The sequence below is a fragment of the Mycolicibacter heraklionensis genome (assembly GCF_019645815.1).
Taxonomy (GTDB): domain Bacteria; phylum Actinomycetota; class Actinomycetes; order Mycobacteriales; family Mycobacteriaceae; genus Mycobacterium; species Mycobacterium heraklionense.
The window spans coordinates 690,130-745,971 of the sequence record NZ_CP080997.1 but is presented as its reverse complement, the minus strand read 5'-3'; the positions used below and the strand labels follow the sequence as shown (position 1 = coordinate 745,971).

Below are 55,842 nucleotides of genomic sequence, written 5' to 3'. Positions count from 1 at the left end.
AGCAGCCCCACGCCCAGTCGCTGCGCGCCCTGGTACCCAGCGGCGGCGCAGCCCTGCTGCCCTATCTACCGGTACACGAGGACAATCCGGTGCTGCGGCTGCGGCTGGTGCATGCCCGGATGGCGCAAAAGAAGGCCGGCGGCGAGGTCGATAGTTTGGTCGCCGCGGCCGCGCGGGCGCTGCCGTTCCCGGTCACGGCATGGGCACTGGGGCTGCTGTCCCGGCTGCCGCAGCGCAGCGTGGCCACCATGACGGTGAACGTCTCGGGTCCGCGCACGGCCCTGCAGGTGTTGGGCTGCAACGTCATTGATGTGCTACCCATTCCGCCGATCGCGATCCAGTTGCGGACTGCCGCAGCCGTGCTGAACTACGCCGACAAGCTGTTCTTCGGGTTCCTCACCGACTTCGAAGCCGTCCCGGACGCCGACGAACTGGCCCGCGGGGTGGAATCCGCGGTGACCCGGCTGTTGGAGTGCAGCAAGCGCCGGCGGGGACGAGACCGTCGCGGATTGGCGCTGGTGGTCACCGCGTGAGGGTGGGTCCGGCGCTATCAGCGTGGCGGCTCATATGCGCTCAATCGCACCCGGGTCAAAGCGCATGACCCGAGTCGCAGTGGAACGCGCCCAAGCGCTACGCCGAAGAGTTCCGCCGCAAGGTGCCCGGTCTGGTCACGCGAATGCGCCGGTCAGGAAGGTTCAGCCACCTCGATCCGGATAACCGCTTCCGCCTACAGCTCGGTAACACGCCCGCCCTCGACCCGCCAAGTGCGGTCCAACCGGACGTTCTGCAACATCCGGCGGTCGTGGGTCACCAACAACAGCGCACCGTTGTAGGTTTCCAGCGCCTGTTCGAGCTGTTCGATGGCGGGCAGATCGAGATGGTTGGTCGGTTCGTCGAGGACCAGCACGTTCGTTCCGCAGGCTTGCAGCAACGCCAGGCCAGCGCGGGTGCGCTCCCCGGGCGAAAGGTCATCGACCGCGCGCTCCACATGGTCGGCGGTCAGCCCGAACTTCGCCAGCAGGGTTCGCACGTCGGCGGTCGACCAGTCCGGCACCCGCTGCTCGAAGCGATCGACCAGACGGGCGGGGCCGGTGAAATCGGCGCGCGCCTGGTCGATTTCACCGATAGCGACGCTGGCGCCCAAACTTGCGCGGCCCGCGTCGGGCTGCTGACGGCCGAGCAACAGCCGCAGCAACGTCGACTTTCCCGCCCCGTTGGGGCCCACAATGCCGATCCGCTCGCCGGCATCCACCTGTAGAGACACCGGTCCGAGGACGAAATCGCCTTGCCGCACTACGGCATTGTCGAGTGTCGCCACCACCGAACTCGACCGTGGCGCAGCGCCGATGCTGAACTGCAGGGTCCATTCCTTGCGGGGTTCGACGACCTCCTCGAGGCGGGCGATGCGGCTCTCCATCTGACGCACCTTCTGCGCCTGTTTCTCACTGGAGTCCGTCGCGGCACGGCGCCGATTCTTGTCGTTGTCCGGCGCCTTGCGCATCGCATTGCGGACGCCCTGACTGGACCACTCCCGCTGCGTGCGGGCGCGAGCGACCAAGTCGGCCTTCTTTTCGGCGAACTCCTCGTACTGCTCACGCCGGTGTCGGCGGTTGATCTCCCGTTCCTCGAGATAGCTGTCGTATCCGCCGCCGAAGACGGTCGTGGTGTTCTGAGCCAGATCCAATTCCAGGACACGAGTGACGCTGCGGGCCAGGAACTCCCGGTCGTGGCTGACCAGCACCACCCCGCCCCGAAGTTCACGGACGAACTGCTCCAGCCGGGCCAGCCCGTCCAGGTCGAGGTCGTTGGTCGGCTCGTCGAGCAGGACGATGTCGAACCGCGACAGCATCAGTGCGGCCAGGCCTACCCGGGCGGCCTGTCCGCCCGACAGTCCGGTCATGAACGTCGACCCGGGCTGCACCGCCTCGGAGTCCAGTCCCAGGTCGGCCAGCACCGCGGGCATCCGGTCGTCGAGGTCGGCCGCACCGGTGGCCAGCCAGTGATCGAGCGCCGCCGAGTAGGTCTCGGGCGGATCGGTACCCGCGGGAGCCTGATCCGGGTCGGCCAGGGCGGCGGCCGCGGCGTCCATGGCCTGCGCGGCCTGAGCGCAGCCGGTCCGGCGAGCGATATAGGCCCCGACGGTCTCGCCTTCCGCCCGCTCGTGCTCCTGCGGCAGCCAGCCGACGAACGCATCGGCCGGGGCGATGTTGACCGCGCCGTCGAGCGGCTCCAGATCGCCGGCCAGGATCCGCAACAGGGTGCTCTTGCCGGCACCGTTGACACCCACGACGCCGATGACGTCGCCCGGTGCCACGGTTAGGTCAACGCCCTCGAACAGGGTGCGGTGCGCGAAGCCGCCGGCGATGTTCTTGGCGACGAGTGTTGCGGTCATCGGTACATGGTCGCAGGGGAGGAGGGGTATGGGGAGCGCGGGAAGGCGCTGCTCATCTTGCGGCACAGCGTCGACCTTGTGGGCCGTGGCCAGCCCGGGAGTCTGCCCCGTTGTCACACTGAGCCGTCCCGGTAAGTCCGGAGACTCCCGATCTTGGGAGGATTCGAGTTATGGGACGTGCAAGCAGGTATCCCGCTGAGCTTCGAGAGCGCGCGGTGCGGATGGTGGCCGAGGTCCGCCCGCAGTACCCCTCGGAGTGGGCGGCAATCACCGCGGTGGCCGGCATGTTGGGAATCGGTACTGCGGAGACGCTGCGGACCTGGGTTCGTGGCTCGCAGGTCGATTCCGGTCAGCGACCCGGTGTGACCTCGGCGATGGCCCAGGAGAACAAGGCGTTGCGCCGCGAGATCGCTGAACTGCGCCGCGCCAATGAGATCTTGAAAGCAGCGGCGATTTTCTTCGGGGCCGAGCTCGACCGGCCCGGGAAACGGTGATTCGGTTTATCGCCGAGCACAAGGACTACCAGGTGCCCGGCTCTGATGGTGGGGCCGGGCTTCGCTGGGGTGTCGAGCCCATGTGTGCGGTGCTGTCGGCCAACGGGGTGTCGATCAGCCCGTCGACCTACTACGAGTGGATCAACAAGACCCCGACGCGCCGCCAGGTGCGCGAGGCCGAGCTAGTCGAGATCATCAGCACTCAGCGCAACGACGCCAAGACCGGCAAGTTCGTGCAGACCCTGGGCTCACGCAAGATGTGGATCCGGCTGCGCGGCCAGGGCCACGATGTGGCCCGTTGCACGGTGGAGCGGATCATGCGCGCCCAGGGCTGGGAGGGGGCCCGCTATGGGTCCAAACACAAGACCACGATCAGTGACGACAGCCATGCCCGTTACCCGGATCTGGTCGATCGCCATTTCTGCGCTCCGACGCCAAATCGATTGTGGGTAGCCGACTTTACGTATGTGGCGACCTGGAGCGGTTTTGTCTACGTGGCCTTCGTGATCGATGCGTTCAGCCGTCGCATTCTCGGCTGGAGGGCAGCGAGGTCGATGACCACGCCGCTGGTTCTTGACGCCCTCGAGCACGCATTCTTCACTCGGGCTCAAGAGGGGCACTACGATCTGCGTGGCCTGATTGCGCACAACGACGCCGGCGCCCAGTACACGTCGGTGGCGTTCACGCAGCGGCTCATCGACGAAGGAGTGGACCCCTCGGTCGGGTCGGTCGGCGACGCACTGGACAACGCGCTCGCCGAGACGACCGTCGGTTCGTTCAAGAACGAGCTCATCCATCGGCAAGGCCCGTGGCGCGACGTCAGCCAGGTCGAACTCGCCACCGCCGAATGGGTCGACTGGTTCAACACCGAACGTCCCCACGACTACCTCGACGACTTCACCCCCGCAGCCGTCGAAGCGCTTCACTACGATCACAGGCACACCCCACCGAAGGCGGGGTGATTCAAGGAAATCAGTCCCCGGACTTACCGGGACGGCTCAATCTTTGAGATTGTCACCCCAGCCGGGATGCCGCTCCGATACCCGTGGATCAGCTACCGCAATGACTCTGCGACGAAGGTCGAGGACTTCGACGTACGTGCGGTCCGGTTCTTGTCGAAGCTGATGAATCTGACGAGATCTCACGGGCACCAGGGCGACAGGGCCGTGTTCGCCAAAAAATTTCAAGGTAGGCAGGGCCTGAGACCCGAGAAATTCACTGCAGCAGTGGACGTTCTCAAAAAATACGGAGTCGTGTACGTGGACTCTGACATGATCTACTTTTCCAAGGACTGGGAACAATATCGCTTCGATGGCAAGAGCAGCCCTGGGCAACGTCATCTTGACGATTGCATCGACGCGTGGCGACCGGTGCTAACAGCGATAGGGAACGTCCTGTAGCGCGCCCACCTGTCCCAGTCCCACAGCTACACACAAATCGGGGCCTCCAACGGGTCCGTCGAAGCCATCAATGGCCGCCTAGAACATCTGCGCGGCATCGCCCTGGGTTTTCGTAACCTCAACCACTATATCCTGCGATCCCTGATAGCGTCCCGTGGAGTGGTGGACTTCGGATCGGACGTGGTTCATGCGTCGTGATCGACGAGTCATGGTGAACGCTAAGCGATTTGGTGTTGTTTGGCAAGCGCTTCGGCGGTGTGTTTCTTGGCGATGACGGTGCGTAGTTCGTCCATGGAGACATCGGAGAGATAGCGGCGGGTGACCTGCCATTCGTCGTGGGCTTCGATGACTACCGCCGTCGCCAGGCGCAGGAACGCCGCGGGGTTGGGGAAGATCTCCACGACATCGGCCCGGCGCTTGATCTCCTTGTTCAACCGTTCTATGGGGTTGTTCGACCAGATCTTCTGCCAGTGGGCCTTCGGGAACGCGGTGAACGCCAGCACATCGGTCTTGGCCTCGCCCATCATGGCCGCGACCTTCGGAAACGATTCGGCGAGGGTGTCGGCGACGCGGTCCCACTGGTCGCCGACTCCCTCGGGGTCGGTGTGGGCGAAGATCGTCTTGACCGCCGCGGTCACCGCGGGGGCATGCTTCGCGGCCACGGCGGTGTGCAGGTTACGCATGAAATGCACCCGGCACCGCTGCCACGACGACCCACTGAACTGTTGGGCCACCGCAGCTTTCAAGCCCGCATGGGCATCGGAAATCACCAGGTGCACCCCGGACAGACCACGCGATTTGAGCGAGGCGAGGAACTCCCGCCAGAACTCGAAGGACTCGCTATCGCCGACAGCGGTGCCCAGCACCTCGCGGGTGCCGTCGATCGAGACCCCGGTGGCCACCACCAGGGCCTGGGAGACCACATGCGCCCCGACCCGCACCTTGCAGAACGTGGCGTCGCAGAACACGTACGGAAACTGCGTGTGAGCCAGGCTGCGGGTGCGAAACGCCTCGATCTCGGTATCGAGGCCGGCGCAGATCCGGGAGACCTCCGACTTGGACACCCCGGATTCGACGCCCATCGCGGCTACCAGGTCATCGACGCTGCGCGTGGACACCCCGTGCACGTAGGCCTCCATGATCACCGCGTGCAGGGCCTTGTCGATGCGGCGGCGGCGTTCCAGCAGCGACGGGAAAAACGAGCCGGCCCGCAGCTTGGGGATGCCCACCTCGATATCGCCGGCGGTTGTGGCCACCGTCTTGGGGCGGTGCCCGTTGCGCTGCGTGCTACGCCCGCCGGTGCGCTCGTAGCGGCCGGCCCCGATCGCCTCGGTGGCCTCGGCCTCGATCAGCGCCTGCAGCCCGGCGCGGATCAGCTCAGCGAACACCGCACCGGAGTCGGCGGACTTGAGTGCATCGAGCTGGGCCAGCAGGGCAGAATGGTTCTGGGTCATCGCGTCGTGTGTCTTCCTGTTGAGTCACTTGGTAGGTAACTCACCGATCACTACGCGATGGCCCACCCCAACACCGGCACCGACACACCCGGGACCTTCAACCCTGGCCGGACCGCCTCCCGAAACCCCACCACCCCAGGGGACTTACCCCGATCCCTGACCTGACTTGGGTCACATTCGGTGATTCCTGAAATACGTGGCGCGTTGACCTGGGGTGCCCGGGGCCAAAGGACTCTAAAACACGCCGGACTCATTCACCGGGGGCACGCCAGCTACACTGCCACCTGCACCCACCAATGAACGAATCTCGTTCGCCGTGGACCAGTTCACGAGGTCAACCCAACTCGGTTCAGACGAGTTGCGATCATCGGTGGGGAAGGCCAAATGAATAGCAGGTCGGCTCAGCTAATTAAGAGACCAACCGGGTATAATTCTGCATCGATAATTGCGTTCCGTATATCCCCCAGCCCCGGCCTAAGTTGCGATTCAGGAACATTTACTCTGATCGATTGCCAGTCAACCATGCCCGGCACCGAATCAACGGGCGCCGAATTCAGGAGCCAGGCGGTATCTACAGTGCAGATCTTCTCAAGCGCCCCGTCGCCACCGAGCCTGACGAAGACCAACCGCCAAAGCGGATCGCGAACCATCGTTTCGAACTCATGCCTGCTGAGGTAGATGACATTCTGGTTCAACTTCACCGTTGTCTTAACTTCGAGGTGGAGATCTATAGTGCCTGTAAGGGATATGTCGAACCCGTACCCGTCAGACCAGGCTGCGACATGTTCAACATGACAAGTTGTACAAGTCCGAAGTAACTCGGCGAGTAGACGCTCTCCCGCATCCCCAACGCTTTTGCGGCGGGCTGTATCAATCAAGCCGTGGTGGTGACGTATCAGTGCGTATGCGTAATCCTCGGCTATGCCACAGACTTCGGCCGCCTCGATTGCATCCAGCGGCAATTCTTCGGGAGCCGAAATTACTTGACTCGCATCGGAGAACCAGACTGCGTCCATGATCGCCGCCGTGAAAACCGTCGGACCAGCAGGCAATTGGCCCACGGTAGCAGCAGCTAACTCTATCTCGTGCTGCAGTAGCCATTGACGCGCTTCGTAGTACTGCGACGGGGTCAGATCGGCATATTTCGCGGTGTTGGTAAGGATCGCCTGGCATCGCTCAGGCGAGTTGTGCGGACGCAGCTCAAGCCATCGAAGTGCAGCGCGTAGTAGTGAACTACGTGGAATTGGCATCGAGGTAGCCCAGGATTGCCTGGAAGTCACCGTTGTCTAGACCTGCACCGATTGCCGGCTCTTCGTCCAGATCGGCCAATCGCTGAACTGCCGGGTCATCGAGAATGGTCCCCATGAAGTTCAATTTCGTCTGTAGACGCTGAGAAACGACCTCATCGATTGTCCGCTCGCTGACGAGCACCGTGATGCGGGTCTCGGCGTCGGATGGCAGACCCAGCCTGTGTATCCGGTCCAGACTCTGAAGATACTTGCCAGCTGCAAAGTCGCGGTCGACGTATACGGCGTCGTGGCATTCATGGTGAAGGCTGATGCCCTCGCCGAGGGTCGCCGGATTCGATAGCAGTACAAAGCATCCCGAATCTGCTCGGCGGAATCTCGCGATCTCGTCAGCCCGGTTTGGTGTACCGCCGTGGACGACCGCAGGCGCGTACTCGCGTAGCAACTCAGCCAGGGTGTTGAGGCTGCGAATAAACGTCGACCAAACCAACGTCTTACGTCCTTGAGAAGCGTTCTGTGCAACGATTGCGACGGCCTCTTTGTATTTCGGTGATATCTCGTAGCTCGGCAAGTCGCGCATCAGTAGGGCCAAGTCCGACCCAGCCGGGGGCTCAAGCGGTGGAACCTGGTACGCAAGCGGCTCGTACCTGGTAGTCCCTACCGACAGGAGGGCAGGCGTCGTTGCCGCCATGAGAAGGTAGACAATAATGCGGCCAAGTTGCTGGAAGTCAGTTGACGCCATGGCCGCCCGCGCTGAGTACTGACCGACCAAGGCGTCATATATCTCACGGTGCACCGACGGTAGCTCCAGCACACGCTGCGTGGTGATCGGATCTGGAATCGCTAGTTCGTGTTTCGTAGTGCGCGTAAACAGTGGCTTCAAAACCTGGCTGGCCCGGGCGAGATCGCCTCCAGCAACGGCACGACTGACAACTTGACGCCCGTGTCCAGGCCATACAAAGGCGAAGAGGCTCTCGAGATCTCTGGCGCCGTTTGGCGCCGGGGTTCCCGTAAGAACCAACCGACGACTGGCGAAGGGCGCGATAGTGAGACACGCACTGCCATAGACACCTTCGGCCCCACGCTTCATCCGGTGAGCTTCGTCCAAAATCACCAAGGTGCGGTGCTGCCTGAGCCAAGGAATTATCTGCGGCAACGAACTCTGCAGGCGTTCGTAGTTGAGGATGAGCACGTCTGATGCCGGGTTAATGGCTCCGGTTAGTACCTGCATTTCGAGCGGCGGAGAGAAGCACTCTATGTTTTCGGACTGCCAAGCCTCGTAACTCGATTTCGGTCCTACGATCAACAACTTCTCCGCCTGGCCTGCGAGCTTCATCGCACTGAAGACGGCTAAGCCTACCCGCGTCTTCCCTGCTCCTGGCACCGAAAAATTCGCGCCATGTCGGAGAGACAGAATTCGGGCGATGTCGCGGCATTGGAAATCGGTCAACGCCCCCCGCCAAGCAGTTCCGAGCAGCCCTGACACCAAATTCGGACTCACCTCGGACGCCGAGGCAACAACGTCTTGGGACAGTCGGCCAGCGGCCGTCTGGGAGTCATTGACGACATCCTCGACGAGCTTGGCCAGCGCGGGTTCCCACTCAACCCCTAACGGGTCGGGCCAAGAAGCGAGGGCTGCCAGGTTAATTAGAAGATCGTCCAGTTCGAGCTCAAGAGTTCCAAGCGTTGGCTGGCGGGCACTCGGATAGCGCGTGCTCAATTTCCTGAGATCACCCGTATAGGGTTCTGCCGCTATCAGACGCACCCGCCCGGGCGAGTCAGCGAGAATCAACTCCAGGCTAGCCATCAGCAGGATCGGCTTTGGCAGAGATGACACCAAGTAGCCAGGCAACCCCGTCGCCTGGCTCCGGGAACGTCCTGGCTGCCTCCTTGCCCAGCGCCTGTAGTGCCTTGTGTAATTCAACTACCGCATCATCGAAAGCATCTTCGTCGATGGCCGAAGTTGCCCGCGCCTCGGCCAAATCCTTGACGCAAAGCTGAATGTCGTCGACGGCGTCGGATAGCCTCTCTGGCGCAGCCAGCTTGCGTTTCTGGAGCCGTGCGGCGCGGCCGGCAGGCTCGAGGGCCCGATCAACAGCCTTTTTCGCAGACTCGATCTTGGCGGCGGCTGATGTTATAGATTCCGTGTCAGCGTCGGTACTACGCGCGATCGCACTGGCCTGCAGCAGTTCATTGGCAAAGGCTCGCGCCTTCGCTTCTGCCTGGCCGGCCGTGCTTGTCAGGGTCACACCTTTGAGGCCAGGTATCGAAGTTGGCGCGGAAGGGTCACCAACAGTCTTCGGCTGCAACTCAGGTGGAAGTTTGGCAGCGAGGTAGTCGTCAAAGAAGGTGTCCTCCGCCAAACGCAAATCGGTCTTCGAGAAGCCGAGCACAAGAAGCGCAAGCCGTGTTTCCTTCAACGCCTCGGCGGCGCTCGGGTCCGTCAGGGCAAGCTTCTGGTAAACGCGGTGCAGTTCGTGAAGCTTCTCTTTATGATCCTCGAAATCAATCAACCGCAGGGAAGATCCCCCCACCGCTTTGCTCCGCTCAATGGCTTCCACAATTGTCGCATACACCCATCGATCCTTCTCAAGGGTTTTTGTCTTAATATGGAATTGTCGAGCTATATCCTCGGGCGCCCTGCCACGCTCCAGCTGTTCGTTGATCGCAAGGAGTTGGTTAATGTAAGAGTAGTCCCGCCGATACTCTTTTCGCAGCTGGAGAGAAAGTTCGACCTCGTTGATATCGTCCCAAGTTGCGGACTCTGGCAGTACAGCAACTCGGATATGCTGTTCATTTAGTTCACGGAGCGCCGCGCAGCGTGTATTGCCATTTACAAGCACTCCTTCGACAGTTATAAGGCCAGGGTCCTTCTGCCCAAATGTTTCCAAATTGTCGCGAAGAGCAATGAAATCTGGATCGACCTTATCAGGCGCGGATGGCAGGCATTTAAGCAAGTAATCCAAGTAGCCTTGAGCCTTCTCGCTCCACGGATTCGCGTAGAGCTCGTGATCCAACTCTGGGTTCATGCTGCGCTGCGCACGAATGCGGTGGGTGTCGGGATTGTAAAGCAGTGACTGTGTCGGCATCGAAATCACGTGCAGATGCTTGGTGCCCCCGCGCCATTCGACTGTCAGCCGCTCACCGTCGCTGTCGATTGCATCACACAGACGAGCGTTGACCATCTCCTTGATGCTGTCTCGCTCCGGTGGCAGAACGTAGTTCATCCGCAGTCTCCTTGATTCCCCTCGACGTGTCTCGAGGACATACTTACCAGAGCAATCGGACAAATATGGAACATTGCCCGCCGACGGTCGGCTCGCTCGCTGGCGAGCGTGTCAAGATCTCCTGATGGAGACTCCACGACTCGACGACTCCCGCTTCCAGAAGGCCGGCACGATGGTTAAGGGTGCGCTCTGGCTGGCGAACCAGGTTGGTATCGGCAACACCTTTACAAAAGAGCAGCTCCGGCAGGCGTTCCCCGGCATCTCCCAGATTGACCGCCGCATTCGGGATCTTCGGGACTATGGATGGGTCATTCGCAGCCACACCGAGGATGCGTCCCTGCGGCCGGAAGAGCAGCGTTTTGTGAAACAAGGCCTGCGAGTGTGGGATCCTGCTGAGCGGCGCAAGGGCGGAGCCTCGATACTTCCAGCCAAGGAACGACGAGACGTACTCGAAAGGGACGGCTATCAATGCACCATCTGTGGCATCGCTGGGGGCGAAACCTATCCTGACCGTGACTACGAGACCGCGGTTCTCGCGGTTACTAGATTGTCTGCGTCAGAATCGAGCGGGAGTTTAGATCATTTCGTAACGCAATGCCGCAGATGTAAATCGGGCCAGGCTGGGGCGGGCCCCAATGACATTCAGATTCTGCTTTCGAATATCCGCGCGCTATCCGAAGAAGACCATCAGCGCCTCGTCCTTTGGGTGAGGCGAGATCGACGCGGCCCGACCCCACTCGACCGGGTGTGGACCTCGTATCGGCAGTTGCCCGCTGACTTGCGGAACCGAGTTAAAGACGAAATCACCGAGTAATCAGCGTCCCACAGCCGCCGCTGTGATGCTGTTAGTCAGTATCATGCCAGAACTAAATTATCGCGGATGGCTTACTCGCGATACGACACCCTCGACCAACCTCAGGCGCCGACACGACAGGGTCACCGGGGCGTGCCACCACCCAGAGTTCGCCACCAATTTCAGCGGCGGGATTGGTGCGGCCCGGAGAGGCCGGAATTACCCGCGCAGCAACGAATTCGCCTTTCCGCGGCACTGGTAGCCCCAGTGCGCCGGCGACCAGTGGATCGTTCTCCTGATGTCCCAGAACCAATATACCCTCGGACCGCAGGGCCGTTCTAGCACCCCCATTGCCCCGTGCTCGTTTCATGAAATCGTCTTGCTGCGCGACAGTCGCCAGCTCGGAGCGACGGACGATTTGCCCGTGCACTCTGCGAAATAGTTCGTTGACTCGCGCCTGGCCGTGCCTGCCACTCCTCGACCGTGCATTGAATATCGAGTCCCGCGTCGCTGAGTCAAGCTGATAAAACAAGTTCGGCGCCAAGCCCGGATGATCCGGCCAGAGCCATCGAATTGCCTGACGCCCGAACACTGACAGCGACGTCTTCCCATCACGGTTCTGCGCAGGACGTGTTGCATCGGGGACCACTCGCACGACGCCAGCTCGCCAAGTCGATGCCTCGTCATTCGCAGTTAAGAGCAGGGCGACCTGATCGATGACCTCCGGGGGCAACATCCATCCGAACGCCTTCATCGAGTACTTGCAGTCAACCTGGAAACCCACAATCCGATAGTCGGTCGTGTCACCATCGTCGAAGTCGAACTCACGGTGCAGGTTGATCTCCACAAGTGTTCCCATGTGAGTCTTTTCAGTCTTGTGGAGGTCGTTGAAGTTCCAGCGGCCGGTGCGCTGACCGTCATACAGCTGATCGAAAGTATCGCGGAGCACGACGGCCACCCGATCACCGGTGGGGTCCAGCCTGTAAAGCTCATCGATGACAGCGTCGAGTTCCGGATCAGGCCGGGACGGCCACGCGACATCAATCACCCAATCCGCCTTTGCAGTCTCTGATCGCAAAGGGTAGTCCCAAGATCCAGCCAACCACATGGGAGACACGACCGTCGCTCCGCGGAGCCACGCTGCGGACGTCGTCCTATGCGCTAGCCACGGCGCGAAGGTTGGTCAGCCGCTGTTTTCGCCTTGCGGCGCGCCCGGTAATCGCGGACCGGATTGCCAACCCAACTGCCTCCGCGACCGGCGGCGGGAATGCATTACCGATCTGGCGGTACGCCGCAGTCTTGCGACCGAAGAAGCGCCATTCTCGCGGGAATCCCTGTATCGCTGCAGCCATTTCGAGGGTCAGCCGCGGTACATGGCCAATCGGCGTGAGTTCATCAGGTCCGTGATCCGCGAGCCCCTTGCCATCAACACCAAGTTCGAGCCAGGCTGCACGCGCGCGTGTCGGCCCGAGGTCAGGTCCGCCATGTTTACGCGATCCGCCAACGATGGTTGGACCAATGCCATCAGCACGTTCCGCCCACAAATCTGCACCCGGCCATCCGTCACGAGCCATCAGGTTGTGAAGCGTTTCGCCAACCGTGGGTGGCGCGCCCCGGGCACCGGGCCAGGCGAATCGGCCGAAGAACTCGGGCCGCACAGCTACCAAGATGAATCGGGGTCGAAGCTGTGGAACGCCGAATTCGCTGGCATTGAGCACTTGCCAGTCACACTCGTAACCCAGTTCGTGGAGTCGCGTCTTGATCGAGTTCCGGTACGCGTGAAACTTGGCGGTCGATAGTCCCCGAACGTTCTCCAGCATGACCGCCCGGGGCTGAGCTTCTGCAACGAGGCGAAGCGCCTCAGGAAACAGATCACGCTCGTCGTCCTGGCCTAGTTGTTTTCCGGCGATCGAGAATGGCGGGCACGGAACTCCGCCTGCCAGAAGATCGATACCGCGGTACGCAGTCCCGTCGATCTGGCGGACATCGCCTTCGTGGATCTTCCAGGACGGACGATTGAGCCGCAGTGTCTGGCAAGCGTCAGGTTCGATTTCGACGGCGAGTTCATGGCCGAAGCCGGCCCACTCCAAGCCGAGCGACTGTCCGCCGGCGCCAGCGCAAATTTCCAGACAACTTAATTGGCTGGCCACCTCATCCCCCTTCCATCACTCGAACAAACGTTCGATATAAACATTATCGCGGGAGCGCTCGGCTCGTCAAACCCCTGCCGACGTACCGTATCGGCATGAGCGAGGCGGACCACGTTGGCGCGCCGGAGAACGCCCAAGCCCAGGGCTACGTCACGCCGCCGGGTCGCTCCCGCAATATGGCCGCCATCCGGCGGCGCGACACCAAGCCCGAATCCATGGTCCGCTCGAGACTGCATCGGAGGGGTTACCGCTTTCTCAAGGACCATCCGGTCAGAGTGGAAGGCAGGCTCATCCGCCCAGACATTGTCTTTACCAAGCGCCGCGTCGCCGTTTTCGTCGACGGGTGCTTCTGGCACAGCTGCCCGCAGCACAGCCGCAGACCCCGCGTCAACGACGACTACTGGTTGCCGAAACTCGAAGGCAACGCAGCCCGCGATCGCGCACAGACCGGGGTACTGCGAGCCGCCGGCTGGACAGTCCTCCGGTTCTGGGAGCACGAAGACCTCGACGCGATCATTGCCGACATAGAATCCGCACTCGGCCCTCCCTAATCACAAACCCCTGACCCATAGCCCCTCACGCCTCGGCCCCGTCCCCTGTACGACCTCGCTACCCACACGCCCGCCACCCCTGTCCCACACTCGACCGCCGCCTTCCCGGCACGCCAGATCGTCTGGACCCCATCCGGTCCCTCGAGCCGTTCACCCTCCGCGTAACCACCCCACCTGCACACCCGCCCCACCCTCGGTACCGTTGCCGGAGTGGCTGCCTTCCGACGACTCCCACTCAAAACCCTGCTCACCCGCCTGGGCTTCGCGGCCCTCGCGATGACAGTCCTGGCGGGCATCGTGTGGGCCACCCGCGCCCAGCCGGTGCGACAGCTCATCCCGCTGCCGCCGGCCGAGGCGATCGGTCCCGGGGTCGGCATCAATATCTCCGCCCCCGGCAGCGCCGAGGCCACCAGCTGCACGGCGGGCTTCCTGGTGCGCACCAAAGACGGCCGGCCGGGACTGTTGTCGGCGGGGCACTGCAACAAGCCCGGCGGCTCCGGCACGGTGGCCATCCACCACGGCGCCCTCTACCCCACCGTCGGCGCCTTCACCGCGAGCGTCTACGACGGCAAAGATGGCAACAACATCGGCCTGATCACCCTGGACGACCCCGACAAATTCCCGCTGACGCCCGAGATCGACGGACACCCGGTAATCGGCGTCGCTGACCGCGTCGAAATCGGCGACACGCTCTGCCACTTGGGAGTCCGCACCGGCGAGCCGGTGTGCGGGCCGGTGGCCGCCAGTGAGAAGAACAAGGTGACGTTCGCCGCGGCCGGCACCTGTGGCGATTCCGGCGGCCCGGCCTACCGGATGCGCCCCGACGGCACCGCAGAAGCGGTCGGCATCCTCACCGCGGAGCCCGACGGTGGGGACCCCGACACGGCGTGTGCGGAACCACACGAGTCCTCCGTCGCGCAGCTGATCAAGCCGTGGCTGCAGGCCTGGCAACTCACACTGGTCACCACCACGTAAAGATCCCCTACCGCAGCCGTCCCGCACGCGCGACACTGAACCGGACCGGACGCTGCGCCGTGTCACTTCCGGGAGGCTGGTGCATGGGTAGAGGAAGACCAGCGGCAGATCGGTACTCGACCGCGGCCACGCCGCGGCCGGACACTTCTGCGCGTACGGGCCGGGCCTGACCGGCCATGACCACCGACGACCAGGCCCGGCCCCGCCTGAGCAGTGCTTGGAACACCACGCATCGCGCCTTCGCACCGGACCGAGCCATGGTCGCCGCCGCGCTGGCGCAGCTCTCCTCCGAACACCGGGCCCTGCTACGTCGTGCCTACTACTACGGCTGGAGCACCGAGCAGATCGCGGTCGATCTGGACATCGCGGAAGGCAGCGTGAAGACGCAACTGCACTACGCGCTACGGACACTGCAACAGACACTGCGAGATATGGGAACGGTGCAATGACGTTCGACCACGAGTACGGCATGTGGGACGCCGCCTACGTGCTGGGGTCACTCTCGGATTCCGACCATGACGAGTTCGAGACACACCTGGACGAGTGCCCGTTCTGCCAGGACGCGGTCAGCGAGCTGTCCGAGATGCCGGCAGTGCTGTCGCTGCTGGATGAGGACGACTTCACCGAATCCAACTACGTGACAGCCGACGGCGAGCTCAGCGCGGGTCTCACAGCCGCGCGGGCCGGTACCGCCCGTCAGGTGAACGGCGCTGCGGAACATCAACAGTCCGGTGCATCGGTGGCGGTCATCCAGCCGCCGGAGACGGTCTTCCCGATCTTCCGGCCCGGCAACTACGCCCCGGTCCCCGACGAGCTCACCGCTTTCGACCTGCCGGTCGAGGGCAGTATCCCGCCCGAACTGAACGGCTGGTATCTGCGCAACGGCCCCAACCCGCGCGACGCGGGCGGGCACTGGTGCACCGGCGATGGCATGGTCCACGGCGTCCGGCTGGAGAACGGCCGGGCCGCCTGGTACCGCAACCGCTGGGTGCGCACCGAGAGCTTCGAACAGCCCCTGCCGCTACTCAACCCCGACGGCAGTCGCAACCTGCACGCCAGCGTCGCCAACACCCACGTGATCCGCCACGCCGGCAAAACGCTTGCGCTGATGGACGCCTCGCTGCCCTACGAGATCACCAACGACCTTCAGACGCTGGGCGTCTACGACTTCGCCGGCAAGCTGGCCGATCCGATGGCGCCTCACCCCAAGATCTGCCCCGCCACCGGCGAGATGCATTTCTTCGGCCACGGCGGCCTCGCCGAGCCGCACGTCAACTACTACCGCACCAGCGCCGACGGCACCTTGACCATCCGCCGCCCGATCGACGTTCCCGGGCTGACCCTGATGCACGACTTCGCGCTCACCGCGCAGCATGTGGTGTTCCTGGACCTACCGTTGGTGTTCAACCTGCAGGTTGCGCTCACCCGGCCCATCGAACGCGACCTGCCGTACCGGTGGGACGACGACTACGGCGCGCGCCTGGGGGTGCTGCGCCGCGATGACCCCTTCGGTCCGGTTCGCTGGTTCGACATCGACCCGTGTTACGTCTTCCACGTCGCCAACGCCTTCGACGTGTCGGCGGCCCAGGGTGACGCGATCGTGATGCAGGTGGTTCGCTACCCGGAAATCTGGCGCGACAGCAGCGATTTCGAGACCGACGCCGCGCTGTGGCGCTGGACGATCGACTTGGACGCCGGCGTCGTACACGAGGTGCAACTCGACGACCGCGACATCGAGTTCCCCCGCGTCGACGACCGGCGGGTCGGCACCCAGGCCCGTTACGCCGTCGCTGTCAGCACAGACGGTCTGGTCCGCTACGACCTGACGCGCGACAGCGCCGAGGTCTACCGGTTCGGCGTCAACGGCATGGCCGGCGCACCCGACGAGGCGGTGTTCGCCCCGGCACCGGGACAGACCGACGAGTCGGCCGGCTGGTATCTGACCTACGTCTACAGCCCGGTCCGCGAGTGCAGCGAGCTGGTGATCGTCAGCGCATCGGAGTTCGACGCCGAACCGGTCGCCCGGGTACGGCTGCCGCGGCGCGTTCCGCACGGTTTTCACGGCAGCTGGATCCCAGACTGAGGCGCCACATCATGAACCCGCCAAGCACCCACGTCGTGTCACTAGGCAGGAGGTGATCAGCTTGCCTCGCATTGGCATACCACCGGACCACGAAGCCGCGCTGATGAAAGCGCTCTACGACGAGCACGCCGCGGTGTTGTGGCGCTATGCGCTGCGCCTGACCGGCGACGCCAGCCGCGCCGAAGACGTGGTGCAGGAGACCCTGCTGCGTGCCTGGCAGCACCCGGAGGTCATCGGCGACACCGAGCGGTCACCACGGGCCTGGCTGTGCACCGTGGCGCGCAACATGATCATCGACGAACGGCGCAGTGCCCAGTTCCGCCACGTCGTCGCCTCGCTCGACGAGTCGACCACGCCGGAGCAACCCACCCGCGAAGAGGTGGACACCGCCCTGGACCGGATGTTGATCGCCGATGCCATGACCAGGCTGTCAGCGGAGCACCGGGCGGTGATCGAACGGTCGTATTACCGTGGATGGAGTACGGGGCAGACTGCCGAAGACCTGGGGATCGCCGAAGGAACGGTGAAATCACGCCTGCACTACGCGGTGCGGGCTCTGCGACTCGCCCTGCAGGAGATGGGGGTGACACGATGACATCGCCACGAGACATCGGCCCGGCCTGCGGTCCGGCCGAGGACCAGCACCCGTACGCCATGTGGGATGCCGCCTATGTGCTCGGTTCGCTGTCAGCGGCCGACCGCCGGGAATTCGAGGGACACCTGGCCAACTGCCCGCAGTGCCGGGACGCCGTCACCGAGATCAGCGGCGTGCCCGCCCTGCTGTCGCAGCTCGACGGCAACTGTGTGGCGGCGATCAACGACTCCGACGCCGCCGAGCCGCGCCCGCCGGCCAACCTGCTGCCGGCACTGTTGACCGAGGTGCACCGGCGGCGCCGACGCGCCCGGCTGATGACGTGGACGGCGTCGGCTGCGGCGGCCGCCGTGCTCGGGATCGGTGTCCTGATCGGCATCGGCTCATCGACGACGCCGTCCCCGCGCCACGATGCGGTGCCGATGGCGCAGGTGGGAACGACGGCGCTGGCCTCGACGGTGGCGGTCAAGAGCGAGTCCTGGGGCAGCTTGATCGACTTGAGCTGCGTCTGCCTGGCACCGGTGAACGCCCCCCACGACACCCTGGCGCTGGTGGTGGTCGGCCGCGACGGCAGCCAGACCCGACTGGCGACCTGGGTTGCCGAGCCCGGGCACACCGCGACGCCGGTCGGCAGCATCTCGACACCCTCAGATCAAATCGCCTCGGTCCAAGTGGTTTCAGCGGACAACGGGCAGGTCCTCCTGGAGCGCACGCTGTAAACACCCCGGGCCAGGCTGCTTCGAACCAATGCCCGCCGGAAACCGTGTCAATGACATCGTCACGAGTTAGGCGGGCAGATGTCCAGGATCGCTTCCGTGGTCGATTTCATGGTCGCCCAGCTGGCGGCCATGGGAGTCGGTCACATCTTCGGCGTCGACGGCGCGAATATCGAAGATCTTTACGACGCGGCGTATTTCCGTCCCGACATCACGGCGGTGCTGGCCAAACATGAGTTCTCGGCCGCCACCATGGCCGACGGCTACAGCCGCAGCGGCGCGGGGCTGGGGGTGGTCGCCGCGACGTCGGGCGGGGGCGCCCTGAACCTGGTGGCCGGGCTCGGCGAATCCTTGGCCAGTCGGGTTCCGGTGCTCGCGCTGGTGGGCCAGGCCCCGAGCACCTTGGACGGCCGGGGCAGTTTCCAAGACACCAGCGGCCGCAACGGCGCACTCGACGCGCAGGCCTTGTTCTCGGCGGTGTCGGTGTTCTGCGAGCGGGTGATCGACCCCGAAGACATCGTGACCGCCTTGCCCCGTGCGATCGCCGCGGCACGCACCGGTGGGCCCGCGGTGCTGTTGCTGCCCAAGGACGTTCAGCGGGCCACCGTCACGGCCAGCCCATACCGCGACAGCGGCAACACCGGCGGCGATCCTGCGGTGATCAGCGACCCGCATCCGGTCATCCACACGCTGCGCAACGCCCATGGGCCGGTGACGATCATCGCCGGCGAACAGGTGGCCCGCGACGATGCCCGCATCGAACTCGAGGACCTGCGGGCACTACTGCGCGCACGGGTGGTGTGCGTCCCCGACGCGAAGGATGTCTCGGGAACCTCGGGGCTGGGCTCGTCGTCGGCACTGGGTGTGGCCGGCATCATGGGCCACCCCTCGGTCATCGATGCCCTGACCGGCAGTGCGGTGTGCCTGGTGGTGGGCACCCGACTGTCGCTGACCGCCCGCGGCGGCCTCGAGGCGGCGCTGAGCTCCGTGCGCACCCTCTCGATCGGTTCGGCGCCGCCGTACGTTCCGTGCACCCACGTGCAGACGGCTGACCTGCGGGCGTCCCTGCGGTCGATCTGCCGGGAGCTCTCGGGCGCCGGGCGCCCCAGGTGGCTGCGGGTGCCCGAGACGGTGCCCCACACCGAGCTGAATCCGCCGCCGTACACCGGCCCGGGCGTGCGCTATCGCGACGCGATGGCCGTGCTGGACCAAGCGTTGCCCGCCGGGACCGACATCGTCGTCGACGCGGGCAATACCGGCGCTGCGGCCATCCACTACCTGCCGCCGCGGCGCGACGGCCGTTTCCTGGTCGCACTGGGGATGGGCGGGATGGGCTACAGCTTCGGAGCCGGGATCGGGATGGCGTTCGGCCGCGGTCGGCGCACCGTGGTGATCGCCGGCGACGGCGCGTTCTTCATGCACGGCATGGAGATCCACACCGCCGTGCAGTACCGGCTTCCGGTGCTGTTCGTGCTGCTGAACAACAACGCGCACGCCATGTGCGTCACCCGCGAGCAGCTGTTCTACGACGGCTTCTACAGCTACAACCGCTTCACGCCCAGCCAGCTCGGTGACGGCCTGGCGTCGATGTTCCCGGGGCTCAGCGCGATCGACGTCGACGACCCGGGCACATTCGGCGCGGTCGTGGAGTCGGCGTTGGACCGTGAGGGGCCCTCGGTGATCAGCGTCGAATGCGCAGCCGACGAGATACCGCCGTTCGCGCCGTTCCTCTCCGCCGAAGCGTCACCGAAAACCACTGCCCCAGTGCGGCATAACGGCACAGTTCCAACCCACAAGGAGGATCAATTCGATGTCGCTACCAGCCCTCGCTGATATCAGCGTCCACACCGGGACGCCCGGGCCTATCGACGGCTTGGTGCGGGTCGAGACCAGTCCCCGGGAGGTCGCCACCCCGATCATCATGGAGATGATGCATTCGGTCTACCCCCACGACGTGGTGTTCGGCGACTACTGCACCGTCAACGACTACATCGACTGTCCCCCAGATGAATTGTTCGACTACCTCTCCGATACGCGATGCCTGGAAGAGTGGACCTACAGCCTGCGCGGCTTCACCCCCACCGACGAACCAGGCCTCTGGCTCGCCTACGACCGACTGGGTTCGGAGACCAAGATCTACACCCGCACCGTCTCCAACCGGGAAGCCCTCACGGTGGACTACCACTGCGCCTGGGACCAGCCCGACCACCTGTGGATGGTCTACCTGATCCGGATCGTCGACGCCCAGGTGGTGCTGAACAAGCCCGGATCGGTTGTGCTGTGGACTAATTGCCACCACCCGTTCTACGACCACAACCCCTATCCGGACACCGCGCCACCCCAGCGCCCGGTGTGGGTTGGCGACTTCTGGGACATGTTCAGTGCCGGTCACCTCCTGGAACTGAAGAATCTGAAGGCGATTGCCGAATACCGGCACCACAACGGTCTGCCGGTCACCCCATTCTGGATGCGATGAGGCGAAACATGTCCCAGCCCAGCGAATCCGAAGTCAGCCTGATCGACGTCTCCAGTTATCTTCCCGGCGAACCCATCACCGCCGACTACTACACGCAGTACGCCGAATCGGATGCGTTGCGCGACAACCTGATGTTCCGCGCGCCCCGACTTCGCCATCACGTGGGCGCCGACGAGTCCGCCGTCGACATGGTCGAGCAGGCGGCGCAGGGAATCATCGAGCGCCACGGCCGCGACGTCATCGAGAACGTCGACGTCTTGATCACCCACACCCAGTTGCCGGACATCCCGTTCTGCGGCGCGGGCGGCGGCATCGCCCACCGGTTGGGGATGCGTCCCTCCACCGTGCTGGACCTGAACAATGGCGGATGCGCCGCTTTCATTCTCGGGCTCAACATGGCCCGGCAGTTATTGTCGGCCGGCGTGGGGCGCAGCGCATTGATCGCGATCGCGCAGAACGCCGCCGGCCAAGTCTTCGATCATCCCGAAGTACGGGGTAAGTCGCAGGCGTCGGTTCCCGGTGACGGCGCCGCGGTAGGGCTGCTCACCCGATCCGACGCGTCGCCGATCCTCGATGTCGAGTGCCGAACCTACGGCCAGTACGCCGGCGACATGACCTACACGATCGATCCGCCCCGTAAGTGGTGGCAGCCCGGACCCGGCGCCCCCTACATCGGTTTCACCGAAGACAAGATCACCAAGGTGCTCGCGCGCGGTAACCGGCAGGTTCCCGAAGTCGCTCTCGCGGTCTGTCATCGCAACGGCCTGTCCCCCTCGGATATCGGACTCCTGGTCACCAACCAGCCCAACCGGGTCTTTCTGCGCAATTGGCGGGAAGCACTCGAAGTCCCCGAGTCGCGGCACGTCGACACCTTTGATGAGTGCGGCAACCTGTTCGGCGCCGGCATCCCGATCAATCTGGATCGGGCGATCACCGGCAACCGGCTGCAGCCGGGCGAGGTGGTGGTGATGGCCGGCTTCGCGCACGCCGGCGACTTCGCCGGTGCGGCGGCCATCCGATGGGGCGGACGGCCGCGATGACCTCGGCGGCGCACGCGGATTCGGTCACCACGCATCTTCGCAGCGCACTTCCGCCGGCGGTCGACCCGTGTGCGTTGTCGCTCAACGAGAACCCGCTACCGCCGCTTCCGGCGGTGCGCGCCGCGCTGGTTGACTTCATCGGGGCGGCCAACCGCTATCCGGACTTCCTGCCCACCCGGCTACGCCGACTGGTGGCAGACCACGCCGGCGTGGCCGAGGAGAACGTGGCGCTCGGGCCGGGGGCATCCGGGCTGGCCATGCGAGTGCTGCAGGCGGTAGCAGCTCCTGGTGAGCGAATCGTACTGAGCAAGCCGACTTTTGAGGGCTATCCCGTTTTTGCGCAGATGGCCGGGCTGACCGCGGTCGACGTCCCCCTGGACAGCTACGGCCATCACGAACTGGCCGCGATGGCCCAGGCGGCCAAGGACGCCCGGGTGCTGGTGTTATGCCGCCCGCATAACCCGACCGGAACCCTGGAGTCCGTCGCCGATGTCGAACGGCTGGTCGCCGACGTTCCCGCCGATACCATCGTGCTGCTCGACGAGGCCTACATCGAATTCGTCGCACCGAGCCAGCGCATCGACGTCCCGAGACTCATTGCACGTTTCCCGAATGTGATTGTGCTGCGCACCTTCTCCAAAGCCTACGGCCTGGCCGGCCTACGAATCGGCTACGCGCTGGCGGCACCGAAGCTGGCCGGTCTGCTGTGGTCCATGCAGCTGCCGTTCGGCATCAGCGCCGGCTGCACGGTGGCGGTGGCCGCTTCCTACGCGGCCGAAGAACAGCTGGAGCAGCGCATCGCGCATATCGTCGCCGAACGCAGCTATCTGCGGGCCCGGCTGCGGGCATCGGGTGCGTACACCACCGATTCCCACGCGAACTTTGTGTATCTGCCGGCGACGGGTCGGCCCTGGAGCGAGGTCTTCGCCGACAGCGGCCTGCGGGTCCGGAGCTATCCCGATGGGGCGGTGCGGATCACGGTCGGTTCCCGCGGCTCCACCCGGATGGTGTTGTCCGCCGTCGAGCGGACACTCAATGCGCCAGCAGATGCACCGCGCGGCCAAACGCCGCTGGCAGTGCACAACACGCGGGGACCACAGCCCGTCGGGCCGGCTGCCACGCGCTGGCCAGCACCAGGCCGCGGGTGAGCAGTCGATAGCGGCGAGTGATCGAGTGCCAGGTGCGCTCGTAGGACGACGGGTTGTCGTCGACGATCGCCGCGACGGCGGCAGCGGCCTGTTTGACGGCCAGGCTGACGCCTTCACCGGTCAGCGCATCCTCGTAGCCGGCGGCGTCACCGACCAGCAGCACCCGGCCGACGACGCGGCGCGAAACCACTTGCCGCATAGGGCCGCAGCCGCGCGCGGGACCACGTTGGGCGTCGGCGAGGCGGGCCGCCAGGGCAGGAAACCAGTCGAGCTGCGGGCGGTGCGGCGACAAGATGGCGACGCCCACCAGGCCAGGTTCTACCGGCGTCACGTAGGCCTCCCCCCACCGCGACCAGTGCACCTCGACGAACTCCGACCACACCGGCACCTGGTAGTGCCATCGCAGCCCGAAGCGCCGCGGAGCGCCTGCGACACAGGAGATCCCGACGGCGCGGCGGACGACGGAGTGCAGCCCGTCGGCGGCGACCAACCATCTGGCCCGAATGCCGCCCGCCGTGACTCCCCCGGCGTCTTGAACGACGTTGTCCACCCGCGTGGCGATCCAGTCGACGTCGGTCTGCTTGGCCCGATCGGTCAGGGCGGCATGCAGGGTGGTGCGTCGCACGCCGCGCCCCGGGCCGTTGCGAAAGGACGCCTCGGCCCGGCGCTGCTCGTCGAGGTAGTTGATGCCGCGCAGCGGCATACCGACCGGGTCCACCCCGAGCGACTTCAGCACGGCCAGCCCACCGGGCATCAGGCCCTCCCCGCAGGCCTTGTCGATCGGGCTGGCCCGGGGATCGGCGACGATCACCGAAAGTCCCTGCTGCCGAGCGCACAACGCCGTGGCCAGTCCCCCCGGCCCGCCACCGACGATCAGCAGGTCGGCGTCGAAGCCGGTCACCGGCGCCCCAGCAAGACGTTCGCCGCCCGAATCCTCATGTCGAGGTCACGGTACCGCCGGGGCCGTGGTTCAACGGCGCGGCGTAGCTGGCGAATTTTGAACGGTGGGGCTGTCCACTACGTATCTTGTCGGGAGGGATGCCCGTCGGCATCTTCGGTTGACCATTTCGGCGGAAGGTCACTACGTGCTGCACCGGATCGCCCTGCTGGCCCTCGCCGCTCCGCGCCGCGTCCTAGCCCTGGCCGGGCTGGTGATGGTCGCAGCCGCAGTGTTCGGGATCCCGGTGGCCGACAAGCTGTCCGCGGGCGGCTTTCAGGACCCCGGGTCGGAGTCCGCGCAGGCCACTGCGCTGTTGACCGACAAGTTCGGCCAGAGTGACCAGCAGCTGCTGATTCTGGTGAGTTCACCCGACGGCGCCGACAGCGAACGGGCCCGCACGGTCGGCACCGAGATCGCCGGACAGCTGCAGCAGTCGCCGTTGGTCTTCAACGTCGCCTCGCCGTGGACGGATCCGCCGTCGGCGGCCGCCCGACTCATCAGCACCGACGGCTTCGCCGGCCTGATCGTAGCCAACCTCAGAGGCGGCGAGAACGACGCGCAGAAGTACGCCCGCACCCTGGCCGACCAGGTGGCGCACGACCGGGACGGGGTCAGCGTTCGCGCCGGCGGCGGTGCGATGGTCTACGCGCAGATCAATCACCAGAATCAACATGACCTGCTGCTGATGGAGTCGATCGCGATCCCGCTGAGCTTCGCGGTGCTGGTGTGGGTGTTCGGCGGTCTGTTGGCCGCGGCATTGCCCGTGGCGCTCGGCGGTCTGGCCATCGTGGGCTCGATGGCGGTGCTGCGGCTGATCACGCTGGGCACCGATGTGTCGATCTTCGCGATGAACCTCACCACCGCGATGGGCTTGGCACTGGCGATCGACTACACGCTGCTGATCATCAACCGCTACCGCGACGAGCTGGCCGAGGGCGCCGCCCCCGATCGCGCGCTGATCCGAACCATGGCCACCGCCGGTCGCACCGTGCTGTTCTCGGCGATCACGGTCGCGCTGTCGATGGCGGCCATGGTCTTGTTCCCGATGTACTTCCTCAAGTCGTTCGCCTACGCCGGGGTGGCGACGGTGACGTTCGTGGCGCTCGCCGCGACCACGGTGACGCCGGCGGCGATCGCGCTGCTGGGACCCCGGCTCGACGCCCTGGATCTGCATCGCCCCATTCGCCGTTTGTTGCGGCGGCCCGCGCCCGTCGCCCGCCCGATTGAGCAGGGATTCTGGTACCGGTCAACGAAGTTCGTGGCCCGCCACGCGGTGCCGATCGGTCTGGTGGTGGTCACGCTGCTGGTGTCGGTCGGAGTGCCGTTCCTCGGGGTGAGGTGGGGCTACCCCGATGACCGGGTGCTGCCGAGTACCGCGTCGGCGCACCAGGTCGGCGACGCACTGCGCGAGCGGTTCGCCGACGACTCCGACCGGGCGGTACCGATCGTGGTCCGTGACGCGCACAGCGTTACGCCCGAGGAACTGGACCGCTATGCCGCCGAGCTGTCCCGGGTACCGGAGGTGTCGTCGGTGTCGGCGCCGACCGGCACCTTCGTCAACGGCGAGCGGGTCGGCGATCCCGCAGCGGCTACCGGGATCAAAGACGACACCGTGTTGCTGACGGTCGCCAGCACCGCCCCGCTGTTTTCACAGCGTTCCGAAACCCAGCTCGATCTGCTGCACCAGGTGCCGGGCCCGGGCCAGCGTCCGGTACAGATGGCTGGGCTGGCGCAGATCAACCGCGACAGCGTCAATGCGATCACCGACCGGCTGCCTCTGGTCATGGGGCTGATCGCCGCCATCACCTTCGCGCTGCTGTTCCTGTTGACCGGCAGCGTGGTGATGCCGCTCAAGGCGCTGATCCTCAACATCTTGTCGCTGGCCGCCGCGTTCGGGGCGCTGGTCTGGATATTCCAGGACGGGCATCTCGGGGCGTTGGGCACGACGCCCACCGGCATGTTGGTCGCCAACGTGCCGGTGTTGTTGTTCTGCATCTCGTTCGGGCTGTCGATGGACTACGAGGTGTTCCTGGTGTCCCGGATCCGGGAGTACTGGCTGGCCTCGGGTCGCACCCGCGCCGACAACGACGAGAGTGTGTCGCTCGGGGTGGCGCACACCGCTCGGGTGATCACCGCTGCAGCGCTGATCATGTCGATCTCGTTCGCAGCGTTGATCGCCGCGCAGGTGTCGTTCATGCGGATGCTCGGGCTCGGTCTGACGCTGGCGGTGCTGGTGGATGCCACCCTGATCCGGATGGTGTTGGTGCCGGCGTTCATGCACCTGATGGGCAGTTGGAACTGGTGGGCGCCCGGCCCGCTGGCCTGGCTGGCGCGGCGCTTCGAGATCAGTGAGAACGGCGGTTCAACGGGTCGCCATGCCGCGCCGCCGGGGCTTCGGACCCCGCACGTGCCGGCGCATCACGGTGCGCATCGGGCTCACCGGGGCACGCACGAGGCCGCGTTGTCCACCCCGGATTAGGCCCGGACGCGGCCGCCTACTCGTCGCAGGCCGAACGTATTCCGGTGTACCCGAAGTCGTCGCCCTTCCACAGCAGCGGTTCGCGAAGGTCCGTCGCCAGTGCATACGAAAGACAGTCACCGAAGTTCAACCCCGCAGGATGGCTGCTGCCCTTGCCGAAATCCGCGTAGGCCTGCCTGGCGAGCCTGGCTTGTCGTTCGGTGACCGGCTCGATGACAAAACCGGCGTCGTCGAGGAGTTCATCCAAGGCTCTGCTGATGATCGGATCGCGCTGCGAATCCAAGACGATCCCACATTCGAGGTACGCCGCCGCGGACAGCCGACGCGATTGCGCCCCGGCGATGGCCCGGGCGTAGCGGGGCGCGTCATCTTCATCCCGAAGGATCGCGATGATCGCCGACGTGTCGACGATCATGGCATTCCGTGCTGGTCATAGAGCAGAGTGCCGTGGTCCAGCCGCTTGGTTTCCGGGCTCATCCGGGCGGCGGTCCGCCTTCCGATGGCCAGTAGCCGCGCGGCGGCGGCGTCCGCCTGCACGTGGACAAGCCGGTCGCGCACCGCGGTGGCCACCGCCTGCGCCTGGGATTCGCCGGTGATCCGGGCGATCTCTTTGACCGCTTCATGAACCGCTGGATCTTTGATGTTCAACGCCATGATTGGTACCCTCCTACCATTGAAATGGTACCTTGGTAGTTAGGGTCGCCGCAGGGTCTGACAGCTCAAGTCCCGCAGAACGTGCGGTAGGCACCGAACTCCGGCGGTGCCGGCGCGGCGTATGCCTCCAGGCCGTCGCGCTCGCGGTAGGGATCAGTGATCACGCCGAGCAGCTTTTCCACCGGCGCCAGGTCGCCGCGCATCGCGGACGTCAACGCCTGCTCCACCAGGTGATTGCGCGCAATGTAGACCGGGTTGACCCGGTCCATTGCGTCGACGTCGGGCCGCATGGCCCGCCAGCGCTGCAGCCAGTCACCGAACACCGCGGGCAGTGCATCGACGTCACCGCGCCCGGCCGCCGCCAGCTGCCGGAAGAACGAGGTGTAGTCCACCTGATTGTCGGTCATGAGCGCCAACGCCTGGTCGATCAGCGCGGCGGCCTCCACGCTGGCGGACAGCCCGAACTTCGCCAGCATCCCCGCCGACCAGAGACCGTGGTAGCGCGGCATGAACCCTTCGAGGGTTTCGACCGCCACCGACAGCGCCAGCTCCTCGGTGGCGGCGAGCAGCGGCAGGATGGTCTCGGCGAACCGGGCCAGGTTCCATTGCGCGACCAGCGGCTGGTTGCCGTAGGCGTAGCGCCCGGCGTAGTCGATGGAGCTGAACACCGTCGCCGGGTCGTAAGCCTCCATGAATGCGCACGGCCCGTAATCGATGGTCTCCCCGGAGATGGACATGTTGTCGGTGTTCATCACCCCGTGCACGAATCCGACGTGCATCCACTTCGCGATCAGCGACGCCTGGGCCTCAAGCACCCCCTGAAGCATTGCCAGGTAAGGGTTTTCGGCGTGTACGGCATCGGGGTAGTGCCGGGCGATCGCGTAGTCGGCCAACCGCCGCAGCAGCCCCAGGTCACCGGTGGCACGAGCCTGCTGGGCGACGAGTTGGAAGCTGCCGACCCGCAGGTGGCTGGCGGCGATGCGGGTCAGTACCGCCCCGGGCAGCGGGGTCTCCCGTTGCACCTGAGCTCCGGTGGCGACCACGGCCAGGGAACGGGTGGTGGGGATCCCCAGAGCGTGCATGGCTTCGCTGATCACGTATTCGCGCAGCATCGGGCCCACCACGGCCAGGCCGTCGCCGCCGCGGGCGAACGGGGTGGGCCCGGAGCCCTTGAGGTGGATGTCGTGTCGGTGCTCGCCGTCGAGTTCACCGAGCAGCAGGGCGCGGCCGTCACCGAGCAGTGGCACGTAGTTGCCGAACTGGTGTCCGGCATAGGCCTGGGCCACTGGAATGGCACCGTCGGGAACGTCGTTACCGGTCAGCAGTTTTAGGCCGTCGGGACTTTTCAGCCAGGCCGGGTCCAAACCCAGTTCGGCGGCCAGGCTCTCGTTGAGTACCAGCAGCTCGGGTTGCGGTGGCGTGGCGGCCTGCCAGGGCTGGGCGAGTTCGGGGAACTGGCGGGCAAAGTCGGCGGTCAGAATCGGGGACGCCATCTGGCCAGCCTACGGGCAGATCAGGCGGTGCCGAGTAGAGCGGCGACGCCGGCCGCGTCGGGCACAACGTGGGTGACGTCGGGGATGTCGCTGAACGCAGCGTCGGCCGAGACCAGGGTTGACGCGGCGGGTTTGGCGGCGGCAGCCAGGACCGCATCGAAGGCGCCAACACTCGGGGTCGTCTCGAACATCGTCAGTCCACGCTCAAGGTCCTCAGCGGTGACGCCGACCAGCGGCCACAGCAGTTCGACGTAGCTTCGGCCCAGCGCGACAGCATCCCGGCGTTCGCGCCCGCGGGCGCGAACATGAACGAGCTCCTGGATCGCTTCGACACCGCTCAAGTCACTTCCACCACTTCCGCACCGCCGGAGCCGGTGTGTGTGATGTTCGAATCGGATAGCGGTGGCGATATCACCCGCGGATGCACAGGCCGGATCACCGCTATCGCCCACGGTGTTCCGGTGATCACCCGGGACCGCTCCTACCCGCCAGCGGAACTAACCTTGCCACGGTGACGGAACAGCGCCGCTGGGACACCGCGAAGACAGCGGCATGGCGGATCGGGACCGCCGTCGTCGTCGCCGCGATCTTCATCGGCCTGTACCAGGTCAACCGCGCCCATCCGATACGCCCACAGATCCCGATCCCGTCGGCGCAGGCGATCGGACCGGGCATCGGCATCAACGTCTCCCCCGTCGGCGATTCAGCCGGCATCAGTTGCACCACCGGCTTCCTGGTGCGCACCCGCGACGGCCGACCCGGCTTGCTGGTAGCCGGGCACTGCAACCCCGGCGGCGGGCCGGGGCAGGTGGTGATCCGTCACGGCGGTGCCTTCGCCTATCGCACGATCGGCACGTTCACCGAGACCGTCAACGACGGCAGCAACTGGGATGACTACGACATCGGACTGATCACCCTGGACGATCCGGGCAAGATCCCCTTGACGTCGGTCGTCGACGGGCATCCGGTGACCGGGTCAGCCGACTACGTAGCGGTCGGTGATGTGCTGTGTCACTACGGAATCCGCAGTCGCGGCGCGGTATGTGGTCCGGTGGTGGCCAGCGAGACGAACAAGGTCCGGTTTGAAGCCGCCGGTACCTGCGGCGACTCCGGCGGGCCGGTGTACCGACTACGTGACGACGGCACCGCCGAGGCGGCCGGCATCTACATCGCGGTTTCCGACGGCACCTACTCCGAGCCCAAGTGCGAAGACCCGCACCCCTTCTCGATCGCCCAGACCATCACTCCGTGGCTGTCGGCCTGGGAGCTGACCCTGGACACCACCACGGGCCGCTGACGCGCCGTCGCGGTGCTGGCGGCGGTCACCCAATGCTCGTAACCTGGTGAAACGAGGTCCAGGAGGGCAGTGCGATGGGTGTGTCAGTGCAATCTCAGGCCAGGACGCGGCTGTTCGCTCGGGTGATCGGCCCGTTCCTGATCATCCTCACCGTGACGGCACTATTTCGCGCGCCGCAGGTGTGGGAACGCGCCTCGGAATACCGGGCCGACCCGCTATGGCTGTGGTCGACCGGAGCGTTCACCCTGCTGGCCGGCTTGATTGTCTTGGCGCTGCACCCGTATTGGCGCGGCGCGGCCGCCGTCTGCGTCTCGCTGACGGGCTGGATCACCACGCTCAAAGGGCTTGCGTTGGTGGTGTTTCCCGACGGCGGTATGTCGGCGGCGAACGTCGCGATGCGCGCTGAAGGCTGGACGCGCGCGGCCTACGTGCTGTTCGCGCTGATCGGGCTGTATCTGACCTACGTCGGCTGGACGCCGTCGCGGGATCGCGAGCCCAGTAGCCAATACGTCGGACCCTAGCCGGTTGCCGCGGCGCGAATTCGCCGCAACAAATAGTTGGTCGCAACAACGTGCATCCGCGTTCCGATTACCAGGGCGCGATAGACGCGGCCATGAAGTCCGGGAAATGCCGCGTAGCTGTGGGCGTGCACTCGCGTCGCACCACCCTGTTCGTCGGTGAGCTCGAACACCAGTCGATAGCGCGAAAATCGATGCTGCCCAGCCAGATCAATCCGTTCCGTCTCAACGCTTTCGGCCACTTCGAAGCCGGCACGGGGCCGCAGGCCGAGCGGCGCGAGAAGCGGATTGCGTTCGTTGTCGTGCAACATGGCCTCGACATACCGCTGCAGGGCGCTCCACACCCGGTCGCGCGGCGCGTCGATCCGTAGCGTGTGCTCGTCGATGTAGGGCAGGTCGATGGTCATGGCAGTCACCTTGTCTGGGTCGGGATGGCTTGGCGAAAATCGTCGGATGCCAAACAGCGGGCCTGTTCGGTGACCGCTGCTCGTAGGCTGGCGACGTCGTCGAGGCGGCGGCCCGCATCGATGGCACGCCGCGCCCCACGGACCGCTATCTGCGGTTGACGCGCGAGACGTTGTGCGAATTCACTTGCTGCAGAATCGAGTTCGTCGTCGCCGACCACGCGGTTGGCCAGTCCGATCCGCAGCGCCTCCGCGGCGTCGATGACCTCGCCGAGCAGGATCAATTCTCGCGCTCGCCCCTCCCCGACAAGCCGCGGGAGCCGAAACGTGGCGCCCATGTCGGGCAGCAGGCCGTAGCGGGTTTCGGTCAGGCCGACCCGGGCGTCGCGGGTGAAGATGCGGATGTCGCAGGCCAGTGCCAGCTGCAGCCCCGCCCCGTAGGCGTGGCCCCGGACCGCCGCGACGCTGGGACAGCCGAGCTGGGGAATCCACTCGAACGTCGCGGCCACGCGAAGGCCGAGCTCCACAGTCTCGTCATCGACAGGTCGCTCGGCGAGCGCGACCAACGTCCCGGCCATGTCTTCAACCAGGTCAATGCCGGCCGAGAAGGCCGGCCCGTCGCCGGCCACGATCAGACAGCGAAGGGCCTCGTCGGCCAGCAGCTGTCTGCCGAGATGGTCCAGCTCCGCGCGCATTGCCGGGTTGAGCGCGTTGCGCTTGCCCGGCCGCGCCAACGTCAGCGTGCCGACGTGCGCGCGCTCCTCATAGCGGATGGTCTCGTACTTGCTCATGTCCTATAGACGATCCCGCACCGGCGAATGTGACACCAGCGGACTGTCACACTCGGGCGCCGTCAGCCGTCCTAGGAGATGAACACCCGAAACAGGAAGGACCGAAACCATGAACATCGCACTGTGGACCGCCCAATTCGCCCTGGCCGCGGTATTCGCCGCCTCCGGTGGCGCCAAACTCACCATGACGCGCGAGCGTCTGCTGGACACCGGCCAAACCGGGGTAGCGATGTTTCCCATGCCGGTGGTGCGTTTCACCGCGGCGATGGAACTTCTGGCGGCCCTCGGACTCATAGCGCCCGGGCTCGTGGGGATCGGGCGGATGCTGACCCCGCTGGCCGCCGCGGGATTGTGCGTCGTCATGGTCGGTGCAGCCTGGGCACACTCCCGGCTGCACGAGCCGAAGAGTGTCGCCGTGAATGCCGCGCTGTTCGCTGTGGCGGCCTTTGTTGTGCTCGGCCGGCTGCTCTGATGCAGGCCCGCTCTCAGAACGTGTCGACGAACCTCCGCGGCGGTACGTCCTTCCCGAACCCGACCGACGCCGCCAGCGTCGCGGCGATCAGACCGCGAGTCTCGGCGGGGTCAATGACGTCGTCGATTTCGAAAAGCGTTGCAGCGTTGAGGGCTTTGGCGTTCTCCTGCGCGACGGCGGTGGCTTGCCGGACGCGTTCCTCCCGCTCATCGGGATCGGCGATTGCGTCCAGTTCCTTGCGCAGCCCCAGCCGGACCGCACCCTCGAGTCCCATCGGGCCCAGATGCGCGCTTGGCCAGGCCACCGTCAGCACGGGCTCGTGGAGGCTGCCGCCCATCATGGCCTGGGCACCCAAGCCGTAGCCGCGCCGCAGGATGACCGCGATCAGCGGAACTCGCAGCGCCGCGCCGGCCACCAGCAGCCGAGATGCCCTCCGTACCAAAGCTTCTGCTTCGGCGGCGGGGCCCACCATATAGCCGGGGCAGTCGACCAGCGACACGATGGGCAGCCCGAAGGCGTCGCACAACTGCAGGAAACGTGCGGCTTTGTCCGAGGCGGCGGCGGTGATGGCCCCGGCCATCACCATGGTGTTGTTGCCGATGATCCCGACGGGGCGGCCTTCGATACGCGCCAGCGCGGTGACCATCTCGGGTGCGAACCGCTCCCGCAGGAACGTCACCGAGTCAACGTCGGCGAGGGTCTCGATGACCGGCTTGAGCGGGTAGGCGCGCCGTGCCCGCTCGGGAATCATGGCGCGCAATGCGTTCTGGTCTGCCGCAGAGCCGGGGGCGGTGGCACCTTGGAAGTAGCCGAGGACTCGTTTGGTCACCGCGACGGCCTCGGCTTCGTCGGCCACCACCACGTCGACGACGCCGTTGGGGGCCTGCATCGAGATCGGTCCCACGTCATCGGGGGCGACGTGGCCCAGTCCGCCGCCGGCGATCATCGCCGGGCCCGCCATGCCAATCGACGTGTCCGCGGTCGCGATGATCAGATCCGAGGCACCCGCGATCACCGCATTGCCGGCAAAACAGCGGCCCTTGACCACCGCGATACGCGGCACCAGCCCGGACAGCTTGGCCCACAACGCGAATGCCGGTACATCGAGCGACGACACCGTCGGATAGTCGGTGTCGCCGGGCCGGCCACCGCCGCCTTCGGCAAAGAAGACCGTCGGCAGACGCAGCCGTGCGATGAGCTCGAACAGGCGATCCTTCTTGAAGTGGCCGATCGCGCCCTGGGTGCCTGCCAGCACGGTGTAGTCGTAGGCCAACACGGCGCAGGCGCCGCGTTCGGGTCCGAACAGCGCGCCGTTGATCGTGGCGGTTCCCCCCAGCAGGCCGTCGCCGGGGGTGTTGGCAATGAGGTCGTCGATGTCGCGGCGGGCACGTTGGGCCGCGATAGCGAACCGCCCGTACTCGACGAAGGTCCCGGGGTCGACCAGGTCGGCGATGTTCTCGCGGGCCGTACGGCCTCCGGCGTCGTGCCGGCGTTGTACCGCGTGCGGCCGAGCCGCGTCCTCGGTCAGCGCGCGACGGCGCAGCAACTCCAGGTGATCGTCACGCAGCGGAGCGTCGGGCATGTGGGATTCCTTCGCTGGGGTCTTGACTCAGAACAACATCATGGGCCGCCCGGCATCCACAAGCCTCGGGATGCGCGGCGGGACCATGTGGGCTGATGCCCGGCTTTGCGCGACAACTCTGACCACGGGGCTGACATAACATCCGTTGTCGCGCAAAGCCGGGCGAACATCCTGTCGTGCCACTCCGGCGTCGCCCCCTACCCTGATGGCCATGGCGAACGAGGAACAGCAGCAGGCGTGGGCCACCCAGGGCATCGACTGGGTCGACAACGCGGCCATCTTCGAGGCGGTGCTGGCGCCCTTCGCCGACGCGGTGACCCAGGCCGCCGACATCGCCCCCGGCACGCGGGTGCTCGACATCGGCTGTGGCTCGGGCACATTGCTGCAGCGCGCGGCGGCCCTCGGCGCCATCGCGTTCGGCGTGGACATCTCCGAACCGATGGTGCAGGCGGCACGCCGACGAGTCCCAGAGGCCACCGTCGCGCTCGGAGACGCCCAGATCGTGGACCTGCGCGAGGCCGCAGACGGCGCATCGTTCGACCGGGTCATTTCCCGGTTCGGGGTGATGTTCTTCGACGATCCGGTGGCCGCGTTCACCAACATCCGCCACGCAGCGGCCCCCGGTTCCCGGCTGGCGTTCGTGTGCTGGCGCGAAGGCGACAATCCGATGTTCACCGCGGGCATCGACGTCCTGGCCGCCAAACTGGAATCACCTCCCGCCGCGCTGGATCCCGCGAGCCCTGGCCCGCTGGCTTTCGGCGATCCCGAGCGGGTGCGAGCCATCCTGACCGACGCCGGCTGGACCGACATCGCTGTGGAACCGTTCGACGGGATCTGCAACTTCAGCATCGGCGGCAGCGACGGCGTCGAGGAACGGCTGACGTTGATCCTGGCCAACCGCACCGGGCAGCAGGCCCGCGCCGAACTGCAGGAACGGCTGGGTGCCGACGGCTGGGCCGGTGTCGTCGAGGAGCTGCGCGAAGAGCTGCGCCGGCAGCGGGTCGACGGCGTGGTGCAGTTCCCGGGCCGCACCTGGGTGGTCACCGCGATAGCGTGACCGGGACCGCTCCGCTCCCCGGTAAGGACTCCCGTGACCCCACACCCCTTCGACCGTGCCATGCAACTCGAGACTGTCGACATCGGGACGTTTCGCGGCGCCACCCGCCCGGAATGGGCCAACATGGTCGGGCCATTCGGCGGGATCACCGCGGCGGTTTTACTGCGCGCAGTCGAATCCCACCCCGAGCGCATCGGCGACCCGCTGGCGCTGACCGTCAACTTCGCCGCACCGATCGCCGACGGCGAATTCGAGATCGTCGTGCGCGCCGCCCGAACCAACCGCAGCAACCAGCACTGGGTGCTTGAGCTCCGTCAAGGCGACGAGGTCAAGACCACCGCCACCGCGCTGTTCGGCCTGCACCGCGACACCTGGGCCGACGACGAAAGCCACCCGCCGAGCGCCCCCGCTCCCGAGGACGTCGCCCCCGGCGGATTCGTCGACGCCATCGTCTGGGCCAAGCGCTACGACATGCGCTTCACCGAGGGCCCGGTGCCCACCAAGGCCGTAGAGCCCAGCCCCTCGTCGACCACCACGTTGTGGGTGCGCGACGCCGAGGACCGACCGCTCGACTTCGCGGCGTTGGCATGCCTGTCGGACGTGTTCTTCCCTCGGGTGTTTTTGCGCAGCGGCCGATTCCTTCCCGCCGGCACCATCTCCCTGACCACCTACTTTCACGCCGACCGGGGCGAAATCGATGCACTGGGAAGTGATTTCCTGCTGGCCAGCGCGCACGCCAACCGGTTCTCCCGCGGCTACTTCGACCAGAGCGCGCACCTGTGGTCGCGGGCGGGCCGGCTGGTGGCCAGCACGCATCAGCTGGTGTATTTCAAGGACTGACGCCGCGGCTCGGCCTCGGGTGAATACCGGGATCGCCGTCGCTGAACTAGCGTCGCCGGTATGCCCGAGGAACTCGGCGCCCACGCCGACGCCGCGCGAGCACGCGAGGATGTCCTGGCGCGGCAACTGCGGAGGTCCGTGCAGGCCGACCGGGCTTTCCTGGCCACGGTCCGCGGTGCCGCGCAGGCGGCAGTGCTGGGACGCAAACGGCTTGACGGCATCGAGGCCGAGATCCGCGAGGCGCTGGCCCACCATCGCGCACTGTCGTTGGAGACCCCGGCCGGCGCCCGCCAGTTCCAGCGGTTCCTGACCGCCAAGACCCGCGATATCCACCAGGTGATCGCCGACACCGTCGCCGACAGTCAGACCCGCGCGCAGACGGTGCGCTCCTTGAGGGGCGGCTACTCGGCCGAGGACCGGCAACGGCCCACCATCCAAGCGGTAGACCACACTTTCAAGCGGACCCCGGCTACCGATGACGCACGCCGGCTCAACCAGATTGACGCCTTCCGGAAAGTCTTCGGCCGCGATCCGGTCTCCAGATCCGACTGGACCACCGCGTCCGCGCTAGATGCGCATACCTACGACCCCAAGTTCCAGGGCGTGAACTCCGAGGTTCGGGTGGCCAGGATCGATCCGGTGCCCGGGCAGGGCGTGGTGCGGGCATCGCAGTGGATTCCGCAGCGGGACGTGAGCAGCGTCCCGCCATGGAAACGCGACTTCGGCAATGAACGCGGACCCAATGCGCACTTCGATCCCGAGGACACCAAGGTCACCACCTACATCGACTACGACAACGGCGTCGTGGTGATGCGGCAGAACCCTTCCGTCGAACTCAATTCCAGCGGTGGCCCCGGGAGGGTAAATGTCGGTGTCCCCCAGGGCAGCGTTGCGCAAGCCTCGGACGGTTCGGTGCGGATCAAGTACGACGCGGGCAACCCGTTCGCTCCGGGTGCGTTGACCGACGTCCACGGACCGTTCGGTGACCACCGCTGGAGCGTCAACGGCGACTTGGTGTTCACCCCCGACCCGGGTGGTGTGCACGTGGACGGCACACGCACCGACTATCCGTCGCTGGAGGTCTACCAAGATCTGCCGAACGGAACTACCCGAACGGTTTTGATCGATCCCGCACAGTCCGGCAGCAGCGTGGGCCCGGCCCTGAACCTTCCGTTCCATCACGAAGTAGGCCTCGGCGGCAAGGCGTTTATGCCCTTCGATACCACCGATTTCGTCCCGATCGCTTCCCTGCCGTCGGTACCGTCAGCTTCGGGCAGACCGGGCAGCGCCCCCGCGTGACCAGTGAAAGGACCTAGATCCATGCCGATTGCAACGCTGGCCCGCATCCGCGACAGCGGCCCCGACGTGTGGAAGACCGCGACATGGGCAGCACCGCTCGTCGTCCAAGTCGTGTTCGCAGCAGCATTGGGCGTCGGCTGGCTACTGGGTCATTTTCCGACCAACAGCGATGCCGGGTATTCCCTCTTGATCGTGGCCACGGTCATCATCACCACTGTCGCATCGCTGCTGATCGGCGCGAGGCTGCTGCGCGCTGAGTCACCGCGTCGGCGCAGCCTGGGATTGGCCCTTGGGGGAGCCGGCCTGGCCGCCGCCGCCGTCGGCTTGTCATACGCCCTGATTTTTCTACCAATGCTCACCGCATGAGCGCCCCGCCCGCCGAAGATCGCTACGGTCCGTACGGTTTCGTCGCCGCGCTGGGGACAATAGCGATCGTCGAGACCGCGACGTGGGTGTTGGTTCCTTTTTGGCTCGCCCAGCTGTACCTGTTGGGCGTCGCGACCCTGATCCTGGTGCCCACCGGCTTTTTCATGTGGCAGACCGGTGGCGTCAAAACCGCTCAGGTTGGCCTGGGCATCCTCGTCGGCTACCTGGCGACGCCCCTGACGATCGCCCTCGTCGTCATCCCGCTAGTTGTCGTCACCCAGCTACTGCGCCTGGCTTGAACGCCACCGGCAGGTACGGTGACCAGCATGTCTTTTTCAATCGCGGACACTCCCGATCAGTCCGGCCGCAGTTTTGTGGTGACCGGAGCCAACGGTGGTCTGGGTGAGGTCGTCACCCGCACCCTGGCCGCCAAGGGCGCCAGCGTGGTGATGGCCTGTCGCAACACCGCCAAGGCCCAGGAGATCGCCGAGGGAATCGACGGCGACGTCCGGGTGGCGGCGCTGGACCTGGGCAGCCTGGCGTCGGTGCGCGATTTCGCCGCGCAGCAGGGCGGTTTCGACGTGCTGGTCAACAACGCCGGGATCATGAACATCCCCATGCGGCGCACCGTGGACGGCTTCGAGACGCAGTTCGGGGTCAACCACCTGGGCCACTTCGCGCTGACCGGCCTGCTGCTGGACCGGATCAGCGACCGGGTGGTGACGGTGTCGAGCATCGCGCACAAGCAGACCCCTAAGTTCTGGGTCGACGACCTCAACTATGAGCACCGTCCCTACCAGCGCAACCTGGCCTACGCGCAGTCCAAGCTGGCCAACCTGATGTTCGCCCGCGAGCTGCAGCGGCGGCTGGTCGCGGCCGGCTCGCCGCTGCGCTCCTACGCCGTGCATCCCGGGGTGTCGGGCACCGAACTGTTCGACAGCGACAAGAGCCTGCCCGGTCTGGTCACCAAATACTCCCTGGCGCTGATCGGCCAGCCGCCCGAGCGGGCCGCCGAGTCGATCGTGTTCGCCGCCGTGACCCCTGACGCCGACCCGGACATCTACTGGGGGCCCACCAAGCTGAACCAGTCCCGCGGCCCGATGGGACCGTGCCCGTCGAACAAGCTGTCGAAGGATCGGCGGCTGTGGCTCCGGCTGTGGGAGGAGTCGGAGAAGATGACCGGGGTCAGCTACCCGCTCTGATCCGCGACAAGGGCGGATCGGCTCCTCCCGAACGGTTGTCGCTGCAAGCCGGGCACACCTCATACCGGCGCCCGGCGGTGACGGGTGTGGCGCATGGGACTCACCCGGGCCGACGCGGCCCCCATGTCACCGGCAAACCATCGTGATACCGCAGCTCACCGGTTAAGTTGTGGCGAGCCGCCACGCGATGCGGCATGAGACGGACCGAAAGAGATCATGCGAGTTGAGGGGCGCGACGTCGCCGTCACCGGCAACCTGCTGCAGCCGCTGACCCGACGCACCAACGACATTCTGCGTCTGGTGCTGGCCACCCTCTTCCTCGCGACCGTCATCACCAGCTCGCTGGTCACCCGTTATGAATGGGTGGCGCTCGAGCGGTCGGTATCCCAGATCGTCGGAGTGCTCTCCCCCGCCCACGCCAACATGGTCTACCTCGCCTACGGCGTCGCGATCCTGGCGTTGCCGTTCGCGATCCTGATCGGACTGGTGGTCTCCCAGCAATGGAAGCTGCTCGGAGCCTATGCCGTGGCCGGCCTGCTCGCAGTGGTGTCCCTGTCGATCCGCAGCACCGGCATGGCCGCGCCGAACTGGCATTTCGACCTCTCCGATCGACTGGCCACCACGCTGGCGCAGTTCCTGGACGACCCGCGGTGGATCGCCATGCTCGCCGCGATGCTCACCGTGTCCGGCCCCTGGCTGCCGGCCCGCTGGCGACGCTGGTGGTGGGCGCTGCTGCTGGCGTTCGTGCCGATCCATCTGGTGGTCAGCGCGATCGTGCCGGCCCGCTCGCTGCTGGGGCTGGCCGTCGGGTGGTTCGTCGGGGCTTTGGTGATCCTGATCGTCGGCACGCCCGCGCTGGAGGTGCCGCTGGACGGCACCGTCCGCACCCTGGCCCGCCGCGGTCACACCGTGTCCGAGCTCGCCGTCATCCGGCCGGCCGGTCCCGGCCCGCTGGTGCTGTCCACCGTCGGCGACCACCCGGTGATCATCGAGTTGTACGGCCCCAACCAGCGCAGCGGCGGCGCGCTACGACAGCTCTGGCGCAAGTTCCGGTTGCGCACCACCGAGACCGCGCCGCTGCACGCCTCGCTGCACCGCGCGGTGGAGCATCGCGCACTGATGGCGATCTCCATCGCCGATGCCGGGTTGGCCAACACCAACACCGTCGCGGTCGCCTCCCTCGACCGGGGCTGGACTCTGTATGCGCACACGCCGCCCCGGGGCACCCCGATCGCCGACTGCACCGCCGCCACGCCGGTGGCCAAGCCGTGGGAATCCCTGCGGCGCCTGCACGATCAGCAGATCTCGCACGGCGACCTGCGCAGCAAGGAGATGACCGTCGACGACGGCCAGGTGCTGTTCGGGGGTTTCGGCAACGCCGAGTACGGCGCCACCGACACCCAGCTGCAATCCGATATCGCCCAGTTGCTGGTGACGACGTCATCGCTCTACGACGCGGCCGCAGCGGTGGACGCGGCGATCGAGTACTTCGGCCGCACCGCGGTGCTGGCCGCCTCGCGACGCCTCACCAAATCGGCGGTGCCCGCCCGCCTTCGCAGTGCGGTCCCCGAGGTCGGCACGGTGATCGCCGCCGCCCGCGAGGAGGTCAAGCGTCAGACCAACACCGATCAGATCCAGACCAAGACCATCACCCGGTTCACCCGCAGTCAGCTGATCCAGCTGATCCTGCTGGTGGCCCTGGTGTATGTGGCCTATCCCTTCATCAGCCAGGTGCCCACGTTCTTCTCCCAACTGCGGCAGGCGAACTGGTGGTGGGCGATGGTCGGGCTGATCGTCTCGTCGCTGACCTATGTCGGCGCCGCGGGCGCCCTGTGGGCCTGCGCTAACGGCTTGGTCAGCTTCCGAAATCTGGCGATCATGCAGGTGGCCAACACCTTTGCGGCCACCACCACCCCTGCCGGCGTCGGCGGCTTGGCGTTGAGCACCCGGTTCCTGCAGAAGGGCGGGCTGAGCACCTTGCGCGCGACCGCCGCGGTCGCGCTGCAGCAGTCGGTACAGGTGATCGTGCACGTGATCCTGCTGGTCGTCTTCACCACCGCTGCGGGCGCCTCGACGGACCTGTCCCACTTCGTGCCCGGCGCGACCATGCTGTACCTGATCGCCGGGGTGGCGCTCGGCCTGGCCGGCATTGTGCTGCTGGTGCCCAACCTGCGCCGGTGGTTGACCACCGCGCTGCGGCCACGCCTCAAGGAAGTCACCGGAGACCTGGTGGACCTGGCCCGCGAACCCAAGCGGCTGGCGTTGATCGTGTTGGGCGCGGCGGGCACCACGCTGGGGGCGGCGCTGGCACTGTGGGCCAGCGTGGAGGCCTTCGGCGGCAACACGTCATTTGTCACCGTCACGGTGGTAACCATGGTGGGCGGCACGTTGGCCTCCGCCGCGCCGACGCCCGGCGGGGTGGGTGCCGTCGAAGCCGCCCTGATCGGTGGGCTGGCCGCGTTCGGTGTGCCCGCCGCGCTGGCGGTCCCCTCGGTGCTGCTCTACCGGGTACTGACCTGCTGGCTGCCGGTGTTCATCGGCTGGCCGGTGATGCGATGGCTGACCGAGAACGAAATGATCTGAGCCGATGCGGATCGCGATCAGCGGTGCAGGGGTAGCCGGGACGGCGCTCGCGTACTGGCTGCACCGCACCGGCCACACCCCGACCGTGATCGAGCACGCGCCGGCCTTCCGGTCCGGCGGCTACATGATCGACTTCTGGGGCGTCGGCTACACCGTGGCTCAGCGGATGGGCCTCGAAGCCCAGATCCTGGACAAGGGCTACCAGATCGAGTCCGTCCGATCGGTCGGCGATCATGGCCAGGTTGTGGCGGCGTTGGACACCAACATCTTTCGGAATCTGCTCGGCGACGACTTCACCAGCCTGCCGCGCGGCGACCTGGCAGCCACCATTCACGACACCATCGTCAACGATGTCGAGATGATCTACGGCGACAGCATCACCGCCATCGACCAAGACGACAACAGCGTCCGGCTCACCTTCGGCCACGCCGGACCGCGCGAGTTCGACCTGGTGATCGGCGCCGACGGTCTGCACTCCAACGTGCGCCGGTTGGTGTTCGGTCCGGACGCCGACTTCGAGCACTACCTCGGCTGCAAGGTCGCCGCCGCCGTCGTCGAGGGTTATCGGCCCCGGGACGAGCTGGTCTATGTGACATACGCGGTACCCGGCCGGCAGGTGTCACGGGTCGCGCTGCGTGAAGACCGCACCCTGGCTCTGTTCGTGTTTCGCGACGCCTCCCCTGAAATTTCAAGCCCGAAAGCCCAGTTGCACAACCGGTTCGCCGATGCCGGCTGGGAATGCCCGCAGCTGCTGGCGGCCGTAGACAGCCAGGACAGTAGCCAGGGAGACGGCCTGTACTTCGACGTGGTCAGTCAGGTTCGGATGAACCACTGGTCGCGGGGCCGGGTGCTGTTGATCGGCGACGCCGCCGGATGCATCTCCCTGCTCGGCGGCGAGGGCACCGGCCTGGCGATCACCGAAGCCTACGTGCTGGCCGGGGAGCTGCACCGCGCCGCCGGCGACCACTTGCGCGCATTCGACGCCTACGAAGCACGACTGCGCCCGTTGATCGAGGCCAAACAGTCCACCGCTACACAGCTGCTCGGATTCTTTGCCACCCGAACACGTTTCGGCCTGTGGTTTCGCAACCTGACGCTGCGGGCGATGAATCTCCGGATGCTGACAAACCTGTTCGCCGGCACCGTGCGCGATGATTTCGACCTGCCCGATTACGGGATCTGAGACTATCCCGCCCCAGCCGCCGCATACACCCGGCTCACCTCCGGCTCGGCGTATCCGGCTCCCGTCGCCGCGGCGCACACCGCGTCGCCCACCTTCAACGTGAGTTCGGCCGGTACCAGTGCGATCACGCAACCGCCGAACCCGCCGCCGGTCATCCGCGCCCCGAGCGCGCCGGCAGCCACCGCACTGTCAGCGATCAGGTCGATGTGCTCGGTGGTGATCTCGAAGTCGTCGCGCATCGAAGCGTGCGAGGCGGTGAACAACGCTCCGGCAGCGGCGAAGTCCAGCTCGGCGCAGGCCGCAACGAAATCCAGCACCCGCTCATTCTCGGTCAGCACGTGCCGAGCGCGCCGGGCATCGACCGGGTCGGTAAGCACATCCAGCGCCGCAACACCGCGGTGCTGGACCTCGCGCAGCGAAGAGACCCCCAATGCGGCGGCGGCTCGCTCACACGATGCGCGCCGGGCGGCGTATTCGCCGTCGACGTGGCCGTGCCGCTGACCGGAGTCGAGTAGCAGCAGGGTCACTCCGGAAGCGTCCGGGTCGAACGGCACCGGGTGCACGGCGACGTCCCGGAAGTCGATCAGCAGCGCGCTGGACACCTCCCCGAACAGCGATGACAGCTGGTCCAGCAAACCCGTTGGGGCGCCGACATAGTCGTTTTCGGCACGCTGGCCGATTCGGGCCTGCTCGATCCGATCGATATCCAGGCCGGCCGCCGAGGCCAGGGCGCCGAGCACCGCGCATTCCAGGGCTGCCGACGACGACAGGCCCGAGCCGATCGGCACGTCGCTGCGGATATCCATGGTTCCGCCGGGCACTGCAAACCCGCTGTCGCGCAGCGCCCAGATCACCCCGGCGGCATACGCGCCCCAGCCGGTGGTCTGGCCAGGCGCGGTGTTCAGCGGAATCTGAACCGGTGCGTCGGCGCGGTCGCTGCGCACGGTGAGCGTGTCGGTCTCGGCCGGAGTGAAGGTGACGCTGGTGCGTTGCGGCAACGCGATCGGCAGCGCGAAACCGCCGTTGTAGTCGGTGTGTTCGCCGATCAGGTTGACCCGGCCCGGCGCGGAGTAGGTGATCACAGCTCACGCAGCCTAGCGGCCACGGACTCCGGGGTGACGTCGGCGATGAACGCGTCCATCGCCGACTCCGAGGCCGCCAGATATTTCAGCTTGGTGGCGCTGCGTCTGATCGACATCAGCTCGACGTGAAAATAGCCGTCGGCCTGCGCGCCGTCGCCGCGGTACTGGTGCAGCGCGGCCATATAGGGCAGCGGGGTATCGTAAATGCGATCGAAGCGGCCCAACAGGTTTCGGTAGACGGCCGCGAAGTCGTCGAGCTCGTCGTCGGTCAGGTCGGTCAGGTTGTGCACCCACCGATTGGGATACAGGTGCACCTCCACCGGCCAGCGCGCCGCGAACGGCACGAACGCGGTGAAGTGTGCGGTCTGCGCCACGATCCGGGCACCCTCGGCACGCTCGGCGGCCAGCAGGTCGGCGAACAGGTTGGTGCCGTGCGCAACTCGATGCGCACGCGCTTGGGTGAGCATCGCGGCGGTGCGCGGGGTCAGGTAGGGGTAGCCGTAGATCTGGCCGTGCGGGTGGGCCAGCGTCACACCGATCTCCTCGCCGCGGTTCTCGAAGCAGAACACCTGCTCGACGCCCGGCCGGGCCAACAGCTCAGCGGTGCGGTGCCGCCATGCCTGCACCACCAGCAGGGCGTGCGCGGCCGGCAGGTCGGCGAACGAACCGGTGTGGTCGGCGGAGAAGCAGATCACCTCGCAGCGGCCGTTGCCCGGTGCGGAGACGAACTCGGCACCGTCCGGCGGTGTGGTGACCGTCGCGCCGGCCCCGGCCAGACTGGGGAACCGGTTCTCGAAGACCACGACGTCGTAGTCGGCCGCCGGCACCTCACTGGTCTCACCGCTCGGCCCCGGGCACAGCGGGCAGGCCTCGGCGGGAGGTTTGTAGGTGCGGTCCTGGCGTTGCGCGGCGATGATCACCCACTGACCGGTGGTGCGGTCGAAACGCAACTGCGACGACTCGGGGTCCCGCGGCGAGAGCGGCCGACGATCGGGCGCCGGGGCCGGGGTGTGACCGGGCAGGGCGAAGAACAGGAGGACGCGGCCGTCGGCCAGCGTCCAGCGGATCGGGGCGCTCACGCGACCAGCCGCGGATGCAGCCGTTGCGGGGCGATCTCGACTCCGGCCGCCAGGTCGTCGGCCAAATGCGTGGCGAAGCCCAGCAATCCGGCGAGATCGATCCCGTACGGGGCCGGGGGCCGCACCGTCGCCAGATGGTCGGCGCCGCGGCGCAACAGACTGACCGCGCCGGCGACATTGCCGCGCTGGACGTGGGTGACGCCGACGGCCAGCTGCGCCAAGCCCTGCCACAGCTCACGCTCGGCAGCAGGCCGATGCTTCCAGGCGGCTTCCAGTACCTCGTGGGCGTTGAACGCCAGCCCGTCGTCCAGCAACAGCTGCGCGTAGGCGAGCATCTGGGCCGGCGGCAGGTCGAGGTCGTCGGGCACACCCTCGACCCCGCCCTGGCTGCCGCGGGGCAGCGGCCGGCCCAGCCGATCACGCGGGCGGGCGTTACGCGGGCGGCCCGAATCGTCGCGGTCGCGGGTTGTCACCTGTCCATCATGGCAAGCCGGTCAGGCCGGCTTGGCAGCAATCACCTCGATAGCGGCCATGTTGTTGCGGTGGCGACGGAACGTCGCGCGCATGTTGAGCACCCGCGCTCGCGCGTCGGAATCGCGCAGCACGTTGAACACGAACCGCAGCGCCCCGAACAGGCCCTCGTCGGCGATCAACCGGTGCGGCTCCAACAGCGCCATCGGCGCGTAGGAGATCTTCTCCACGGTGAACCCGGCCTCGGTGAGCAGCTCGGTCCATTCCGCGGCGGTCAACGGCCGGGCGTTGACCTTGATAGAGCGGGCCAGCGCGGTGCGGACCTCCTCCTTGACGGCCTCGGGCACGTCGGCGGGCTGCAGCACCATCTCGTGAATGGCGTAGCGGCCGCCCGGCCGCAGCACTCGGAAGGCCTCCCCGATGATCTCGGCCTTGTGCGCATTGGTCTGCATGGTCAGCATCGCTTCGCCGATGACGACGTCGGCGCTGGCAGCATCCAGTCCGGTCTTCGACGCCTCGCCGGTGACCACCCGGCCCCGTTCGCCAACCACCGAGCGGACCACGCCGGCGGCGTTCTCATCGGCCTCGACACCGGTGTAAGTGCCGGGGCCGCTCTGCAGGATCTCTTTCGCGGTGCGCCCCATGCCGGGCGCGAGTTCCACGACGTCGGCGCCGGTCAGCTGCGCATCGGCCAGCATCCGGTGGGTCAGACCCAGCCCGCCGGGGCGCAGCACGCGTTTGCCCAGCCGGGCGAACAGCCAGTGGCCGGGCAGATCAGCGGTCTTGCGGTCAGGCATCGGCAGGCTCATGCAACGAAGGTTAGCCTTACCAGCCTTAGTCCGCTAGAGGACTTTGGACCCCTATGTTTCCTCTAAATGATCGACGGAATAGCCTCGGGCCGCCGGCTGTTCGAGCCGGTATGCCCAAAGCCTTCACAGAGACCGAACGTCAGCAGTTCCTCGCCGACAAGCACATCGCGGTATTGTCCGTCGCCGCCACCGATGGCCGGCCCCCGGCCAGCGTCCCGATTTGGTATGACTACACCCCCGGCGGCAACATCCTGGTCAACACCGGCGCCGGCCGGCGGAAGGCCAAGCTCATCGAGCAGGTCGGTGCGGTGACGCTGGTGGTGCAGCGCGAAGAGCTGCCCTACCAGTACGTGGTCGTCGAAGGCACCGTGATCGATGCGGCCACCCCGTCCCCGCTGCCGCAGCGCGAGGCCATCGCGGTTCGCTACCTGGGCGAAGAGGGCGGCCGGGCATTCGCCGCCAACATGGACGGCGCATCCAGCGTGCTGTTCACCATCCGGCCCGACCGCTGGCTGACCGCCGACTTCTCCGGCGACCTGTAGGCGCTTGGCTTTTGGCGCCTGATCCCGAAGGCTCGTTGTGATGCTGCCCGTGCTTGACCTGTCCGACGCCGACACCGACGCAGCGGCGTTTCGCCTGGCCTTGCGGGAGGCCACGCACACCTGCGGCTTCTTCTATCTCACCGGCCACGGCATACCCGGCGAGCAGATCACCGAAGTCCTCGAGCTGGCCCGGCAGTTCTTCGAGCTGCCCGACGAGCAGAAGAACCGGATCAGCCAGCTGAAAAGCCCGCATTTCCGGGGCTATTCACGCGTGGGCGGCGAGTTGACGAACGGCCGCGTCGACTGGCGCGAGCAGATCGACATCGGACCTGAACGTCCCGCACTACCCGCAGTGGAGGGCTACTGGCATCTGCAGGGCCCGAATCTGTGGCCCGAGCGGCCCGCGTCCTTCCGCTCCGCGTTCGAAGCGTGGGACCGGTCGCTGTCTGCGGTGGGCCTGCAACTGCTGCGGCACTGGGCAGCGTCGTTGGGAGCCGCCGAAGACCTGTTCGACGACGCATTCGCCGCGGCGCCGGCAACGCTGATCAAGGTCGTCCGCTATCCGGCAAGCCCGCAGGACGGCCAAGGTGTCGGCGCACACAAGGATTCGGGGGTGTTGACCCTGCTGCTCGTCGAGCCGGATTCCGAAGGGCTTCAAGTGGAAATCTCGCCCGGCGAGTGGGTCGACGTTCCCCCGCTGGCCGGTGCGTTCATCGTCAACATCGGCGAACTGCTCGAAGTCGCGACCGACGGCTACCTGCGGGCCACGCGTCACCGGGTGCGCTCGCCTCGGCCCGGCACCGACCGGGTGTCGATCCCGTATTTCCTCAACCCGGCACTGGATGCCACCGTTCCACGCATCACCTTGCCTGCTGAGCTGGCAGCCCTGGCGCGCGGCGTCGAGACCGATCCCGACAACCCCATCTTCGACACCTACGGTCAGAACGCATGGAAGTCCCGCACCCGGGCCCACCCGGACGTCGCCGAACTGCACCATGGGATTACGCCGGCAAGTTCTCCGTGAAAGCAATCAGGCCCCCTCGAAAAAGGAGGCCTGACCTGTGGTGGCAGGTACAGGATTCGAACCTGTGTAGGCTTCCGCCGACGGATTTACAATCCGCTAACGGGCGTTCCTGGCTATTCGCCGATATTCGCTAAACCGTACCTGACCTGGCAATACTGTTCGGTAGTGTTCCGGGGCAAACTAGTACGTATCCCGCGAGTTGTGACAACTCCGTGACAATTTCTTGGGTGTGAGAGGAAGTGGGTATGACCGTCAACGACGACGTCACCCAGGAGGCTCCGGTGGACGCGCCGCCGCCTACCGAGATCGACCCGTTCACGGCGGCAGCTGACGGTCCGCTGGCGTACAGCGAGCACACCAGCAGCATGCCGGTCGTCGAGTACCAGCCGCATCGCAGATTGCCGGTCTGGATCGCCGTGCTGGTCTTGGTGGCGGCCGCCAGCGCTGTTGCGATAGCGACATTCGTCCTGGGTCGGACCACAGCTCCGCAGCCAATGCCAGCGAGTCCGGACGTACCGGCTCAGATCTCACCGTCGACTAAGCCTTCACAGGCGCCAGCGCTGTCCAGCTCGAGAATCGCCCCACCTCCCGTCGCCGCTGTCCCGGTGCCAGAGCCCGCACCAACCACGGTGACGGTAACGACGCGGGCAATCCCCCAGATCGCCTGTGACAGCTTGCGGCGCTACGACACGATGACCATGAACGACGTCGCGATGATCATGGTCGAAGACATGGCCCTGGGCATCGGCTTCAATGAAGCGAAGGTCCGAGTGGTCAACGAAGTCAGCGCATCATGCCCCGAATTTCTGGGCCGCTGAGTAGCATTCCGCCCCATGTACAGGTTGGTATCTGAATGAAGAATCCGCTTCCGCTCGGACTGACGGGGCTCGGAGCGTTGGCCATGGCGATTGCCACCTTCCTTCCCACCTACGAATCGCGTCGGTTCCTGCGCATCGAGGGCAACACGTTGGTCCAGTCCGCCGACGGCTGGGTGCTGATCGCCTTGGCCGTCGGCATCGTCGTGTGCGCCTACAACGCGGACGGCGGCGACAAGAACTACCGCCTTGCCGCTCGGATCCTGCCGCTCCTCGGCGTCGGCTGGTTGCTGCTCATCTGGTCGAACAAAGATGCCCGAACCCTGCACCCGGTCGGGCTCGACGGCACCGTGATTGCCGACGGTCCCGGCGAGGTGGCCAGCTTGGGTGTCGGGTTCTATCTCGCCGCGGTCGGCGTCGGCATAGCCGCGACCGGAACGCGACTGCTGTGGAACGCGACTAAACCTGAGCCGACCGTCGATGACGACGACGCCTACGATGACGATGATCTCGACGGCGATGATCTCGACGGCGACGATCTCGACGGCGACGAAAGACGAACCGTCGACGGCCCCTCCGGACCACGCTCAGCGAGCTGATCCTGGCGGAATGAAGCGATCAGGAAGCTCACCGACCACCAGGGTCGACCCCGATGCGTAGCTGACCCCGGAGACAACGAAAGCCGCCCCCGACCGAAGTCGGGGGCGGTACGCCTGGCGGTGCTTGACGGTGTAGTTGAAAGCACAGCCCGGGGTTAGAGCCGGGAGGGCGGCCGTTTGAGAACTCCGCGTCGAGCAACCAAACAACGAAAGCGCCCCGACCTTTACGGTTGGGGGCGCTGCCAACAGGTGAGGATGTGCAGCGGGTCACCGCGGGCCGGGCCGCCGGGAGGTGCCACTGCCGGACGATCTATACGCGGTGTTCAAATCGACCCCCAAGACGTCGGCCGCGGACCGGCTGCGTCTCGGCGAGGAGTACCAATCCAGTGGCTACGTCGTGGTGAATGAAGCCGGGGAAGCGCCGACGCCGAATGCGGTGGAGTCCCGGTGGGCGCGGGTGCTGGTCGCCGCCGAGGTGCGTCATCGCCGGCTCCACGATGCGCGGCACACCTGCGGGACGTTGATGCATCTTCGTGGTGTTCCGACCGCGCTGATTTCCGCGTGGCTGGGGCACTCGTCGAAGGCGTTCACGCTGCAGACCTACGTGAATCCGAAGCCGGAGTCGTTGGCCATCGCGGCGCAGAGTTTCGCGCGAGTTGTGACAACTCGTGACAATTCCGGGTCTTGAAAAGAAGTCAGGCCCCCTCGAAAAAGGGGGCCTGACCTCGCGTGGCAGGTACAGGATTCGAACCTGTGTAGGCTTCCGCCGACGGATTTACAGTCCGCTCCCATTGGCCGCTCGGGCAACCTGCCGTAGTGCGCCTAGCAGACTACAACGAGGATGTACCTCAGACGCAAACGGCCAGCACAACTCAAAGAGAGGACAGGTCTCGTGGCGGACTCATCGTTCGACATCGTCAGCAAGGTCGACCGGCAGGAGGTCGACAACGCCTTGAACCAGGCCGCCAAGGAGCTGGCCACCCGGTTCGACTTCCGCGGCACCGACACCACCATCGCGTGGAAGGGCGAGGAAACCATCGAGCTGGTCAGCTCCACCGAGGAGCGGGTCAAGGCTGCCGTCGACGTGTTCAAGGAGAAACTGATCCGCCGCGACATCTCCATGAAGGCGTTCGACGCCGGGGACCCGCAGCCGTCGGGCAAGACCTACAAGGTCAGCGGCAGCCTCAAGCAGGGCATCGACGCCGAGCACGCCAAGAAAATCAACAAGCTGATCCGCGACGAGGGCCCCAAGGGCGTCAAGTCCCAGGTCCAGGGCGACGAAATCCGGGTGTCCTCGAAGAAGCGCGACGACCTGCAGGCCGTGATCGCGCTGCTCAAGGGAGCCGACCTGGACGTCGCCTTGCAGTTCGTGAATTACCGGTAACCGGTACCGCTGGTCCGACCGACCGCCCGGTGCTTAGGCTGGGGATCGTGACTACCGAAGAGGTCGTGGACGTCGTCATCATCGGAGCGGGCATCTCCGGTATCGGCGCGGCTTATCGCATCACCGAACGCAACCCCGGCACTAACTACGTCATCCTGGAACGGCGTGAGCGCATCGGTGGGACGTGGGACCTGTTCCGCTACCCCGGGGTGCGCTCGGACAGCAGCATCTTCACGCTGTGCCTGCCCTATGAGCCCTGGACCCGGCGCGAACGGGTCGCCAACGGCGACGAGATCCGCGACTACCTGACCGACACCGCGCGCAAGCACGGCATCGACGAGCACATCCGGTTCAACCACCACGTCACCGCGGCCGACTGGGACTCGGCGACCGACACCTGGACGGTGACGGCTGACGACAACGGCACCCAGCGGACCTACCGCGGCCGGTTCGTGTTCTTCGGCTCCGGCTACTACAACTACGACGAGGGCTATACCCCGGACTTCCCGGGGTTCGAGACGTTCGCGGGGACGCTGGTGCACCCCCAGCACTGGCCCGAAGAATTGGACTACACCGGCAAGAAGGTGGTGGTGATCGGCAGCGGCGCCACCGCGATGTCACTGGTCCCGGCGCTGGCCAAGCGCTCCGGCCACGTGACCCTGCTGCAGCGCACCCCCACCTATCTGATCTCGGCGACCATGTACAGCCGTTTCGTTGACGTGGTCGCAAAACTGTTGCCCCGCAAGTTGGCTCACCCGATCATCCGGTTCGTGATGGCCCTGTTCGAGGGCTATGTCTGGTTCTTGGCCCGCAAGACTCCCCCGCTGCTGAAGTGGATCCTGCGTCGCACGGCCGTGCAGAACCTGCCGGCGGGCTACGCCGTGGACACCCACTTCAAGCCGCCGTATGAACCGTGGGACCAGCGACTGTGCCTGATTCCCGACGCCGACCTCTACACCGAGATCAGCGCCGGGCGAGTCGAGATGGTCACCGATCGGATCGACCACTTCGACGCCACCGGCATCGCATTGCAGTCCGGGGCCCATCTGGACGCCGACATCATCGTGACCGCCACCGGACTGCAGCTGCAGGCGCTCGGCGGAGTGCGAATCAGCCTGGACGGCACCGAGATCAAGCCCACCGACCGATTCGTCTACAAGGCGCACATGCTCGAAGACGTACCGAACCTGTTCTGGTGCGTCGGCTATACCAACGCGTCCTGGACCCTGCGCGCCGACATCACGGCCCGCGCCACCGCCAAACTGCTGGCGTACATGGCTTCTCGCGGCTACACCCACGCCTACCCACACCTCGGCGACCAGCCGATGGACGAGAAGTCGGCGTGGGACATCCAGGCCGGCTATGTGCTGCGCGCGCCGCACGCGCTCCCGCGGTCGGGCACCAAGCGGCCCTGGAATGTGCGGCAGAACTACTTTGCCGACGCCCTGGACTTCCAGTTCGATCAGATCACCGAATCGATGGTGTTCGGGCGGGCCGGTGAGCCCATACCGCTGGCCGGCTAGGTCAATCCTCACCCCGTAGCGCGGCGATGCCGCGGTCCAGTGCGGCCTCTAAGAAGCCGAGATCGCCGGTGGCGAGCAGGATGCCGACGCCGCCCTGGATGCCCGCCAGCAGGGCGGCTGCCGCGGAATCGGCGTCGATGCGCCCGGCCGTTTTGCCGCCCTGCTGCATCGCTCGGATCCCGGTCGCGATCTCGGCGTGCCATTGCCGGATCAGCGACGAGGTAACGGCTTGGGCCGCCGGCGTGGTCCGCCCGAGTTCGGACATCAGCACCGCCAGCGGGCAGTGCTGCCCCTGTCGGCGGTAACGCTCCACCACGGCGTCGCGCCAGCGCTGCCAGGCCGCCCAGGACGTGAGTTCACCCAGGTAGGGCTGCTGATCGGCCAGCACCAACTCGGCCTCGTGTTCGGCGACGGCGAGCAACAGCTGGTCCTTGCCACCGGGAAAGTAGTGGAAGAGCTGACTCTTGGAGGTCTGGGTGCGCGCCCGGATGTCATCGAGCGTGGTGGCCGATACTCCGCTGGCACGGATCTCCGCGGCGGCGCCCTCGATGATCCGCCACCGAGTGGCCGCGCCCTTGCTGGTCAATTTTTGGACTTGCGGGTCCAATTTGATAGGTGAACTATCTGGACTCATGAGTCCAAACAGTACGCGGCTGGCAGGCCGCACAGCATTGATCACCGGGTCCACCGCCGGGCTGGGGGCCGGCATCGCCACCACGCTGGCGGAGGCCGGCGCGTCGGTCCTGGTCAGCGGGCGCGATCGCAAACGCGGCGACGACGTGGTGAAACGCATCGAGTCAGCGGGCGGTAGGGCGCTGTTCCTCGGCGCCGATCTGGGCGCCGGCGGGGCCGAGGTCACCCGATTGGCCGCCGAGGCGACCGCCGCCGCGGGTGGTCCGATCGACATCCTGGTCAACAACGCGGCCATGATCCTGATGCCGACGCCCACCGCGGAGGTCCCCGAGGACCAGATTCGCGACGCGTTCGCGATCAACGTGTTCGCCCCGTTCCTGCTGACCGGCGCGCTCGCGCCCGCCATGGCACAGCGCGGCAGCGGCGTGATCGTCAACGTCGGTTCGATCAGCGGACTGATCGGCTCGGCGAGTTCGGCGCTGTACAGCGCAACCAAGGCCACCGTCCACTCGCTGACCAAGTCGTGGGCCGACGAATACGGCCCGTCCGGTGTGCGCGTCAATACTGTTGCCCCCGGACCGATCCGGACCGAACGCAACGCGGAGTTCGAACAGCACGTGGCGCCGGTGCTGGCCCGGATTCCGTCGCGGCGGATGAGCACCGTGGCCGAGGTTGCGGCCGCCGTGGTGTTTCTTGCCAGTGACGACGCCGCCAATATTCATGGCGCGACGCTGTCGATCGACGGTGGCTGGTCCGCCGTTTAGGCGACATGTTCACAAACCGTGGGTGCGGCGGTGACGACGGCAATACGCTGTCGCTCATGGCTGCTGCTACTCGTACACCCAATGTCGTCGTGCTCGGAGGCGGATCGTTCGGCACCACGGTGGCGTCCATCTGCTCGCGCCGCGCGCCGACGCTGCAGTGGGTGCGATCGGAAGCGACCGCCGCCGACATCAACGACAACCACCGCAACAGTCGTTACCTGGGCAACGATGTCGAACTCAGCGACACGCTGCGCGCCACCACCGATTTCGCCGAAGCCGCGCACTGCGCCGACGTCGTCGTGATGGCGGTGCCGTCGCACGGTTTCCGGGGTGTGCTGGAAGAGCTGGCCGCCGAGCTGCGCCCGTGGGTGCCGGTGGTGTCGCTGGTCAAGGGCCTGGAGCAGGGCACCAACATGCGGATGTCGCAGATCGTCGACGAGGTGCTGCCCGGGCATCCGGCCGGCATCCTGGCCGGCCCCAACATCGCCCGGGAGGTCGCCGAGGGATACGCGGCGGCAGCGGTGCTGGCCATGCCCGACCCGGGCCAGGCCTGCGAGCTGGCGTCGCTGTTCCGCACCAAGCGATTCCGGGTGTACACCACCGACGACGTGGTCGGGGTCGAGATGGCCGGCGCGCTGAAGAACGTGTACGCGATCGCGGTCGGGATGGGCTACTCGCTGGGGATCGGGGAGAACACCCGAGCCATGGTGATGTCGCGTTCGGTGCGCGAGATGTCCAAGCTCGGCGAGGCGATGGGCGGAGCCCGCGACACCTTCGCGGGCCTAGCCGGGATGGGCGACCTGATCGTCACCTGCACCAGCCAGCGCAGCCGCAACCGCTATGTCGGCGAGCAGCTGGGCTCCGGCAAGTCGATCGACGAGATCATCGCGTCGATGAACCAGGTGGCCGAGGGTGTGCGGGCCGCCAGCGTGATCATGAAGTTCGCCGCGCAGTACGGGCTGAGCATGCCGATCGCGCGTGAGGTCGACGGCGTGATCAACCACGGCTCCACGGTGGAGCAGGCCTACCGCGGGCTGATCGCCGAGACGCCGGGACACGAGGTGACTGGCTCCGGGTTCTGAGCCGGATACCGTCGCCTTGGCCCCAACCGCCACTTGCGTACCCGCGGGGCGGGGGTGGGATGAGTTCGAATCGGATAGCGCAGCCGATATCACCAGTCGAGCAGGCTGCTCGGCGGTCGATCCGCCAGCTTCTGCACGATCCAGTGGTTCATCGACACGTGTTGATCGGCGGCCTCGACAGCGAGCCGGGCGTGCAGCGACGGTGACGTACGAACCAGGAAGGTGCCGCTGAACTCCCGGTCGGTGATCGGCGGGGGCAGGTCTTCCCCGGGGCGTTCCGCCAGGTGTTCGTCGACGGCCTGCTCGACGCCGGCGATGGCCTCGCGCATGGTCGGCGCCCAATGTGTGAGGAACGGCAGTTCGAGGCAGCGGCCGACGTACTCGTCGTGTTCACGCGACCATTCAGCGCGATAGGTGTAGCGGTTCATGGCCGGTAGTAGCGCATGCGCTATCCGATTCGACAAGCCACATATCCCCAGGCCCAGGGGTAGAAGTGGCGGGTGCGACGGCAGGGATGGGTGGGGCGCCGAAGCGCGGCGACGTGCCGGGGAAGGGGATTCGGGCAGGGACCCTACCCGCGGGCCATCTGCTCCAGCCGCCGAATCCGGTCGGCCATCGGGGGGTGCGTGGCGAACAGCTGACCGACCTTCTCCCCCGCGCGGAACGGGTTGGCGATCATCAGGTGCGACTGGCTGGCCAGCTCCGGCTCGGGCGGCAGCGGGGCGAGTTCCACACCATCGGAGATCTTGCGCAGTGCCGACGCCAACGCCAGCGGGTCGCCCGAGAGCACGGCGCCGGACTCGTCGGCCTGGTACTCCCGCGACCGCGACACGGCCAGCCGCACCACCGACGCCGCCAGCGGCCCCACCAACGCGACCAGCAACATCGCCAGCGGGTTGCCGTCGCGGCGGTTGCCCATGAACATCGCCATGTTGGCCAAACCGGTGATCACCGAGGCCAGTGCGCCGGCCACACACGAGATCAGGATGTCGCGGTTGTAGACGTGCGACAGCTCGTGCCCCAGCACCGCGCGCAACTCACGCTCGTTGAGCAGACGCAGGATTCCGCTGGTGCAGCACACCGCCGCGTGGCGCGGGTTGCGGCCGGTGGCGAAGGCGTTGGGCGCGTTGGTGTCGCTGACGTACAACCGGGGCATCGGCTGGTGGGCGGTGGTGGCCAGCTCCCGCACAATCCGGTAGATCTCCGGCGCCTGGACCTCGGTCACCGGCTGGGCCCGCATCGCCCGCAGCGCCAGCTTGTCGCTGTTGAAGTAGGTGTAGGCGTTCATCCCCACGGCGAACAGCACCGCCACCCACATCATCTGCGGTCCGAACGCCCGGCCCACCAAGACGATCAACGCCGACATCACGAACAGCAGAAAGAACGTCTTCGCCGTGTTGTGGTGCGGGTGCCAGGTCATCGACTTCCTCCTTGGAGAACGACCATCGTGCTCATTAAACGCCGCCGACGCCGCACGAGTTCCGCAACCGTGGTCAGCCGTGTCGGTTTACGGTGTAGTCGACCAGGCCGGCCAGCGCCGCTCGACCGACGCAGTCGGGTAGCGCAGCCAGCTCCGCGCGGGCCTGCGCGGCATAGTCGGCCACCGTCTGCTTGGCCTTGGCCATCCCGGCCGACGCCCGCAGCAGCCCCAGCGCCTCCTCGACCACCGCGTCCTCGGTGACCGGGCCGGCCAGCAGCACCCGCAGCCGCTCGGCGTCGGTACCGGTCTCCTGCAGCGCGTAGAGCACCGGCAGCGTGTGCACACCCTCGCGCAGATCGGTGCCGGGCAGCTTGCCGGACTCGTCGGGGTCGGAATCGATGTCGATGATGTCGTCGGAGATCTGGAAGGCGGTCCCCACGATCCCGCCGAGCCGAGCCAGTCGCTCGATCTGCTCGTCGTCGGCGCCGGAGAACGTCGCACCGAACCGGCCCGACGCCGAGATCAGACACGCCGTCTTCTCGTAGACAACCTTGAGGTAGTGCTCTATCGCGTCCACGCCGTCGGCTGCCCCGCGGGTCTCGCGCATCTGTCCGGTCACCAGCTGGGCAAAGGTCTCGGCGATGATCCGCACCGCATCCGGCCCCAGCCGCGACACCAGGCGTGACGCGGTGGCGAACAGGTAGTCACCGGCCAGGA

58 protein-coding genes and 2 tRNA genes (2 of these 60 cut by a window edge) are annotated in these 55,842 nt (G+C 66.3%); 35 read left to right on the top strand and 25 right to left on the bottom strand.

Annotated features, from left to right (window positions below):
• Positions 1–533, top strand: partial view of a wax ester/triacylglycerol synthase family O-acyltransferase gene (locus tag K3U94_RS03535; protein ID WP_220695593.1) — the final stretch only. It extends 853 nt beyond the left edge of the window; the window shows 533 of its 1,386 coding nt (coding positions 854–1,386); its start codon lies off the left edge, out of view; the stop codon is at positions 531–533.
• Positions 534–727: 194 nt separating this feature from the next.
• On the opposite strand, the gene abc-f is transcribed toward K3U94_RS03535, so the two are convergent.
• Entirely contained in the window at positions 728–2,392 is a 1,665-nt protein-coding gene (gene abc-f, locus K3U94_RS03530; RefSeq protein ID WP_220695592.1) for a ribosomal protection-like ABC-F family protein, read from the bottom strand.
• A gap of 170 nt (positions 2,393–2,562) precedes the next feature.
• On the opposite strand from abc-f, the gene K3U94_RS03525 reads away from it, so the two are divergent.
• Positions 2,563–3,848, top strand: a protein-coding gene (locus K3U94_RS03525; RefSeq protein WP_109559621.1) for an IS3 family transposase whose coding sequence is annotated in 2 segments (ribosomal slippage) — positions 2,563–2,845 and positions 2,845–3,848 — 1,287 coding nt in all. Because the reading frame shifts where the segments join, the coding sequence is not laid out codon by codon here.
• A gap of 447 nt (positions 3,849–4,295) precedes the next feature.
• Positions 4,296–4,484 (top strand): transposase, encoded by a 189-nt coding sequence (locus K3U94_RS03520; RefSeq protein ID WP_286672157.1) that lies wholly within the window; start codon positions 4,296–4,298, stop codon positions 4,482–4,484.
• Positions 4,485–4,504: 20 nt separating this feature from the next.
• Here the strand turns inward: K3U94_RS03520 and K3U94_RS03515 are convergent, their stop codons facing one another.
• From K3U94_RS03515 to K3U94_RS03500, 4 genes are all read right to left on the bottom strand, one after another.
• Positions 4,505–5,740: an IS256 family transposase gene (locus K3U94_RS03515; protein ID WP_220694712.1), complete on the bottom strand. Its 1,236-nt coding sequence runs from the start codon at positions 5,738–5,740 to the stop codon at positions 4,505–4,507.
• Between the two features lie 401 nt (positions 5,741–6,141).
• On the bottom strand, positions 6,142–6,990 hold the full coding sequence (locus tag K3U94_RS03510; RefSeq protein ID WP_220695591.1) for a protein NO VEIN domain-containing protein: 849 nt from the start codon (positions 6,988–6,990) through the stop codon (positions 6,142–6,144).
• Entirely contained in the window at positions 6,974–8,794 is a 1,821-nt protein-coding gene (locus K3U94_RS03505; RefSeq protein WP_220695590.1) for a DEAD/DEAH box helicase, read from the bottom strand. Before K3U94_RS03505 ends, K3U94_RS03510 begins: the two co-directional genes overlap by 17 nt.
• Positions 8,787–10,214 carry a hypothetical protein gene (locus K3U94_RS03500; RefSeq protein WP_220695589.1) on the bottom strand — a complete coding sequence of 476 codons (1,428 nt, stop codon included), beginning with the start codon at positions 10,212–10,214 and terminating at the stop codon, positions 8,787–8,789. Before K3U94_RS03500 ends, K3U94_RS03505 begins: the two co-directional genes overlap by 8 nt.
• 124 nt (positions 10,215–10,338) lie before the next feature.
• Between K3U94_RS03500 and K3U94_RS03495 the strand changes: the two genes are divergently transcribed.
• Entirely contained in the window at positions 10,339–11,028 is a 690-nt protein-coding gene (locus K3U94_RS03495; RefSeq protein ID WP_220695588.1) for a KpnI family restriction enzyme N-terminal domain-containing protein, read from the top strand.
• A 52-nt stretch (positions 11,029–11,080) separates the two neighbouring features.
• Here K3U94_RS03495 and K3U94_RS03490 read toward each other — a convergent pair whose 3' ends face one another.
• Positions 11,081–12,055, bottom strand: coding sequence for a NaeI family type II restriction endonuclease (locus K3U94_RS03490; RefSeq protein WP_220695587.1), 975 nt, complete (start codon positions 12,053–12,055; stop codon positions 11,081–11,083).
• Positions 12,056–12,161: 106 nt separating this feature from the next.
• A complete protein-coding gene (locus K3U94_RS03485) occupies positions 12,162–13,157 on the bottom strand; it encodes a DNA cytosine methyltransferase (RefSeq protein ID WP_220695586.1) in 996 nt (331 codons plus the stop codon).
• Between the two features lie 95 nt (positions 13,158–13,252).
• Between K3U94_RS03485 and K3U94_RS03480 the strand changes: the two genes are divergently transcribed.
• The 10 genes from K3U94_RS03480 (at position 13,253) to K3U94_RS03435 (ending at position 22,738) form a co-directional block, all read left to right on the top strand.
• Complete coding sequence (locus K3U94_RS03480) at positions 13,253–13,708, top strand: very short patch repair endonuclease (RefSeq protein ID WP_220695585.1); 456 nt, start codon at positions 13,253–13,255, stop codon at positions 13,706–13,708.
• A 210-nt stretch (positions 13,709–13,918) separates the two neighbouring features.
• A complete protein-coding gene (locus K3U94_RS03475) occupies positions 13,919–14,683 on the top strand; it encodes a S1 family peptidase (protein ID WP_220695584.1) in 765 nt (254 codons plus the stop codon).
• A gap of 176 nt (positions 14,684–14,859) precedes the next feature.
• Positions 14,860–15,132, top strand: a complete 273-nt coding sequence (locus K3U94_RS03470) for a sigma factor-like helix-turn-helix DNA-binding protein (protein ID WP_220695583.1) — start codon at positions 14,860–14,862, stop codon at positions 15,130–15,132.
• A complete protein-coding gene (locus K3U94_RS03465; RefSeq protein WP_220695582.1) occupies positions 15,129–16,766 on the top strand; it encodes a carotenoid oxygenase family protein in 1,638 nt (545 codons plus the stop codon). The genes K3U94_RS03470 and K3U94_RS03465 overlap by 4 nt, the downstream gene beginning before the upstream one ends.
• Positions 16,767–16,869: 103 nt before the next feature.
• On the top strand, positions 16,870–17,361 hold the full coding sequence (locus tag K3U94_RS03460) for a sigma-70 family RNA polymerase sigma factor (protein WP_047320957.1): 492 nt from the start codon (positions 16,870–16,872) through the stop codon (positions 17,359–17,361).
• Positions 17,358–18,077 (top strand): anti-sigma factor family protein, encoded by a 720-nt coding sequence (locus K3U94_RS03455; protein WP_220695581.1) that lies wholly within the window; start codon positions 17,358–17,360, stop codon positions 18,075–18,077. Before K3U94_RS03460 ends, K3U94_RS03455 begins: the two co-directional genes overlap by 4 nt.
• 78 nt (positions 18,078–18,155) lie before the next feature.
• Positions 18,156–19,907, top strand: a complete 1,752-nt coding sequence (locus K3U94_RS03450; protein WP_220695580.1) for a thiamine pyrophosphate-binding protein — start codon at positions 18,156–18,158, stop codon at positions 19,905–19,907.
• Complete coding sequence (locus K3U94_RS03445; RefSeq protein ID WP_220695579.1) at positions 19,885–20,550, top strand: SRPBCC family protein; 666 nt, start codon at positions 19,885–19,887, stop codon at positions 20,548–20,550. Before K3U94_RS03450 ends, K3U94_RS03445 begins: the two co-directional genes overlap by 23 nt.
• An 8-nt stretch (positions 20,551–20,558) precedes the next feature.
• Positions 20,559–21,590, top strand: coding sequence for a 3-oxoacyl-ACP synthase III family protein (locus K3U94_RS03440; protein ID WP_220695578.1), 1,032 nt, complete (start codon positions 20,559–20,561; stop codon positions 21,588–21,590).
• Positions 21,587–22,738, top strand: coding sequence for an aminotransferase class I/II-fold pyridoxal phosphate-dependent enzyme (locus tag K3U94_RS03435; protein WP_220696653.1), 1,152 nt, complete (start codon positions 21,587–21,589; stop codon positions 22,736–22,738). Before K3U94_RS03440 ends, K3U94_RS03435 begins: the two co-directional genes overlap by 4 nt.
• Here K3U94_RS03435 and K3U94_RS03430 read toward each other — a convergent pair.
• Positions 22,623–23,639 carry an NAD(P)/FAD-dependent oxidoreductase gene (locus tag K3U94_RS03430; protein WP_220695577.1) on the bottom strand — a complete coding sequence of 339 codons (1,017 nt, stop codon included), beginning with the start codon at positions 23,637–23,639 and terminating at the stop codon, positions 22,623–22,625. The genes K3U94_RS03435 and K3U94_RS03430 overlap by 116 nt on opposite strands.
• A gap of 184 nt (positions 23,640–23,823) precedes the next feature.
• Between K3U94_RS03430 and K3U94_RS03425 the strand changes: the two genes are divergently transcribed.
• The gene (locus tag K3U94_RS03425) at positions 23,824–26,157 is read left to right on the top strand and encodes an MMPL family transporter (protein WP_220696652.1); all 2,334 of its coding nucleotides are present in this window, start codon (positions 23,824–23,826) and stop codon (positions 26,155–26,157) included.
• Positions 26,158–26,173: 16 nt separating this feature from the next.
• On the opposite strand, the gene K3U94_RS03420 is transcribed toward K3U94_RS03425, so the two are convergent.
• The 4 genes from K3U94_RS03420 to K3U94_RS03405 form a co-directional block, all read right to left on the bottom strand.
• On the bottom strand, positions 26,174–26,572 hold the full coding sequence (locus K3U94_RS03420; protein WP_220695576.1) for a type II toxin-antitoxin system VapC family toxin: 399 nt from the start codon (positions 26,570–26,572) through the stop codon (positions 26,174–26,176).
• Positions 26,569–26,811, bottom strand: coding sequence for a type II toxin-antitoxin system VapB family antitoxin (locus K3U94_RS03415; protein ID WP_047320910.1), 243 nt, complete (start codon positions 26,809–26,811; stop codon positions 26,569–26,571). Before K3U94_RS03415 ends, K3U94_RS03420 begins: the two co-directional genes overlap by 4 nt.
• Before the next feature lie 65 nt (positions 26,812–26,876).
• Positions 26,877–28,304 carry a protein adenylyltransferase SelO gene (locus K3U94_RS03410; protein WP_220695575.1) on the bottom strand — a complete coding sequence of 476 codons (1,428 nt, stop codon included), beginning with the start codon at positions 28,302–28,304 and terminating at the stop codon, positions 26,877–26,879.
• A gap of 20 nt (positions 28,305–28,324) precedes the next feature.
• Positions 28,325–28,645 carry a PIN domain-containing protein gene (locus K3U94_RS03405; RefSeq protein ID WP_230987380.1) on the bottom strand — a complete coding sequence of 107 codons (321 nt, stop codon included), beginning with the start codon at positions 28,643–28,645 and terminating at the stop codon, positions 28,325–28,327.
• Positions 28,646–28,815: 170 nt separating this feature from the next.
• Between K3U94_RS03405 and K3U94_RS03400 the strand changes: the two genes are divergently transcribed.
• A complete protein-coding gene (locus K3U94_RS03400) occupies positions 28,816–29,601 on the top strand; it encodes a chymotrypsin family serine protease (RefSeq protein WP_220695574.1) in 786 nt (261 codons plus the stop codon).
• A 74-nt stretch (positions 29,602–29,675) separates the two neighbouring features.
• Positions 29,676–30,122: a hypothetical protein gene (locus tag K3U94_RS03395; RefSeq protein WP_220695573.1), complete on the top strand. Its 447-nt coding sequence runs from the start codon at positions 29,676–29,678 to the stop codon at positions 30,120–30,122.
• Here the strand turns inward: K3U94_RS03395 and K3U94_RS03390 are convergent.
• Positions 30,119–30,526 carry a hypothetical protein gene (locus tag K3U94_RS03390; protein ID WP_220695572.1) on the bottom strand — a complete coding sequence of 136 codons (408 nt, stop codon included), beginning with the start codon at positions 30,524–30,526 and terminating at the stop codon, positions 30,119–30,121. The genes K3U94_RS03395 and K3U94_RS03390 overlap by 4 nt on opposite strands.
• A 5-nt stretch (positions 30,527–30,531) precedes the next feature.
• The gene (locus tag K3U94_RS03385) at positions 30,532–31,314 is read right to left on the bottom strand and encodes an enoyl-CoA hydratase/isomerase family protein (RefSeq protein WP_220695571.1); all 783 of its coding nucleotides are present in this window, start codon (positions 31,312–31,314) and stop codon (positions 30,532–30,534) included.
• Between the two features lie 109 nt (positions 31,315–31,423).
• On the opposite strand from K3U94_RS03385, the gene K3U94_RS03380 reads away from it, so the two are divergent.
• Complete coding sequence (locus K3U94_RS03380) at positions 31,424–31,786, top strand: DoxX family protein (RefSeq protein ID WP_047320906.1); 363 nt, start codon at positions 31,424–31,426, stop codon at positions 31,784–31,786.
• 13 nt (positions 31,787–31,799) lie between these two features.
• Here K3U94_RS03380 and K3U94_RS03375 read toward each other — a convergent pair whose 3' ends face one another.
• A complete protein-coding gene (locus tag K3U94_RS03375; protein WP_220695570.1) occupies positions 31,800–33,368 on the bottom strand; it encodes an acyl-CoA carboxylase subunit beta in 1,569 nt (522 codons plus the stop codon).
• A 211-nt stretch (positions 33,369–33,579) separates the two neighbouring features.
• Here K3U94_RS03375 and K3U94_RS03370 point away from each other — a divergent pair, with 211 nt between their 5' ends.
• The 8 genes from K3U94_RS03370 to K3U94_RS03335 all read left to right on the top strand — a co-directional run bounded on the left by K3U94_RS03370 (position 33,580) and on the right by K3U94_RS03335 (position 41,898).
• Positions 33,580–34,425, top strand: a complete 846-nt coding sequence (locus K3U94_RS03370) for a class I SAM-dependent methyltransferase (protein WP_220695569.1) — start codon at positions 33,580–33,582, stop codon at positions 34,423–34,425.
• 60 nt (positions 34,426–34,485) lie between these two features.
• Positions 34,486–35,265 carry an acyl-CoA thioesterase gene (locus tag K3U94_RS03365; RefSeq protein ID WP_220696651.1) on the top strand — a complete coding sequence of 260 codons (780 nt, stop codon included), beginning with the start codon at positions 34,486–34,488 and terminating at the stop codon, positions 35,263–35,265.
• 60 nt (positions 35,266–35,325) lie between these two features.
• On the top strand, positions 35,326–36,564 hold the full coding sequence (locus tag K3U94_RS03360) for a DUF4226 domain-containing protein (RefSeq protein WP_220695568.1): 1,239 nt from the start codon (positions 35,326–35,328) through the stop codon (positions 36,562–36,564).
• 21 nt (positions 36,565–36,585) lie between these two features.
• Positions 36,586–36,930 carry a hypothetical protein gene (locus K3U94_RS03355; protein ID WP_220695567.1) on the top strand — a complete coding sequence of 115 codons (345 nt, stop codon included), beginning with the start codon at positions 36,586–36,588 and terminating at the stop codon, positions 36,928–36,930.
• Entirely contained in the window at positions 36,927–37,229 is a 303-nt protein-coding gene (locus tag K3U94_RS03350; protein ID WP_220695566.1) for a hypothetical protein, read from the top strand. The genes K3U94_RS03355 and K3U94_RS03350 overlap by 4 nt, the downstream gene beginning before the upstream one ends.
• A 27-nt stretch (positions 37,230–37,256) precedes the next feature.
• Positions 37,257–38,132: an oxidoreductase gene (locus K3U94_RS03345; RefSeq protein ID WP_220695565.1), complete on the top strand. Its 876-nt coding sequence runs from the start codon at positions 37,257–37,259 to the stop codon at positions 38,130–38,132.
• 216 nt (positions 38,133–38,348) lie between these two features.
• Positions 38,349–40,715, top strand: coding sequence for a lysylphosphatidylglycerol synthase transmembrane domain-containing protein (locus tag K3U94_RS03340; RefSeq protein ID WP_220695564.1), 2,367 nt, complete (start codon positions 38,349–38,351; stop codon positions 40,713–40,715).
• 4 nt (positions 40,716–40,719) lie between these two features.
• A complete protein-coding gene (locus K3U94_RS03335; RefSeq protein WP_220695563.1) occupies positions 40,720–41,898 on the top strand; it encodes an FAD-binding domain in 1,179 nt (392 codons plus the stop codon).
• Between the two features lie 2 nt (positions 41,899–41,900).
• On the opposite strand, the gene K3U94_RS03330 is transcribed toward K3U94_RS03335, so the two are convergent.
• Genes K3U94_RS03330 through K3U94_RS03315 form a run of 4 tightly spaced genes read right to left on the bottom strand, consistent with a single transcriptional unit; the run spans position 41,901 to position 45,339 of the window.
• On the bottom strand, positions 41,901–42,980 hold the full coding sequence (locus K3U94_RS03330) for a galactokinase (protein WP_220695562.1): 1,080 nt from the start codon (positions 42,978–42,980) through the stop codon (positions 41,901–41,903).
• Complete coding sequence (galT, locus tag K3U94_RS03325) at positions 42,977–44,059, bottom strand: galactose-1-phosphate uridylyltransferase (protein WP_220695561.1); 1,083 nt, start codon at positions 44,057–44,059, stop codon at positions 42,977–42,979. Before galT ends, K3U94_RS03330 begins: the two co-directional genes overlap by 4 nt.
• The gene (locus tag K3U94_RS03320; RefSeq protein WP_047320893.1) at positions 44,056–44,532 is read right to left on the bottom strand and encodes a DUF309 domain-containing protein; all 477 of its coding nucleotides are present in this window, start codon (positions 44,530–44,532) and stop codon (positions 44,056–44,058) included. Before K3U94_RS03320 ends, galT begins: the two co-directional genes overlap by 4 nt.
• Positions 44,533–44,553: 21 nt before the next feature.
• A complete protein-coding gene (locus K3U94_RS03315) occupies positions 44,554–45,339 on the bottom strand; it encodes a class I SAM-dependent methyltransferase (protein WP_047320892.1) in 786 nt (261 codons plus the stop codon).
• Between the two features lie 110 nt (positions 45,340–45,449).
• Between K3U94_RS03315 and K3U94_RS03310 the strand changes: the two genes are divergently transcribed.
• Entirely contained in the window at positions 45,450–45,881 is a 432-nt protein-coding gene (locus K3U94_RS03310) for a pyridoxamine 5'-phosphate oxidase family protein (RefSeq protein WP_220695560.1), read from the top strand.
• A 40-nt stretch (positions 45,882–45,921) separates the two neighbouring features.
• Complete coding sequence (locus K3U94_RS03305) at positions 45,922–46,905, top strand: isopenicillin N synthase family dioxygenase (protein ID WP_220695559.1); 984 nt, start codon at positions 45,922–45,924, stop codon at positions 46,903–46,905.
• Positions 46,906–46,943: 38 nt separating this feature from the next.
• Here K3U94_RS03305 and K3U94_RS03300 read toward each other — a convergent pair.
• A tRNA-OTHER gene (locus K3U94_RS03300) sits at positions 46,944–47,051 on the bottom strand.
• A 99-nt stretch (positions 47,052–47,150) separates the two neighbouring features.
• Here K3U94_RS03300 and K3U94_RS03295 point away from each other — a divergent pair.
• From K3U94_RS03295 to K3U94_RS03285, 3 genes are all read left to right on the top strand, one after another.
• Positions 47,151–47,723, top strand: a complete 573-nt coding sequence (locus K3U94_RS03295; protein ID WP_220695558.1) for a hypothetical protein — start codon at positions 47,151–47,153, stop codon at positions 47,721–47,723.
• Positions 47,724–47,758: 35 nt separating this feature from the next.
• Entirely contained in the window at positions 47,759–48,319 is a 561-nt protein-coding gene (locus tag K3U94_RS03290; protein WP_220695557.1) for a hypothetical protein, read from the top strand.
• A gap of 292 nt (positions 48,320–48,611) precedes the next feature.
• A complete protein-coding gene (locus K3U94_RS03285) occupies positions 48,612–49,007 on the top strand; it encodes a tyrosine-type recombinase/integrase (protein WP_267878342.1) in 396 nt (131 codons plus the stop codon).
• A 42-nt stretch (positions 49,008–49,049) separates the two neighbouring features.
• Here K3U94_RS03285 and K3U94_RS03280 read toward each other — a convergent pair.
• A tRNA-Tyr gene (locus K3U94_RS03280) sits at positions 49,050–49,132 on the bottom strand.
• Between the two features lie 79 nt (positions 49,133–49,211).
• On the opposite strand from K3U94_RS03280, the gene K3U94_RS03275 reads away from it, so the two are divergent.
• Positions 49,212–49,703, top strand: a complete 492-nt coding sequence (locus tag K3U94_RS03275) for a YajQ family cyclic di-GMP-binding protein (protein WP_220695555.1) — start codon at positions 49,212–49,214, stop codon at positions 49,701–49,703.
• A 47-nt stretch (positions 49,704–49,750) separates the two neighbouring features.
• Positions 49,751–51,226 (top strand): flavin-containing monooxygenase, encoded by a 1,476-nt coding sequence (locus tag K3U94_RS03270; RefSeq protein WP_220695554.1) that lies wholly within the window; start codon positions 49,751–49,753, stop codon positions 51,224–51,226.
• Between the two features lies 1 nt (position 51,227).
• Here K3U94_RS03270 and K3U94_RS03265 read toward each other — a convergent pair whose 3' ends face one another.
• Complete coding sequence (locus K3U94_RS03265) at positions 51,228–51,860, bottom strand: TetR/AcrR family transcriptional regulator (protein WP_230987378.1); 633 nt, start codon at positions 51,858–51,860, stop codon at positions 51,228–51,230.
• On the opposite strand from K3U94_RS03265, the gene K3U94_RS03260 reads away from it, so the two are divergent.
• Both K3U94_RS03260 and K3U94_RS03255 read left to right on the top strand, forming a co-directional pair.
• Positions 51,859–52,623, top strand: coding sequence for an SDR family NAD(P)-dependent oxidoreductase (locus K3U94_RS03260; RefSeq protein WP_220695553.1), 765 nt, complete (start codon positions 51,859–51,861; stop codon positions 52,621–52,623). The two genes, K3U94_RS03265 and K3U94_RS03260, sit on opposite strands and share 2 nt — an antisense overlap.
• A gap of 56 nt (positions 52,624–52,679) precedes the next feature.
• Positions 52,680–53,705, top strand: coding sequence for an NAD(P)H-dependent glycerol-3-phosphate dehydrogenase (locus K3U94_RS03255; protein WP_220695552.1), 1,026 nt, complete (start codon positions 52,680–52,682; stop codon positions 53,703–53,705).
• 89 nt (positions 53,706–53,794) lie between these two features.
• On the opposite strand, the gene K3U94_RS03250 is transcribed toward K3U94_RS03255, so the two are convergent.
• The 3 genes from K3U94_RS03250 to grcC1 form a co-directional block, all read right to left on the bottom strand.
• Positions 53,795–54,133 (bottom strand): type II toxin-antitoxin system HicB family antitoxin, encoded by a 339-nt coding sequence (locus K3U94_RS03250; RefSeq protein ID WP_047319709.1) that lies wholly within the window; start codon positions 54,131–54,133, stop codon positions 53,795–53,797.
• 143 nt (positions 54,134–54,276) lie between these two features.
• On the bottom strand, positions 54,277–55,125 hold the full coding sequence (gene htpX / locus K3U94_RS03245; protein WP_047319708.1) for a zinc metalloprotease HtpX: 849 nt from the start codon (positions 55,123–55,125) through the stop codon (positions 54,277–54,279).
• A 73-nt stretch (positions 55,126–55,198) separates the two neighbouring features.
• Positions 55,199–55,842: the 3' portion of a nonaprenyl/(2E,6E)-farnesyl/geranylgeranyl diphosphat synthase gene (grcC1, locus tag K3U94_RS03240; RefSeq protein ID WP_167344284.1), read on the bottom strand. 373 nt of this gene lie beyond the right edge of the window; 644 of the gene's 1,017 nt are visible here — the last part of the coding sequence; the start codon falls outside the window, past its right edge; its stop codon occupies positions 55,199–55,201.

Coding starts and splice junctions, on each gene's coding strand:
- K3U94_RS03340 (WP_220695564.1), top strand. CDS start 38,349: ATGCGAGTTGAGGGGCGCGACGTCGCCGTCACCGGCAACCTGCTGCAG.
- htpX (WP_047319708.1), bottom strand. CDS start 55,125: ATGACCTGGCACCCGCACCACAACACGGCGAAGACGTTCTTTCTGCTG.
- abc-f (WP_220695592.1), bottom strand. CDS start 2,392: ATGACCGCAACACTCGTCGCCAAGAACATCGCCGGCGGCTTCGCGCAC.
- K3U94_RS03265 (WP_230987378.1), bottom strand. CDS start 51,860: ATGAGTCCAGATAGTTCACCTATCAAATTGGACCCGCAAGTCCAAAAA.
- K3U94_RS03450 (WP_220695580.1), top strand. CDS start 18,156: ATGTCCAGGATCGCTTCCGTGGTCGATTTCATGGTCGCCCAGCTGGCG.
- K3U94_RS03415 (WP_047320910.1), bottom strand. CDS start 26,811: ATGGCGTTGAACATCAAAGATCCAGCGGTTCATGAAGCGGTCAAAGAG.
- K3U94_RS03365 (WP_220696651.1), top strand. CDS start 34,486: ATGCAACTCGAGACTGTCGACATCGGGACGTTTCGCGGCGCCACCCGC.
- K3U94_RS03380 (WP_047320906.1), top strand. CDS start 31,424: ATGAACATCGCACTGTGGACCGCCCAATTCGCCCTGGCCGCGGTATTC.
- K3U94_RS03435 (WP_220696653.1), top strand. CDS start 21,587: ATGACCTCGGCGGCGCACGCGGATTCGGTCACCACGCATCTTCGCAGC.
- K3U94_RS03255 (WP_220695552.1), top strand. CDS start 52,680: ATGGCTGCTGCTACTCGTACACCCAATGTCGTCGTGCTCGGAGGCGGA.
- K3U94_RS03395 (WP_220695573.1), top strand. CDS start 29,676: ATGGGTGTGTCAGTGCAATCTCAGGCCAGGACGCGGCTGTTCGCTCGG.
- K3U94_RS03305 (WP_220695559.1), top strand. CDS start 45,922: ATGCTGCCCGTGCTTGACCTGTCCGACGCCGACACCGACGCAGCGGCG.
- K3U94_RS03480 (WP_220695585.1), top strand. CDS start 13,253: ATGAGCGAGGCGGACCACGTTGGCGCGCCGGAGAACGCCCAAGCCCAG.
- K3U94_RS03455 (WP_220695581.1), top strand. CDS start 17,358: ATGACATCGCCACGAGACATCGGCCCGGCCTGCGGTCCGGCCGAGGAC.
- K3U94_RS03505 (WP_220695590.1), bottom strand. CDS start 8,794: ATGGCTAGCCTGGAGTTGATTCTCGCTGACTCGCCCGGGCGGGTGCGT.
- K3U94_RS03460 (WP_047320957.1), top strand. CDS start 16,870: ATGAAAGCGCTCTACGACGAGCACGCCGCGGTGTTGTGGCGCTATGCG.
- K3U94_RS03310 (WP_220695560.1), top strand. CDS start 45,450: ATGCCCAAAGCCTTCACAGAGACCGAACGTCAGCAGTTCCTCGCCGAC.
- K3U94_RS03375 (WP_220695570.1), bottom strand. CDS start 33,368: ATGCCCGACGCTCCGCTGCGTGACGATCACCTGGAGTTGCTGCGCCGT.
- K3U94_RS03445 (WP_220695579.1), top strand. CDS start 19,885: ATGTCGCTACCAGCCCTCGCTGATATCAGCGTCCACACCGGGACGCCC.
- K3U94_RS03420 (WP_220695576.1), bottom strand. CDS start 26,572: ATGATCGTCGACACGTCGGCGATCATCGCGATCCTTCGGGATGAAGAT.
- K3U94_RS03410 (WP_220695575.1), bottom strand. CDS start 28,304: ATGGCGTCCCCGATTCTGACCGCCGACTTTGCCCGCCAGTTCCCCGAA.
- K3U94_RS03250 (WP_047319709.1), bottom strand. CDS start 54,133: ATGAACCGCTACACCTATCGCGCTGAATGGTCGCGTGAACACGACGAG.
- K3U94_RS03510 (WP_220695591.1), bottom strand. CDS start 6,990: ATGCCAATTCCACGTAGTTCACTACTACGCGCTGCACTTCGATGGCTT.
- K3U94_RS03390 (WP_220695572.1), bottom strand. CDS start 30,526: ATGACCATCGACCTGCCCTACATCGACGAGCACACGCTACGGATCGAC.
- K3U94_RS03335 (WP_220695563.1), top strand. CDS start 40,720: ATGCGGATCGCGATCAGCGGTGCAGGGGTAGCCGGGACGGCGCTCGCG.
- K3U94_RS03500 (WP_220695589.1), bottom strand. CDS start 10,214: ATGAACTACGTTCTGCCACCGGAGCGAGACAGCATCAAGGAGATGGTC.
- K3U94_RS03515 (WP_220694712.1), bottom strand. CDS start 5,740: ATGACCCAGAACCATTCTGCCCTGCTGGCCCAGCTCGATGCACTCAAG.
- K3U94_RS03470 (WP_220695583.1), top strand. CDS start 14,860: ATGACCACCGACGACCAGGCCCGGCCCCGCCTGAGCAGTGCTTGGAAC.
- K3U94_RS03315 (WP_047320892.1), bottom strand. CDS start 45,339: ATGAGCCTGCCGATGCCTGACCGCAAGACCGCTGATCTGCCCGGCCAC.
- K3U94_RS03465 (WP_220695582.1), top strand. CDS start 15,129: ATGACGTTCGACCACGAGTACGGCATGTGGGACGCCGCCTACGTGCTG.
- K3U94_RS03350 (WP_220695566.1), top strand. CDS start 36,927: ATGAGCGCCCCGCCCGCCGAAGATCGCTACGGTCCGTACGGTTTCGTC.
- K3U94_RS03290 (WP_220695557.1), top strand. CDS start 47,759: ATGAAGAATCCGCTTCCGCTCGGACTGACGGGGCTCGGAGCGTTGGCC.
- K3U94_RS03295 (WP_220695558.1), top strand. CDS start 47,151: ATGACCGTCAACGACGACGTCACCCAGGAGGCTCCGGTGGACGCGCCG.
- K3U94_RS03385 (WP_220695571.1), bottom strand. CDS start 31,314: ATGAGCAAGTACGAGACCATCCGCTATGAGGAGCGCGCGCACGTCGGC.
- K3U94_RS03345 (WP_220695565.1), top strand. CDS start 37,257: ATGTCTTTTTCAATCGCGGACACTCCCGATCAGTCCGGCCGCAGTTTT.
- K3U94_RS03260 (WP_220695553.1), top strand. CDS start 51,859: ATGAGTCCAAACAGTACGCGGCTGGCAGGCCGCACAGCATTGATCACC.
- K3U94_RS03355 (WP_220695567.1), top strand. CDS start 36,586: ATGCCGATTGCAACGCTGGCCCGCATCCGCGACAGCGGCCCCGACGTG.
- K3U94_RS03370 (WP_220695569.1), top strand. CDS start 33,580: ATGGCGAACGAGGAACAGCAGCAGGCGTGGGCCACCCAGGGCATCGAC.
- K3U94_RS03440 (WP_220695578.1), top strand. CDS start 20,559: ATGTCCCAGCCCAGCGAATCCGAAGTCAGCCTGATCGACGTCTCCAGT.
- K3U94_RS03360 (WP_220695568.1), top strand. CDS start 35,326: ATGCCCGAGGAACTCGGCGCCCACGCCGACGCCGCGCGAGCACGCGAG.
- K3U94_RS03495 (WP_220695588.1), top strand. CDS start 10,339: ATGGAGACTCCACGACTCGACGACTCCCGCTTCCAGAAGGCCGGCACG.